The organism is Intestinimonas massiliensis (ex Afouda et al. 2020) (assembly GCF_900626285.1).
Classification (GTDB): domain Bacteria; phylum Bacillota; class Clostridia; order Oscillospirales; family Oscillospiraceae; genus Flavonifractor; species Flavonifractor massiliensis_A.
This window is the reverse complement of record NZ_LR131148.1, coordinates 255,035-311,268: the sequence shown is the minus strand read 5'-3', so window position 1 is coordinate 311,268 and position 56,234 is coordinate 255,035. Positions and strand designations below refer to the sequence as shown.

General features: G+C 58.5%; 57 protein-coding genes, 2 tRNA genes and 3 pseudogenes (2 of these 62 running past the window's edge). 39 read left to right on the top strand and 23 right to left on the bottom strand.

All coding sequences use genetic code 11. From position 1 onward, the window contains the following. The 6 genes in view from E0E41_RS17430 to E0E41_RS17410 are tightly spaced (at most 24 nt apart) and all read right to left on the bottom strand, a layout consistent with a single transcriptional unit that may run on beyond the window. Positions 1-866, bottom strand: partial view of an L-threonylcarbamoyladenylate synthase gene (locus tag E0E41_RS17430; RefSeq protein ID WP_130871148.1) — the 5' portion only. It extends 160 nt beyond the left edge of the window; the window shows 866 of its 1,026 coding nt (coding positions 1-866); the start codon lies at positions 864-866; its stop codon lies beyond the left edge, outside the window. A gap of 17 nt (positions 867-883) precedes the next feature. Next, the gene (locus E0E41_RS19200) at positions 884-1,006 is read right to left on the bottom strand and encodes a hypothetical protein (protein ID WP_278045197.1); all 123 of its coding nucleotides are present in this window, start codon (positions 1,004-1,006) and stop codon (positions 884-886) included. Between the two features lie 16 nt (positions 1,007-1,022). Then, the gene (locus E0E41_RS17425) at positions 1,023-1,280 is read right to left on the bottom strand and encodes a hypothetical protein (RefSeq protein ID WP_130871147.1); all 258 of its coding nucleotides are present in this window, start codon (positions 1,278-1,280) and stop codon (positions 1,023-1,025) included. Positions 1,281-1,304: 24 nt separating this feature from the next. Further along, positions 1,305-2,369 (bottom strand): peptide chain release factor 1, encoded by a 1,065-nt coding sequence (gene prfA, locus E0E41_RS17420; RefSeq protein WP_130871146.1) that lies wholly within the window; start codon positions 2,367-2,369, stop codon positions 1,305-1,307. A 12-nt stretch (positions 2,370-2,381) separates the two neighbouring features. Further along, complete coding sequence (locus E0E41_RS17415; protein WP_130871145.1) at positions 2,382-3,014, bottom strand: YdcF family protein; 633 nt, start codon at positions 3,012-3,014, stop codon at positions 2,382-2,384. Then, complete coding sequence (locus E0E41_RS17410) at positions 3,011-4,912, bottom strand: ABC-F family ATP-binding cassette domain-containing protein (RefSeq protein WP_130871144.1); 1,902 nt, start codon at positions 4,910-4,912, stop codon at positions 3,011-3,013. The genes E0E41_RS17415 and E0E41_RS17410 overlap by 4 nt, the downstream gene beginning before the upstream one ends. A gap of 66 nt (positions 4,913-4,978) precedes the next feature. On the opposite strand from E0E41_RS17410, the gene mtnA reads away from it, so the two are divergent. Next, positions 4,979-5,968: an S-methyl-5-thioribose-1-phosphate isomerase gene (mtnA, locus tag E0E41_RS17405; protein WP_130871143.1), complete on the top strand. Its 990-nt coding sequence runs from the start codon at positions 4,979-4,981 to the stop codon at positions 5,966-5,968. Positions 5,969-6,026: 58 nt separating this feature from the next. Here mtnA and E0E41_RS17400 read toward each other — a convergent pair whose 3' ends face one another. From E0E41_RS17400 to E0E41_RS17390, 3 genes are all read right to left on the bottom strand, one after another. After that, complete coding sequence (locus E0E41_RS17400) at positions 6,027-7,418, bottom strand: UDP-N-acetylmuramoyl-tripeptide--D-alanyl-D-alanine ligase (RefSeq protein WP_130871142.1); 1,392 nt, start codon at positions 7,416-7,418, stop codon at positions 6,027-6,029. Between the two features lie 33 nt (positions 7,419-7,451). Beyond that, a complete protein-coding gene (locus tag E0E41_RS17395) occupies positions 7,452-8,495 on the bottom strand; it encodes a D-alanine--D-alanine ligase family protein (RefSeq protein ID WP_130871141.1) in 1,044 nt (347 codons plus the stop codon). 155 nt (positions 8,496-8,650) lie between these two features. Then, on the bottom strand, positions 8,651-9,922 hold the full coding sequence (locus E0E41_RS17390; protein WP_242623865.1) for an Ig-like domain-containing protein: 1,272 nt from the start codon (positions 9,920-9,922) through the stop codon (positions 8,651-8,653). A 186-nt stretch (positions 9,923-10,108) separates the two neighbouring features. Here E0E41_RS17390 and ylxM point away from each other — a divergent pair, with 186 nt between their 5' ends. The 15 genes from ylxM (at position 10,109) to E0E41_RS17320 (ending at position 21,923) form a co-directional block, all read left to right on the top strand. Beyond that, positions 10,109-10,477 (top strand): YlxM family DNA-binding protein, encoded by a 369-nt coding sequence (gene ylxM, locus E0E41_RS17385; protein WP_130871139.1) that lies wholly within the window; start codon positions 10,109-10,111, stop codon positions 10,475-10,477. Between the two features lie 4 nt (positions 10,478-10,481). Then, positions 10,482-11,840 (top strand): signal recognition particle protein, encoded by a 1,359-nt coding sequence (ffh, locus tag E0E41_RS17380; protein WP_130871138.1) that lies wholly within the window; start codon positions 10,482-10,484, stop codon positions 11,838-11,840. Positions 11,841-11,909: 69 nt separating this feature from the next. Further along, positions 11,910-12,149: a 30S ribosomal protein S16 gene (gene rpsP, locus E0E41_RS17375; RefSeq protein ID WP_087346996.1), complete on the top strand. Its 240-nt coding sequence runs from the start codon at positions 11,910-11,912 to the stop codon at positions 12,147-12,149. 17 nt (positions 12,150-12,166) lie between these two features. Continuing rightward, positions 12,167-12,397 carry a KH domain-containing protein gene (locus tag E0E41_RS17370; protein WP_087346993.1) on the top strand — a complete coding sequence of 77 codons (231 nt, stop codon included), beginning with the start codon at positions 12,167-12,169 and terminating at the stop codon, positions 12,395-12,397. A 66-nt stretch (positions 12,398-12,463) separates the two neighbouring features. After that, on the top strand, positions 12,464-12,964 hold the full coding sequence (gene rimM / locus E0E41_RS17365) for a ribosome maturation factor RimM (RefSeq protein WP_130871137.1): 501 nt from the start codon (positions 12,464-12,466) through the stop codon (positions 12,962-12,964). Further along, entirely contained in the window at positions 12,957-13,700 is a 744-nt protein-coding gene (gene trmD, locus E0E41_RS17360; RefSeq protein ID WP_130871136.1) for a tRNA (guanosine(37)-N1)-methyltransferase TrmD, read from the top strand. Before rimM ends, trmD begins: the two co-directional genes overlap by 8 nt. 33 nt (positions 13,701-13,733) lie before the next feature. Further along, positions 13,734-15,098: an alpha-amylase family glycosyl hydrolase gene (locus E0E41_RS17355; RefSeq protein WP_130871135.1), complete on the top strand. Its 1,365-nt coding sequence runs from the start codon at positions 13,734-13,736 to the stop codon at positions 15,096-15,098. 117 nt (positions 15,099-15,215) lie between these two features. Continuing rightward, positions 15,216-16,052 (top strand): DegV family protein, encoded by an 837-nt coding sequence (locus tag E0E41_RS17350; protein ID WP_130871134.1) that lies wholly within the window; start codon positions 15,216-15,218, stop codon positions 16,050-16,052. A 225-nt stretch (positions 16,053-16,277) separates the two neighbouring features. Next, a complete protein-coding gene (rsmA, locus tag E0E41_RS17345; RefSeq protein WP_130871133.1) occupies positions 16,278-17,141 on the top strand; it encodes a 16S rRNA (adenine(1518)-N(6)/adenine(1519)-N(6))-dimethyltransferase RsmA in 864 nt (287 codons plus the stop codon). Between the two features lie 186 nt (positions 17,142-17,327). Continuing rightward, positions 17,328-18,935, top strand: a complete 1,608-nt coding sequence (pckA, locus tag E0E41_RS17340; RefSeq protein ID WP_130871132.1) for a phosphoenolpyruvate carboxykinase (ATP) — start codon at positions 17,328-17,330, stop codon at positions 18,933-18,935. Between the two features lie 217 nt (positions 18,936-19,152). Then, positions 19,153-19,662, top strand: coding sequence for a CarD family transcriptional regulator (locus E0E41_RS17335; protein WP_130871131.1), 510 nt, complete (start codon positions 19,153-19,155; stop codon positions 19,660-19,662). A gap of 59 nt (positions 19,663-19,721) precedes the next feature. Continuing rightward, positions 19,722-20,462 (top strand): N-acetylmuramoyl-L-alanine amidase, encoded by a 741-nt coding sequence (locus tag E0E41_RS17330; protein ID WP_130871130.1) that lies wholly within the window; start codon positions 19,722-19,724, stop codon positions 20,460-20,462. A 297-nt stretch (positions 20,463-20,759) separates the two neighbouring features. Continuing rightward, a complete protein-coding gene (locus E0E41_RS18635; protein WP_165450601.1) occupies positions 20,760-20,915 on the top strand; it encodes a hypothetical protein in 156 nt (51 codons plus the stop codon). 109 nt (positions 20,916-21,024) lie between these two features. After that, positions 21,025-21,101: transfer RNA gene (locus E0E41_RS17325), tRNA-Arg, on the top strand. 63 nt (positions 21,102-21,164) lie between these two features. Further along, positions 21,165-21,923 carry an EFR1 family ferrodoxin gene (locus tag E0E41_RS17320; RefSeq protein WP_130871129.1) on the top strand — a complete coding sequence of 253 codons (759 nt, stop codon included), beginning with the start codon at positions 21,165-21,167 and terminating at the stop codon, positions 21,921-21,923. Between the two features lie 136 nt (positions 21,924-22,059). On the opposite strand, the pseudogene tnpA reads toward E0E41_RS17320, so the two are convergent. The 6 genes and pseudogenes from tnpA to E0E41_RS17285 all read right to left on the bottom strand — a co-directional run bounded on the left by tnpA (position 22,060) and on the right by E0E41_RS17285 (position 33,907). After that, positions 22,060-22,536, bottom strand: a pseudogene (gene tnpA / locus E0E41_RS17315) (IS200/IS605 family transposase). Between the two features lie 182 nt (positions 22,537-22,718). Continuing rightward, positions 22,719-26,012 carry an AAA family ATPase gene (locus E0E41_RS19195; RefSeq protein WP_130871128.1) on the bottom strand — a complete coding sequence of 1,098 codons (3,294 nt, stop codon included), beginning with the start codon at positions 26,010-26,012 and terminating at the stop codon, positions 22,719-22,721. After that, entirely contained in the window at positions 26,009-27,148 is a 1,140-nt protein-coding gene (locus E0E41_RS17305) for an exonuclease SbcCD subunit D (protein ID WP_130871127.1), read from the bottom strand. The genes E0E41_RS19195 and E0E41_RS17305 overlap by 4 nt, the downstream gene beginning before the upstream one ends. A gap of 120 nt (positions 27,149-27,268) precedes the next feature. Continuing rightward, on the bottom strand, positions 27,269-31,768 hold the full coding sequence (locus E0E41_RS17300; protein ID WP_130871126.1) for a hypothetical protein: 4,500 nt from the start codon (positions 31,766-31,768) through the stop codon (positions 27,269-27,271). Positions 31,769-32,196: 428 nt separating this feature from the next. After that, on the bottom strand, positions 32,197-33,480 hold the full coding sequence (locus tag E0E41_RS17290; protein ID WP_130871125.1) for a hypothetical protein: 1,284 nt from the start codon (positions 33,478-33,480) through the stop codon (positions 32,197-32,199). Positions 33,481-33,496: 16 nt separating this feature from the next. Next, complete coding sequence (locus E0E41_RS17285; protein ID WP_130871124.1) at positions 33,497-33,907, bottom strand: hypothetical protein; 411 nt, start codon at positions 33,905-33,907, stop codon at positions 33,497-33,499. Positions 33,908-34,224: 317 nt separating this feature from the next. Between E0E41_RS17285 and E0E41_RS17280 the strand changes: the two genes are divergently transcribed. The 12 genes and pseudogenes from E0E41_RS17280 (at position 34,225) to E0E41_RS17230 (ending at position 41,710) form a co-directional block, all read left to right on the top strand. Next, complete coding sequence (locus tag E0E41_RS17280; RefSeq protein WP_130871123.1) at positions 34,225-35,757, top strand: ParB/RepB/Spo0J family partition protein; 1,533 nt, start codon at positions 34,225-34,227, stop codon at positions 35,755-35,757. A 292-nt stretch (positions 35,758-36,049) separates the two neighbouring features. After that, entirely contained in the window at positions 36,050-36,391 is a 342-nt protein-coding gene (locus tag E0E41_RS17275; RefSeq protein ID WP_050618702.1) for a DUF7768 domain-containing protein, read from the top strand. Further along, the gene (locus E0E41_RS17270; RefSeq protein ID WP_130871122.1) at positions 36,391-37,104 is read left to right on the top strand and encodes an antirestriction protein ArdA; all 714 of its coding nucleotides are present in this window, start codon (positions 36,391-36,393) and stop codon (positions 37,102-37,104) included. The genes E0E41_RS17275 and E0E41_RS17270 overlap by 1 nt, the downstream gene beginning before the upstream one ends. A 27-nt stretch (positions 37,105-37,131) precedes the next feature. Beyond that, positions 37,132-37,638, top strand: coding sequence for a PcfB family protein (locus tag E0E41_RS17265; protein ID WP_130871121.1), 507 nt, complete (start codon positions 37,132-37,134; stop codon positions 37,636-37,638). Next, positions 37,625-38,158: pseudogene (locus E0E41_RS19320) on the top strand (VirD4-like conjugal transfer protein, CD1115 family); the annotation flags it as partial. The gene E0E41_RS17265 and the pseudogene E0E41_RS19320, both read left to right, overlap by 14 nt. Continuing rightward, entirely contained in the window at positions 38,130-38,591 is a 462-nt protein-coding gene (locus E0E41_RS19315) for a recombinase family protein (protein WP_438819473.1), read from the top strand. The pseudogene E0E41_RS19320 and the gene E0E41_RS19315, both read left to right, overlap by 29 nt. Continuing rightward, positions 38,582-39,217, top strand: a pseudogene (locus tag E0E41_RS17250) (C40 family peptidase); the annotation flags it as partial. The gene E0E41_RS19315 and the pseudogene E0E41_RS17250, both read left to right, overlap by 10 nt. Before the next feature lie 14 nt (positions 39,218-39,231). Continuing rightward, positions 39,232-39,486, top strand: a complete 255-nt coding sequence (locus E0E41_RS17245) for a DUF4315 family protein (RefSeq protein ID WP_006575043.1) — start codon at positions 39,232-39,234, stop codon at positions 39,484-39,486. 2 nt (positions 39,487-39,488) lie between these two features. After that, the gene (locus E0E41_RS17240) at positions 39,489-40,268 is read left to right on the top strand and encodes a DUF4366 domain-containing protein (RefSeq protein WP_130871120.1); all 780 of its coding nucleotides are present in this window, start codon (positions 39,489-39,491) and stop codon (positions 40,266-40,268) included. After that, positions 40,265-40,441, top strand: coding sequence for a hypothetical protein (locus E0E41_RS18630; protein ID WP_007491259.1), 177 nt, complete (start codon positions 40,265-40,267; stop codon positions 40,439-40,441). The genes E0E41_RS17240 and E0E41_RS18630 overlap by 4 nt, the downstream gene beginning before the upstream one ends. Before the next feature lie 4 nt (positions 40,442-40,445). After that, the gene (locus E0E41_RS17235) at positions 40,446-40,814 is read left to right on the top strand and encodes a cysteine-rich VLP domain-containing protein (protein WP_130871119.1); all 369 of its coding nucleotides are present in this window, start codon (positions 40,446-40,448) and stop codon (positions 40,812-40,814) included. Between the two features lie 137 nt (positions 40,815-40,951). Then, on the top strand, positions 40,952-41,710 hold the full coding sequence (locus E0E41_RS17230; protein WP_130871118.1) for a hypothetical protein: 759 nt from the start codon (positions 40,952-40,954) through the stop codon (positions 41,708-41,710). Positions 41,711-41,767: 57 nt separating this feature from the next. Here E0E41_RS17230 and E0E41_RS17225 read toward each other — a convergent pair whose 3' ends face one another. Both E0E41_RS17225 and E0E41_RS17220 read right to left on the bottom strand, forming a co-directional pair. After that, the gene (locus tag E0E41_RS17225; protein WP_242623864.1) at positions 41,768-42,571 is read right to left on the bottom strand and encodes an IS3 family transposase; all 804 of its coding nucleotides are present in this window, start codon (positions 42,569-42,571) and stop codon (positions 41,768-41,770) included. A gap of 50 nt (positions 42,572-42,621) precedes the next feature. Next, positions 42,622-42,936 (bottom strand): imidazolonepropionase, encoded by a 315-nt coding sequence (locus tag E0E41_RS17220; RefSeq protein WP_130868367.1) that lies wholly within the window; start codon positions 42,934-42,936, stop codon positions 42,622-42,624. Between the two features lie 98 nt (positions 42,937-43,034). Between E0E41_RS17220 and E0E41_RS18625 the strand changes: the two genes are divergently transcribed. The 4 genes from E0E41_RS18625 to E0E41_RS17205 all read left to right on the top strand — a co-directional run bounded on the left by E0E41_RS18625 (position 43,035) and on the right by E0E41_RS17205 (position 45,487). Further along, on the top strand, positions 43,035-43,199 hold the full coding sequence (locus E0E41_RS18625) for a hypothetical protein (protein ID WP_021659247.1): 165 nt from the start codon (positions 43,035-43,037) through the stop codon (positions 43,197-43,199). Further along, the gene (locus tag E0E41_RS17215) at positions 43,196-43,543 is read left to right on the top strand and encodes a plasmid mobilization protein (RefSeq protein ID WP_040647923.1); all 348 of its coding nucleotides are present in this window, start codon (positions 43,196-43,198) and stop codon (positions 43,541-43,543) included. The genes E0E41_RS18625 and E0E41_RS17215 overlap by 4 nt, the downstream gene beginning before the upstream one ends. Before the next feature lie 159 nt (positions 43,544-43,702). Continuing rightward, the gene (locus E0E41_RS17210) at positions 43,703-43,993 is read left to right on the top strand and encodes a CD1845 family protein (RefSeq protein WP_058966430.1); all 291 of its coding nucleotides are present in this window, start codon (positions 43,703-43,705) and stop codon (positions 43,991-43,993) included. A 147-nt stretch (positions 43,994-44,140) separates the two neighbouring features. Then, positions 44,141-45,487, top strand: a complete 1,347-nt coding sequence (locus E0E41_RS17205; RefSeq protein ID WP_130871116.1) for a relaxase/mobilization nuclease domain-containing protein — start codon at positions 44,141-44,143, stop codon at positions 45,485-45,487. Positions 45,488-45,689: 202 nt separating this feature from the next. On the opposite strand, the gene E0E41_RS17200 is transcribed toward E0E41_RS17205, so the two are convergent. Further along, on the bottom strand, positions 45,690-46,049 hold the full coding sequence (locus E0E41_RS17200) for a helix-turn-helix transcriptional regulator (protein ID WP_130871115.1): 360 nt from the start codon (positions 46,047-46,049) through the stop codon (positions 45,690-45,692). Positions 46,050-46,291: 242 nt separating this feature from the next. Here E0E41_RS17200 and E0E41_RS17195 point away from each other — a divergent pair, with 242 nt between their 5' ends. From E0E41_RS17195 to E0E41_RS17165, 7 genes are all read left to right on the top strand, one after another. Next, the gene (locus E0E41_RS17195; protein ID WP_125116603.1) at positions 46,292-46,864 is read left to right on the top strand and encodes a TetR/AcrR family transcriptional regulator; all 573 of its coding nucleotides are present in this window, start codon (positions 46,292-46,294) and stop codon (positions 46,862-46,864) included. Then, complete coding sequence (locus E0E41_RS17190) at positions 46,861-47,610, top strand: CPBP family intramembrane glutamic endopeptidase (RefSeq protein ID WP_130871114.1); 750 nt, start codon at positions 46,861-46,863, stop codon at positions 47,608-47,610. Before E0E41_RS17195 ends, E0E41_RS17190 begins: the two co-directional genes overlap by 4 nt. Before the next feature lies 1 nt (position 47,611). Next, the gene (locus E0E41_RS17185; RefSeq protein ID WP_087168412.1) at positions 47,612-47,806 is read left to right on the top strand and encodes a cysteine-rich KTR domain-containing protein; all 195 of its coding nucleotides are present in this window, start codon (positions 47,612-47,614) and stop codon (positions 47,804-47,806) included. Between the two features lie 515 nt (positions 47,807-48,321). Continuing rightward, positions 48,322-48,744, top strand: coding sequence for a sigma-70 family RNA polymerase sigma factor (locus tag E0E41_RS17180; protein ID WP_130871113.1), 423 nt, complete (start codon positions 48,322-48,324; stop codon positions 48,742-48,744). Between the two features lie 194 nt (positions 48,745-48,938). Next, a complete protein-coding gene (locus tag E0E41_RS17175) occupies positions 48,939-49,139 on the top strand; it encodes a hypothetical protein (RefSeq protein WP_130871112.1) in 201 nt (66 codons plus the stop codon). Between the two features lie 134 nt (positions 49,140-49,273). Next, the gene (locus E0E41_RS17170) at positions 49,274-49,486 is read left to right on the top strand and encodes a hypothetical protein (RefSeq protein ID WP_130871111.1); all 213 of its coding nucleotides are present in this window, start codon (positions 49,274-49,276) and stop codon (positions 49,484-49,486) included. A gap of 73 nt (positions 49,487-49,559) precedes the next feature. Beyond that, the gene (locus tag E0E41_RS17165) at positions 49,560-51,176 is read left to right on the top strand and encodes a recombinase family protein (protein WP_207303258.1); all 1,617 of its coding nucleotides are present in this window, start codon (positions 49,560-49,562) and stop codon (positions 51,174-51,176) included. A gap of 90 nt (positions 51,177-51,266) precedes the next feature. On the opposite strand, the gene E0E41_RS17160 is transcribed toward E0E41_RS17165, so the two are convergent. The 5 genes from E0E41_RS17160 to E0E41_RS17140 form a co-directional block, all read right to left on the bottom strand. Beyond that, positions 51,267-51,342: transfer RNA gene (locus tag E0E41_RS17160), tRNA-Ala, on the bottom strand. Between the two features lie 268 nt (positions 51,343-51,610). After that, entirely contained in the window at positions 51,611-52,363 is a 753-nt protein-coding gene (locus E0E41_RS17155; RefSeq protein ID WP_130871110.1) for a response regulator transcription factor, read from the bottom strand. Then, complete coding sequence (locus tag E0E41_RS17150; protein ID WP_130871109.1) at positions 52,357-54,087, bottom strand: sensor histidine kinase; 1,731 nt, start codon at positions 54,085-54,087, stop codon at positions 52,357-52,359. The genes E0E41_RS17155 and E0E41_RS17150 overlap by 7 nt, the downstream gene beginning before the upstream one ends. Positions 54,088-54,215: 128 nt before the next feature. Beyond that, positions 54,216-55,874, bottom strand: coding sequence for an ABC transporter permease (locus E0E41_RS17145; RefSeq protein WP_130871108.1), 1,659 nt, complete (start codon positions 55,872-55,874; stop codon positions 54,216-54,218). Further along, positions 55,871-56,234: the end of an ABC transporter ATP-binding protein gene (locus E0E41_RS17140; protein WP_130871107.1), read on the bottom strand. Its footprint extends 746 nt past the window's final position; the window shows 364 of its 1,110 coding nt (coding positions 747-1,110); the start codon falls outside the window, past its right edge; the stop codon is at positions 55,871-55,873. Before E0E41_RS17140 ends, E0E41_RS17145 begins: the two co-directional genes overlap by 4 nt.

Genomic DNA, 56,234 nt, shown 5'->3' with positions numbered 1-56,234 from the left:
TGTTCCGCCACGTCGTCCTTGGGCCCGATGGGCTCCACCGGATGGCCCTCGAACAGGGGCACGAACTCGTTGAAACAGATCACCCCGTCCCCGTCGGTGAGGTGGCGGCGGATGTACCGGGCGGCGTCGGCGGGATCTCCCCGCACCACAGTCACCGGGGCCTTGGGGGCGTAGTGGCGGTACTTCATGCCGGGGGCCTTGGGGTGCTCACCGGCCCCCATGAGCCGGGTCACCGCCGGGTCCACCGCCACCTCCCCCAGCACTTCTTCCAGCTGCTCCAGGGTGATGCCGCCGGGCCGCAGCAGCCGGGGCGGCTGCTCGGTGAGATCGATGATGGTGGATTCCACCCCCACCGCGCAGGGGCCGCCGTCCACGATGCCGTCGATCTTGCCGTCCATGTCCTCCAGCATGTCCGCCATGTTGGTGGGGCTGGGCCGGCCGGAGGTGTTGCCCGAGGGGGCGGCCACCGGCAGGTCGGCGGCGGCGATGATGGCCCGGCACACCGGGTGGGCTGGGCAGCGCATCCCCACCGTGTCCAGCCCGGCGGTGACGGCGTCGGGGACGATGGGCTTGCGCTTCAGGATCATGGTCATGGGACCGGGCCAGAACCGCTCCGCCAGGGCGTAGGCGGCGGGCGGAATATCCTCGCAGTACCGCTCCAGCCAGTCCGCCGTGGGGATGTGGAGGATCAGGGGATTGTCCTGGGGTCGGCCCTTGGCCTCAAAGATGTGGGCCACCGCCTCAGAATTCAGGCCGTCGGCCCCCAGGCCGTACACTGTCTCGGTGGGGATGCCCAGCAGGCCCCCCCGCCGCAGGATCTCCGCCGCCTGCTCCGTCTGGTCGGCGGTCAGTCGCTGTGTGTTCACGCTGCTCGCCCCGCTTCTCAGAAAGAACGGCGGCGGCGGATAACGCGCCGGGTCCGGCCGGGCTGCACGATGGTCAGGATGCCCGCCGCCAGCAGAGCGGCGCCCGCCACCACATTCAAAATCCCAATGGCAATTTTCATAAAGGTGCTCCTCCTTTTACTCGTAGATGCCCACCGGCGTGCCCGCCAGCTCGATGGTGGTATCGGGGGCAAACTGCGCCTTCTGCAGATAGTTCTTCACGGTGAGGATACCGTACTTGGGGTTGACCTTCTCGTCCTCCAGCTCCAGCTCGATGAACTCCGGGCCGGAACCGGTGAGCCAGCCGTCGTCCTCCAGCAGGTCGGCCAGGTCGGATTTGACCGCGTCCAGAGACAGCTTCTCCGGGATAGCGGTAAAGTGAATGATCAGTTCCATTGTTGTGTACCTCCTATATGATGCTCACATATCCTGGCTGTGTTTCAGCCGCTCGGCCTGGTCGGCCGTAATGAGGGAATCGATGATCTCGTCCAGGTCGCCGTTCATGACGCTCTCCAGCTTGTACAGGGTCAGGCCGATGCGGTGGTCGGTGAGCCGGCCCTGGGGGAAGTTGTAGGTACGGATGCGCTCGTTGCGCATGCCGGTGCCCACCTGGCTGCGGCGCTCATCGGTGACCGCCTGCTCCTGCTCCCGCACCTTCTCCTCGTACAGGCGGGACCGCAGCAGCTGCATGGCCTTGTCCCGGTTCTGGAACTGGCTGCGCTCCTGCTGGCACTCCACCACCGTGCCGGTGGGCTTGTGGATGAGCCGCACGGCGGAGGAGGTCTTGTTCACGTGCTGGCCGCCCGCGCCGGAGGAGCGGAACACCTGCATCTCGATATCGGCGGGGTTGAGCTCAAAGTCCACCTCATCCACCTCGGGCAGCACCGCCACGGTGGCGGTGGAGGTGTGGATGCGGCCGCCGGATTCGGTCTCGGGCACCCGCTGGACCCGGTGGACCCCGCTCTCAAACTTCAGGCGGGAGTAGGCCCCGTCCCCCTCGATGGTGAAGCAGATCTCCTTCACACCGCCCAGCTCGGTCTCGTTCACCGAGTCCACCTCCACCTTCCAGCGGCGCTGGTCGGCGTACATGGAGTACATGCGGAACAGGGAGTGGGCAAACAGGGCGGCCTCCTCGCCGCCCACCCCGGCCCGGATCTCCACGATGACGTTCTTGTCGTCGTTGGGGTCACGGGGGAGCAGCAGGATGCGGATCTCATTCTCCAGCCGGGCCTGCTCCTCCTTGGCCTGCTGGAACTCCTCCTTGGCCATATCCCCCAGCTCCGGGTCGCTCATCAGCTCCTCCGCGTCTGCCATGTCCTGCTGACAGCGCAGCCAGCTCCGGTAAGCGGTGACCACCGGCTCCAGCTCCCGCTGCTCCTTATTCAGTTTGGCCACCAGAGCCGGGTCCCCGTAGGTCTCCCCCGCCCCCAGCTGGGCCTCGATGTTGGAAAAGCGCAGATCCAGCGCGCTCAGTTTTGCCTGCATATCCAAACTCTATCACCTGTCGAACACAAAGGATTTCACCAGGGCAAGGGGCTCCCGGAGATACATCTTCAGACGGGAGGGCACGTGGGAACTGGGTGCCGCCAGGGTGGACAGGGCGCACTCTCCCTCCCACGCCCGGCTCCACAGCATCCGCACCCGGGTCAGGTGGAAGCCGTTGGACACCACCACCACTTCGCCGGTGTCCACATTCTTCTCCCGCAGCAGTTCCTGGGTGTATCGAATGTTCTCCCAGGTGTTGGAGGACTGATCCTCCATGAGGATCTGGTCCCCGTCCACGCCCTGCTCCGTCAGATAGTCATACATGCACCGGGCCTCGCTGACGGGCTCGTCGGCTCCCTGGCCGCCGGACACCACGATGGTCAGATCCGGGTGGTCCTCCAGATAGTCCAGCGCCTTGTCCAGCCGGTCCTGGAGCAGCACCGACGGCCCCCAGGGCTTCACCTGGCAGCCCAGGATGACCATCACCCGGGGATCGCCCTGAATGTGGTCGTAGGAGCCGTAGAGCACCGCCCCGAACAGGGCGCCGAAAACCAGCACCCCGGCCAGGATCAGGCCCAGCAGCACCTTGAGCCACAGGGGCTTCCGCTTCCCCTCATAGGGGTGGCAGTACTGCTTCTTTCTCACCCCTTGGCCTCCTCCAGCTCCGCCGCCAGCTTCTCCCACTGGGTATAGAGGGTGGCGATCTCCTCCTCCATGGCCTTCTGCTCCTCGTACACCTTCTGGAGCTCCAGGTAGTTGGAGGCCACCTCCTCGGCCTTGAGAGACAGCTCATACTGCTTCTCCTCCGCCTTGGCCACCGCCCGCTCCGCCGCGGCCACCTGCTTCTCCAGCTCCTTGGTGCCGCCGGGGCGCTTGGGCTTCTCCTTTTTGGGCTTCTCCGGCTCCGCCTTCACAGGGGCGGCCGCCTGATTCTTGGCCCGCTCCCGGGCCGCCCGGAACTCCTCAAAGGTGCCCCGGAAGTCGGTGATGTGCCCGTCCTCCAGCATCCAGATCCGGGTGGCGAACTGCTTGATGAAGTAGCGGTCATGGGAGACGAAGAGCAGGTTGCCCTCGTATTCGCTCACCGCGTCCTCAATCCACTCCCGGCTGGCGATATCCAGATGGTTGGTGGGCTCGTCCAAAATCAGCAGGTTGATCTTCTCGTCCATCAGCATGCACAGCCGCAGGCGGCTCTGCTCGCCGCCGGACAGGGCGGACACCGGCTTGAACACGTCCTCCCCCCGGAAGTTGAAGGCGGCCAGCCGGTTGCGGGCGGTCTGGGTGGAGCAGTCCTGATCGTAGATCATGGTATCCACCAGGTTGCGCTCCGGGTGGGAAAAGTGGATGATCTGCGGCAGGTAGCCCACCTTTACAGTGGGCCCCATCCGCAGCTTTCCGCTGTCCGGCTCCTCCTCCCCCAGCAGGATCTTCAGCAGGGTGGACTTGCCGGTGCCGTTGTCGCCCAAGAGGCCGATGCGCTCGCCTCCCACCACCTCCAGATTGACGTGGTCAAAGAGGGTGCGGCCGTCAAAGGACTTTTTCAGTTCCTTGATGGTGAGCACCTCGTCCCCCCGGAACTCCCGCTCCCCGAACTTCACGTCCAGGCGGCGCTCCTTGGTGGGCTTGTCGGTGGTGCGCATCCGCTCGATGCGCCGCTCCATGGACTGGGCCCGCTTGAAGGTCTTGTCCATGCCGGAGTAGGCCCACACCCGCAGCTGCTCGGCGGCCTTCTCCAGCTGCTCGATCTTGGCCTGCTCCTTCTCGTACTGCTTCAGCTTCTCCTGATAGCGGCGCTCCTTCTCCTCCACATAGAAGGAGTAGTTGCCCGCGTAAAACTCCGCCTTGCCGTCCTGGATCTCGATGATCCGCTTCACCACCCGGTCCAGGAACCAGCGGTCGTGGGAGATGGCCAGCACGGTGCCCTTGTACTTGTCCAGGTACTCCTCCAGCCACTCGGTGGCCCGCAGGTCCAGGTGGTTGGTGGGCTCGTCCAGCAGGAGGATGTCGGTATCCTCCAGAATCAGCCGGGCCAGGTTCACCCGGGTCTTTTCCCCGCCGGACAGGGAGGAAAAAAGCTGGTTCCGCATGTCCTGGGAAATCTCCAGGCCGTTGCACACCTTGTTCAGGGGGGTGGTGGTGTCGTACCCGCCTCCCGCCTCGAAAGCGGCGGTCAGGGCGTCGTACCGGCGCAGCAGGGCGGGATCGCTGTCCCCCGCCATCCGCTCCGTCAGCTCCTCCATTTCCTTCTCCATGTCGTGGAGCCGCTGGAAGGCGGTCTGGAGCACATCCTCCACGGTGTACTCCGGCGGATACACCGGGATCTGGGAGATGAGCCCCAGGCCCTTGCCGGGGGCAATGTGGATTTCCCCCTCGTCCCAGTCCAGCTCCCCGGTGAGCATTTTGAACAGGGTGGTCTTGCCCGCGCCGTTCTTGCCCAGCAGGCCCACACGCTCCCCCTGGTCCACCTGGAAGGTGAAGCCGTCCAATATTTTTTTGCCTACCTCGAACTCCTTGGACAGGTTCGAGACCGCGATATCGATCATCTTATGTTTACTCCCGCGCTCAGTTGTGTTATATTGGAACCGCAACAAAGAATGGAGGTCATTCCTATGGACGCGATTCGTTGGGAAGGAAATACCCTTTACTTACTGGATCAGACCAAGCTCCCGGTGGAGGAGGTCTGGCTGCCCTATACCGACTACCGGCCGGTGATCGACGCCATCCGCACCATGGTGGTGCGGGGCGCCCCCGCCATCGGCGTCACCGCCGCCTACGCCTACTGTCTGGCCGCCCTGGAGGGTGCCGACCTGAAGCAGGCCAAAGAAGCCCTGGCCGCCAGCCGTCCCACGGCTGTCAACCTGTTCTGGGCCCTGGAGCGAATGGCCAAAAAGGCGGAGAACTGCAATGGTGACCCGGAAACCCTCATCGCCGAGGCTGTCGCCATCCACCAGGAGGATGTGGCTATGTGTAAGGCCATGGGCCTTTACGGTGCGGCGGTGGTCCCCGACCACGCCCGCATCCTCACCCACTGCAATGCAGGCGCTCTGGCCACTGGCGGCTACGGCACCGCGCTGGGTGTTATCCGGGCGGCCCACGAGCAGGGGAAAGTAGAAATGGTTTACGCCGATGAGACCCGGCCTCTGCTCCAGGGCGCCCGGCTCACCGCCTATGAGCTGGTCACCGACCATATCCCCGCCACCCTGATCGCCGACAATATGGCGGCCAGTCTGATGGCCAAGGGGAAGATCGACATGGTGGTGGTGGGCTGCGACCGGATGGCGGCCAACGGCGACTTCGCCAACAAGATCGGCACCTACTCGGTGGCGGTGAACGCCCACCATCACGGGGTACCCTTCTATGTGGCCCTCCCCTGCTCCACCATCGACCTGTCCATCCCGGACGGCTCCGGCATCCCCATTGAGGAGCGGGACCCCGACGAGGTGCGCACCCTGTACGGGGTCCAGACCGCCCCCAGGACGGTGGAGGTGTACAACCCCGCCTTTGACGTGACCGACCACAGTCTGGTCACCGGCATCATCACCGAGAAGGGGGTCATCTACCCGCCCTTCAAGGAGAATCTGCAGAAGCTGTTCGGATAAGGACGGGCGCGCAGTGCGCGCCCGCCCAGGCCGCAGGACAAATGTCCTGCGGCCTTTTTTATGCCTCTTTGGTGATGGTCAGCAGGTACTCCACCAGTTCCTCCAGCTCCATGCCCCGGGAGGCCTTCACCAGGATGGTGGCGTGGGGCTGCACCAGATCGTCCAGCACCGGCTTGGCCTTCTCCTTGGTCTCGCAGTAGAAGCAGTGGGGCACCCCCGCCTCCTTGGCGGCGGTATAGATATGCTTGGCCAGCTCGCCTACCGCTACCAGGCAGTTGATCCCGGCCTTGGCCAGGTACTCCCCGATGCCGGCGTGGAGGGCGGGGGCCAGGGGGCCCAGCTCAAACATGTCACCCAGCACCGCCGCCTTGAAGCCGCCCTTGGCGTTGGAGAGCACCTCCACCGCCGCCCGCATGGACTGGGGATTGGCGTTGTAGGTGTCGTTGAGGATGGTGATGTCGTCCTGACGGTGCAGGATGTTCATCCGCATCTTGGTGGGGGCAAAGTGGAGCACGCCGTTGGCGATCTCGTCAGGGGTGAGGCCGAAGTGCTCCCCCACGGCGGCGGCCATCAGGGTGGGATAGATCATATGCTCCCCCAGGGCGGGGATCTCCACCTGGAACTGGCCCCGGGGAGTGGTCACCTTGCAGGTGAGCCGGCTCTTGCCGTCGCTGCTCAGGTCGCTGGCCCGGTAGTCCAGATTTTCGGCCGCTCCCACCCGCAGGAAGGAGAAGGGCAGCTTGCCCGGCAGGGTGTTCAGCAGGGGATCGTCCCCGTTGATGATGGCCAGGGCGTCCGCCTTGGCGTGGTGGAAGATCTCGCTCTTGGCCTCCAGGATCTTCTCCCGGGAGCCGAAGTACTCAATGTGGGAATCCCCGATGTTGGTCATCAGGATCACATCCGGCTCCACAATAGCGGAGAGGTAGTCGATCTCCCCGGCGTGGTTCATGCCCAGCTCCAGCACCGCCAGCTGATGCTCCGGCTTCAGCCGCAGCAGGGTCATGGGCACCCCGATGTCGTTGTTCAGGTTGCCCTCAGTCTTGAGCACGCTGTACTTCTCACCCAGCACCGCCGCCACCATGTCCTTGGTGGTGGTCTTGCCCACCGAGCCGGTGATGGCGATCACCGGGATGGGGAACTTGGCCTTGTAGTACTTGGCCAGATCCCGCAGGGCCTTGTGGGTGGAATCCACCTTGATATAGAATTTTCCCGGCAGATAGCTCTCCCGCTCCCGCTGGGTGAAGCACCCGGCGGCGCCTCCCTCCAGGGCGGCGTTGATATAGGCGTGGCCGTCGAACCGCTCCCCCACCAGGGGCACAAACAGAGATCCGGCGTGGATGGTACGGCTGTCGGTCTCCACCCGGCTGACGGTGCGCTTCAGGTCACCGAACTCTCCCAGCAGGCTGCCGTGTACTGCCTCCAGGATCTCTCCTATGGTCATGGGCTCCATAACTAGCTTCCTCTCTACTTCTCTTCTGTCCTGTTACCGGCCCTGCCGGCGGGCCTCCAGGGAGGCCTCCACGATCCGGCGGCACAGCTCGTTGTAGTTGATGCCCACCGCGGCCGCCTCCTGAGGCAGCAGGCTGGTGGGGGTCATGCCGGGCAGGGTGTTGATCTCCAGGAACCAGGGCTCCCCGTCCTCGGTGACGATGAAGTCCGCCCGGGAGTAGACACTCAGCCCCAGGGTCTCATACACCCGCAGGGCGGCGGCGCGCAGCTTCTCCTCGGTCTCCGCCGGGATCTCCGCCGGGCACACCTCCAGGGCCGCGCCGGGCTGGTACTTGTTGGCGTAGTCGTAAAAGCCCTCCTTGGGGATGATCTCGATGGAGGGCAGGGCCTTGTCCTCCAGGATGCCCACCTGGATCTCCCGGCCCTTGATGTACTCCTCCAGCACCGTGCGGCCGCCCAGCTCCAGACCGTCGGTGAGGGCCTTCCGCAGCTCGTCGGCGGTATAGGCGATGGACACGCCGATGGAGGAGCCGCTTGCCACCGGCTTCACCACCAGGGGCAGACGGGCGTTCTTCACCAGGCCGTCGATGTCCTCGGCCTTGTACGCCACCGTCTTCCAGCCGGGGGTGGTCACCACGTCCTCCACCAGCCGCTTGGTCATGTCCTTATCCATGGCGATGGCGCTGCCCAGGTAGCCCGCGCCGGTATAGGGGATCCCCATCAGCTCCAGCGTGGCCTGGACCCTGCCGTCCTCGCCGCAGGAGCCGTGGAGGGCCAGGAACACCAGGTCGGCCATCTGGCACAGCTCCAGCACGTGGGGGCCGAAGGTGCTCCGGCTGTCCCCGGGACGGCTGGCGCGCACCTGGTCCAGGTCGGGGGCCTGACGGCTCACCTTCTTGAAGGATTCGGGCACCGGGGCGTCGAAAAAGCCCTCGTCCGACTGCTCGGTTCCGAAGAACAGGTCCACCAGTCCCGCCCGGTGGCCCAGACCCCGCAGGGCCTCCGTCACCATGGCGCCAGTGGAAAGGGACACGTTCCGCTCCGGGGAAAGGCCGCCGGCCAATACAACGATCTTCATATTCACACCTCGTCAGAGAGAAAAGTACTCTCCAGTATCATATGCGCTAACACTATATTATAACATACCTTCCCGCCATACTCAACCGTCATTCCCCCTTTTTGGTCCGCTCTCACCAAAAAAGGACCGGGCCCCCAAAGGCCCGGTCCCCCGGTTCAGAACCAGCCGGTATCCCGGCTGTCCAGCAGCTCCAGCGCGGAGCACAGCAGCTGGGCCGCCTCTCCACGGGTCAGCTGAGTGCTCAGGCTGTCCGCCCCGTCCAGCACCCCGCAGGTGGACAGGTTGGCCGCCGACTGGGCGGCCCAGGCCGGCGTATCCGACCCGGCAAAGGTCTGGGCGTCCACATCGGTGACCTGAAGGGCCCGGTCCAGCAGCACCGCAGCCTCGGCGGCGGTCACCGTGTCCTCCCCCCGGAACACCACCTGGCCGTCCCCGTCCAGGCTGCCCTGGATCAGACCGCTCTTCAGGGCGGAGGCCACATAGGGCTTGGCCCAGGTCTGGATGACCTCATCGTCGGCAAAGCCGGTGCGCTCCACCCCCTCCAGGGCGTCCAGCCCCGCCGCATCCATCACCATGGCCACAAACTGGCTTCGGGTGACAGGTGCGTCAGGCTGGAAGAAGTAGGACCCGTTCATGCACTCCCCTACAAAGATGCCCTCCTCCGCCAGGCGGATGGCCGCCTTGTGGGCGGGATCGCCGTCCAGGTCGGAATAGGTCACCTTGGTGTCGGGCTTTTCGATCTTCACCTTCACCGTGGCCGGATCGGAGGAATTGCCCATCTCGTCCACCGCCACATAGGTGAAGGTGTCCTTCCCCGTCTTATTCTCATAGGGGGTGTAGACAAAGGTGCCGTCCTCCTGGACGGTGACCGCCCCCCGGGCGGGCTTCTTCACCACGTGGTAGGTCAAAAGGTCGCCCTCCGGGTCCACCCCGTCGAACCGCTCGGTAATGGCTACATTTTTATAGGTGGTCAGCTCCAGGTCCCGGGCCACCGGGGCCCCGTTTTCCTCGGTGAGCAGGAACAGGTCGGCCGACGTCTCCGCTCCGCTGATGCCGTCGCTGAACACCGGCAGGAACCTGAACCGTGCGGCAGAGGCATTGACGGCGTCTTTTGCGGTATAGGTCAGTCCGTCCACCGCCTCCATGGAAATCACGTCTCCCACCCGCAGCAGCTGGCCGCCCAGGGTCAGGGTACCCGCCTGGCTGTCGGGCAGGGCGGAGATCACGATGGCGTCCAGTTCACCGCCGTCGGTGAGAAAGTCGGTCTGAGCAAAGGTGAGCTGCTCCCCGGCGGGGGCATTTTTCACCAGATCGTAGGCCACGGGGACCTCCTCCGTCCCCTCGTCGAAGAAGATGGCCGAGGCCGGCAGGGCGGCGGAGAGCAGCAGCGCCGCCGTCACCGCCGCGGTCAGGATGCGGTATTTCAATTGGATGACCTCCTTGTTTGGTAATCGTCCATAGTCTCTGCCAAAAGGTCCAGAATATGCGCGCTCTGCCAGGGAAAAATCCCTCTTGACAAACGGAGAAAAATCGTGTATTATCCTCATTGTTGTAAAGCTTTGAAACTTTACTTCCTTTACAGAACCACCAGAGGTCCGGAAGGAGGCTGCGGGATGAAAAATCAGGCATACCGTATGGCGCTGCTGTATGATTTCTACGGCGACATGCTGACCGACCGACAGAAGGAGTTCTACGACCTTTATTACAATGAGGACCTGTCTCTGGCGGAGATCGCGGAGAACTACGGCATCACCCGGCAGGGTGTGCGGGACGTGATCGTCCGGGCGGAGGCGGTGCTGACCGAGCTGGAGGACAAGACCGGCATCATCAAGCGGTTCCATCAGATGCAGGGTCAGTTCAACCAGATCCAGGAGGCGGTGGACGCCATCGCCAAGCGCAACGACCAGAACTGGCAGGACGACGAGGTGGAGGTCCAGTGCGGCCGCATCCGTGACCTGCTGGCCCAGCTGAAACAGGAGTGACCCCATGGCGTTTGAAGGATTGACCGAAAAGCTCTCCGCGGCATTCAAGAAGCTGCGGGGCAAGGGCCGTCTCACCGAGGCCGACGTGAAGGAGGCCATGAAGGAGATCCGCATGGCCCTGCTGGAGGCCGACGTCAACTTCAAGGTCGTCAAGCAGTTCGTGGCCTCCGTCACCGAGCGGGCTGTGGGCTCCGACGTACTGGAGAGCCTGACCCCCGCCCAGATGATCGTGAAGATCGTCAACGAGGAACTGACCAACCTGATGGGCGGCGAGAACACCAAGCTGACCATCTCCCCCAAGCCCCCCACGGTGGTGATGCTGTGCGGCCTCAACGGCGCGGGCAAGACCACCAACGGCGCCAAGCTGGCGGGGTTCTTCAAGAAGCAGGGCAAGCGGCCCCTTCTGGTGGCCTGCGACACCTTCCGTCCCGCCGCCATCACCCAGCTGGAGGTGGTGGGTTCCCAGGTGGATGTGCCGGTGTTCCAGATGGGGCAGATCGACCCCATCGACATCGCCAAGGCGGGCATCGAGCACGCCAAGAAGCACGGCAACGACATCGTCTTTATTGATACCGCCGGCCGGCTCCACGTGGACGAGGAGCTGATGGATCAGCTCAAGGACATGAAGGCGGCCATCAACCCCACCGAGATCCTGCTCATCGTGGACGCCATGATCGGTCAGGACGCGGTGAACGCCGCCAAGGCCTTTGACGAGGCTCTGGACATCACCGGCGTGATGCTCACCAAGCTGGACGGCGACGCCCGGGGCGGCGCGGCCCTGTCCATCAAGGCAGTCACCGGCAAGCCCATCAAGTTCGTGGGTCAGGGCGAGAAGCTGGATCAGGTGGACCTGTTCTACCCGGACCGGATGGCCTCCCGGATCCTGGGCATGGGCGACGTGCTCTCCCTCATCGAGAAGGCCCAGCAGACCTTTGACGCAAAGAAGGCCGCCGAGCTGGAGCAGAAGCTGCGGAAGAACAAGTTCACCCTGGCCGACTTCTACGACCAGCTGGTGCAGGTCAAGAGCATGGGCTCCCTCAGCGACATTGCCGGGATGCTGCCCGGCGTCAACGGCAAGGCTCTGGAGGGCGCCATGGTGGACGAATCCGCCCTGGCCCGCACCGAGGCCATCATCCTGTCCATGACCCCCGCCGAGCGGGAGGACCCCTCCCTGCTGAACAACAGCCGGAAAAAGCGGATCGCCGCCGGGTCCGGCACCCAGGTGGTGGACATCAACCGGCTGCTCAAACAGTTCGAGCTGATGCAGCAGATGAGCAAGCAGTTCTCCGGCAAGAACATGAAGAAGCTGGGCAGGATGGGAAAGATGGGCGGCTTCGGCAAGCTGCCCGGCCTGCCCTTCTAAGTGTTGGTAAGCGCGGCGTGCCGCGTTTCCATAATAGATGTTTGAAACTTACATGGAGGTGAAGATACAATGGTTAAGATCAGACTGCGTCGCATGGGCGCTAAGAAGTCTCCTTTCTACCGCATCGTGGTGGCGGACTCCCGCTATCCCCGTGACGGCCGCTTCATCGAGGAGATCGGCACTTACAACCCCCTGACCCAGCCCGCCGAGATCAAGGTGGACGCCGAGCGCGCCCAGGCCTGGATCAAGACCGGCGCTCAGCCCACTGAGACCGTGAAGGCTCTGCTGAAAAAAGCTGGCGCCATCTAATTGGAGGTCAGGCTGGCATGAAGGAACTGCTCACCTACATCGCCCGCAGCCTGGTAGACCACCCCGACTCCGTGGTGGTCACCGAGCACGCCGGCGAGAGTGAGACCGTCCTGGAGCTTCGGGTAGCCCCCGAGGACATGGGCAAGGTGATCGGCCGCCAGGGCCGCATCGCCAAGGAGATCCGCACGCTGATGCGCTCCGTGGCCCAGCGCCAGGGCACCAAGGTCTCCGTCGAGATCGTCGACTGAAAAGCGGCGGGGTAGCTACCCCGCCGCTTTTTGCATCAAATCCAGCCTGCAGGAGGTTGCAGCAATATGAAAAACCAATTTCTCGAGGCCGGGCAGATCGTCAACACCCACGGCATCCAGGGTGAGGTGAAGATCGTCCCCTGGTGCGACACCCCCGACTTTCTCTGTCAGTTCGATACCTTTTATCTGGACGGCAAGCCGGTGAAGGTGCGCTCCGCCCGGGTCCACAAGGGCAATGTGCTGGCCACCCTGGAGGGTGTGACCGACGTGAACGGGGCCATGGCGCTGAAGGGCAAGGTGCTGTCCATTGACCGCACCGGAGTGGAGCTGCCTGACGGGCGGCACTTCATCGCCGACCTGATGGGCCTTGATGTCATCGACGCCGCCACCGGCGAGAAGATCGGCGTGGTGGCCGACGTGCTCACGCCTCCCGCCCATGAGGTGTATGTGGTAAAGGGGGAGCATGAGTATATGATCCCCGCCGTGGACGAGTTCCTGGCGGAGACCGATGTGGAGGCGGGCTATATCAAGGTCCGGCTCATCGAGGGGATGCGCACCGATGTATAGCATTGATATCATGACCCTGTTCGATCTTACCGTGGGGGATATGATGAACGAATCCATCCTGGGCCGGGCCCAGGAGCGGGACATCATCCGCATTGAGGCCCATCAGATCCGGGACTACACCCTGAACAAGCAGAAGCAGGTGGACGACTACCCCTACGGCGGCGGCCGTGGTGCGGTGATGCAGGCCGACCCTCTCTACCAGTGCTGGAAGCACATCGTGGACACCTACGGGCCGGGGCACACCATCTATATGTCCCCCGCGGGCAAGACCTTTACCGAGGGCGACGCCCGGCGGCTGCGGGACGACTACGACCACCTGATCCTGGTGTGCGGCCACTACGAGGGCATTGACGAGCGGTTCATCGAGGAGTGCGTGGACGAGGAGATCTCCATCGGAGACTTCGTCCTCACCGGCGGCGAGCTGGCCGCCATGGTGGTGTCCGACGCGGTGGCCCGGCTGGTACCCGGGGTGCTGTCCGACCCCGAGTGCTTTGAGAATGAGAGCCACTGGAACGGTCTGCTGGAGTACCCCCAGTACTCCCGGCCCGAGGAGTGGCACGGCCGGAAGGTCCCCCCCATCCTCCGCTCCGGCGACCACAAGAACATCGCCAAGTGGCGGCGGAAGCAGTCCATCCTCCGCACCCGGCAGCGGCGGCCCGACCTGTACGCCAAGCTGGACCTGTCCTCCAAGGAGGACCAGAAGCTGCTGAAAGAGCTGGAGGAAGAGGGCAACTGACGTATTTCACACATTGAAACGGAGGCATTTGTTATGAGTCATTGGTCCACCGATTCTGTGTTCTACCATATCTATCCCCTGGGATTCTGCGGCGCGCCGGAGTACAACGACTTCGGGGCCCCGGTCCAGCGGCTGGAGCAGCTCCGGGACTGGATCCCCCACCTGAAGGAGCTGGGGGTCAACGCCCTCTACCTGGGGCCGGTGTTCCAGTCCGTCAAGCACGGCTACGACACCGCCGACTACTTCCAGATCGACTGCCGCCTGGGGGACAACAAATCCTTTGCCAAGCTGTGCCATGAGCTCCACGAAAACGGCATCCGCATCGTGCTGGACGGGGTGTTCAACCACGTGGGCCGGGAGTTCTGGGCCTTCAGGGACGTGCGGGAAAAGGGCCAGAGCTCGCCTTACTGCGGCTGGTTCCACGACCTGAACTTCGGCGGCCCTTCCCCTATGGGAGACCCCTTCTGGTACACCGCCTGGCAGGGCCACTACGAGCTGGTGAAGCTGAACCTGCGCAACCCGGATGTGGTCCATCACCTGCTGGACGCGGTGGCCATGTGGATGGACGAATTCCACATCGACGGCCTGCGGCTGGACGCCGCCGACTGCGTGGACTTTGACTTCTTCCGCACCCTGAAGGGCTTTGTGAAGGGGAAGGACCCGGAGTTCTGGCTCATGGGCGAGATCATCCACGGGGACTACGCCCGGTGGGCCAACCCGGAGATGCTGGACTCCGTCACCAACTACGAGTGCTGGAAGGGCCTGTGGTCCTCCCACAACGACAAGAATTACTTCGAGATCGCCCACTCCCTCAACCGCCAGTTCGGCCCCGGCGGCATCTACCGGAACCTGAGCCTCTACAACTTCGTGGACAACCACGACGTGGACCGGCTGGCCAGCAAGCTGAACGATCCCGCCCACCTGAACAACGTGTACACCCTGCTGTACACCATGCCGGGCATCCCCTCCCTCTACTACGGCAGCGAGTGGGCACTGAAAGGGGCCCGCACCAAGACCTCCGACGCGGTGCTCCGCCCCCACCTGGAGCTGAAGGAGATGATGCAGCTGGACCAGAGCCTGTGCGCCCACCTGTCCAAGCTGGCTGCCATCCGCTCCGCCTTCCCCGCCCTGCGGACCGGCGGCTACGAGAACGTGGTCATCAAGAACCAGCAGCTGGTGTTCCGCCGCTCCACCGACAGTCAGCGGGTCTATGTGGTCCTGAACCTGGAGCCCCAGGAGATCCACGTGGAGTTCCCCCACAACGAGCCGGTGCTCCAGGACGTGCTCAACGGCGACCAGATCTTCAACAACGACGGCGGCCGCACCTGGCTGCCCGTGTCCCCCTGCTCCGCCCGCATCCTGGTGGGCGCCCCTGACCGGTTTACCTGGCCTTTCTGACCAGGCCAAGGAAATCCAATTTGTTTACATCTTCTCCCTTTACTTTTTGGGGCATTGATGATACAATGTCCCAAAGAACGGATGTAATCTTTAGAACTATATTTGAGGATTTCTGTCATGAGTTTCAAAATTATTGTCGATAGCTGCTGTGACCTGACTCCCGCCCAGCTGCGGGACGGCTGTTTTGTCAGCGTACCGCTGACCATCCATGTGGGCAGCCATGTGGTCGTGGACGACCCCTGCTTCGACCGGGGAGCCCTCCTCCACGCCATGCACCACTGCCCCACCGCGCCTCACACCTCCTGCCCCTCCCCCGCCCAGTATCTGGACGCCTTTGACTGCGGGGCGGAGGACATCTACGTGGTCACCCTGTCCGCCCTGCTCTCCGGCTCCCACAACGCCGCGGCCCAGGCCCGGAACCTGTGGCTGGAAGAGCACCCCGAGGCCAACGTCCACATCTTCAACTCCTGCTCCGCCTCCGCCGGTGAGGTGCTGGTGGCGCTGAAGATCCAGGAGCTGGCCCAGTCCGGCATGGATTTCACCACTGTGGTAGCCCAGGTGTCCCGCTATATCGAGGAGATGGACACCATGTTCGTGCTGGAGAACCTGGACAATCTGCGCAAGAACGGCCGGCTGTCCCGGATGCAGTCCCTGGTGACCAGCACCCTGCGCATCAAGCTGTTGCTGGGCTCCACCCCCGAGGGGGAGATCTGCAAGCGGGGCCAGGCCATGTCGGTGAAGCAGGCTCTGGGCAAGATGGTCTCCATCATGGCGGCCGATCCCAACCACGCCGGCAGGCGGCTGGCCATCGTCCACTGCAACTGCCTGGACCGTGCCTACTACCTGCGGGAGCTGGCACTGAAGCAGTGCCGGTTCTCTGACATCCTGATCAGCGAGACCGGCGGCATCTCCACGGTGTACGCCAACGACGGCGGCGTGGTGGCCGCGTACTGAGGGTTTTTCCCGCCGCCCGGAGGGTGCTTCCTTCCGGGCGGTTGTTTTTTGCCGTCTTTTGTGGTATAGTGGCAAAAATATTTTGTTGTAAGGAGGATGCCCCATGAACTATACGATCCGCCCTACACGGCCGGAGGACGGCACTGTTATCGGTACAGCGGGCCTCCAGGTCTTTCCCAAACCCCGGCTGCGCCCCCCTTTCAATCTGAACTGAGGTGATCCCCCATGGATCTGTGCAATGAAAAAGACATCAAAGCCCTGCTGGGCCGACACGGCTTCCGGTTTTCCAAGAGCATGGGCCAGAACTTCCTCATCCAGAGCTGGGTGCCCCGGGACATCGCCGAGGCCTCCGGCGCCGACGAGAGCTGCGGCGTGCTGGAGATCGGCCCGGGCATCGGCCCGCTGACGGTGCAGCTGGCCAAACGGGCGGGCAGGGTGGCCTCCATCGAGCTGGACAAGTCCCTGCTCCCCATTCTGGACGAGACCCTGGCCCCTTATGACAACGTGACCGTCATCCCCGGGGACGCCATGAAGCTGGACCTGGCAGCACTGGCGGCAGAGCAGTTCGGTGATCTTACCCCCCTGGCCTGCGCCAATCTGCCCTACAACATCACCACCCCGGTGCTCACCGCCCTCATTGAAGCAAAGTGCTTCCGGGCCATCACGGTGATGATCCAGCGGGAGGTGGCCCTGCGGATCTGCGCCGCGCCGGGCACGGCGGATTACGGCGCCTTCTCCCTGTTCTGCCAGTACCACACGGTGCCGGAGTTTCTGTTCGAGGTGCCGCCCGAGTGCTTCCTCCCCGCCCCCAAGGTGACCTCCGCCGTCATCCGGCTGGTGCCCAGGGACACGCCGCCCCAGGATCTGGTGGACGATGCCTCCTTCTTCCGGGTGGTGAAGGTCTCCTTCGCCCAGCGGCGCAAGACCCTGCTCAACGGCCTGGCCTCGGCCTTCGGAGACCGGCTGAGCAAAGACCAGCTGCGGCAGGCCATCGCCGCCGCCGGACTGCCCGAGGGCGTCCGGGGAGAGCGGCTGGGCATCGGCGAGTTTGCCGCCCTGGCCCGGGCGCTTCAGGATCTGCAGTCCTGATTCTCCCTGCCCCCCAGGGCACGGATTGAAACTGCCGGGAAACAAAATTGCAAAATCGTACCACACAGAGAATTGACTTTATGTCCAATTCTGTGTATGATTATTGTCATAGCAACTAGAACTTCCAGGGCTTGGCCGCCCCGCCGGAGCCCCAGAGAGATCAATACGGGAAAGAGGTCATGCATTATGGCAAACATTGATTTGAATCAATACGGCATCACTGGCGTCACCGAGATCCTCCGCAACCCCTCCTACGAGGTCCTGTTCCAGGAGGAGACCAAGCCCGGTCTGGAGGGCTACGATAAGGGCCAGGTCACCGACCTGGGCGCTGTCAACGTTATGACCGGCATCTACACCGGCCGTTCCCCCAAGGATAAGTTCATCGTCATGGACGACACCTCCAAGGACACCGTGTGGTGGACCTCCGACACCTTCAAGAACGACAATAAGCCCGCCTCCCAGCAGGCCTGGGATGCCTGCAAGCAGCTGGCCATCCGGGAGCTGTCGGGCAAGAAGCTGTATGTCATGGACGTGTTCTGCGGTGCCAACGCCGACACCCGCATGGCCATCCGCTTCATCATGGAGGTGGCCTGGCAGGCCCACTTCGTGAAGAACATGTTCATTCAGCCCACCGAGGAGGAGCTGGCCGACTTCCAGCCCGACTTCGTCTGCTACAACGCCTCCAAGGCCAAGGTGGAAAACTACAAGGAGCTGGGTCTGAACTCCGAGACCGCCGTGGTTTTCAACCTCACCTCCCGGGAGCAGGTCATCCTGAACACCTGGTACGGCGGCGAGATGAAGAAGGGCATGTTCTCCATGATGAACTACTTCCTGCCTCTGAGGGGCATGGCCTCCATGCACTGCTCCGCCAACACCGACATGAACGGCGAAAACACCGCCCTGTTCTTCGGCCTGTCCGGCACCGGCAAGACCACCCTGTCCACCGATCCCAAGCGTCTGCTCATCGGCGACGACGAGCACGGCTGGGACGACAACGGCATCTTCAATTTTGAGGGCGGCTGCTACGCCAAGGTCATCAACCTGGACAAGGAGTCCGAGCCTGACATTTACCACGCCATCAAGCGCAACGCCCTGCTGGAGAACGTCACTGTGGACCAGGACGGCCACTGCGACTTCGGCGACGACTCCGTCACCGAGAACACCCGGGTGTCCTACCCCATCGACCACATCGAGAAGATCGTCCGCCCTGTGTCCGCCGGGCCCGACGCCAAGAACGTGATCTTCCTGTCCGCCGACGCCTTCGGCGTGCTGCCCCCCGTGTCCATCCTGACCCCGGAGCAGACCGAGTACTACTTCCTGTCCGGCTTCACTTCCAAGCTGGCCGGTACCGAGCGGGGCATCACCGAGCCCACCCCCACCTTCTCCGCCTGCTTCGGCCAGGCCTTCCTGGAGCTGCACCCCACCAAGTACGGTGAGGAGCTGGTGAAGAAGATGAAGAAGTCGGGCGCCAAGGCCTACCTGGTCAACACCGGCTGGAACGGCACCGGCAAGCGGATTTCCATCAAGGACACCCGCGGCATCATCGACGCCATCCTGGACGGCTCCATCCTGAAGGCGGAGACCAAGACCATCCCCTACTTCAACTTTGCCGTTCCCACCCAGCTGCCCGGCGTGGACACCAACATTCTGGACCCCCGCAACACCTATGCCGACCCCGCCGAGTGGGACACCAAGGCCAAGGATCTGGCCGCCCGCTTCGTGAAGAACTTCGCCAAGTACACCACCAACGACGCCGGCAAGGCCCTTGTGGCCGCCGGTCCCAAGGCGGACTGAGGGCAGGATCCCAGATATATACAAATACATCAAAAGAAATGGCCGCCATTTGGCGGCCATTTCTTTTGATGATTCGGATGCTCCCCTGCGCGTTCTGCACAAATCAGCGCCCTTATCTATTGGTGCAAAATGTACAAATATCATTCGTATAACCGTCACATCCCTGGAATTTCTTTCATAAAAGTGCTAAAATAGCAAAAAGAGAAGGAGGGATACCATGTATCAGATCGGAGATCTGGTGGTCTACGGAGGCAGCGGTGTCTGCCAGGTCACCGCCGTGGGCGAACCGGCCTGTCAGCCGGGCAGTCGGCGGCTTTACTATACCCTGCGGCCCCTCCACGGGACGGAGGTCATCTATGCCCCGGTGGACTGCAAGGTATCCATGCGCCCGGTCCTCACCGCTGAGGAGGCGGAACAGCTCATCGGGCAGCTGCCCGCCATCCAGGCGGAGCCCCCCGAAACCGGAAACGTCCAGCTTCTCTCCCGCCGCTATCAGGATGCCTTCCGCAGCAACAGCTGCCTGGACCTGGCCCGGCTGCTCAAGACCATCTACCAGAAGGACAGCGCTGCCCGCAGTCAGGGCAGGCGGCCCGGCAAGGTGGAGGAGCACTTCCGGAAGCGGGCGGAGGATCTGCTCTACGGGGAACTCTCCATCGCCCTGTCCATGCCCATGGAGGAGATCCCGGGCTACATCCGCCGCCGGCTGACCAGCCGCACACCCGCGTGACCCCACTGTCTCAAACCCTCCTTTCCCCGCATAGGATAGGCGGAAAGGAGGGTTTTCTTATGCCCATCATCTACCTGTCCCCTTCCACCCAGGAAAATAACCTCTACGTCAGCGGCGGCACGGAGGAGGAATGGATGAACCGGCTGGCCGACGCCATGGAGCCCTATCTCACCGCCTCCGGCATCCGGTTCTCCCGCAACACCCCCGAAATGACGGCAGTCTCCTCCATCCAGGCCTCCAACGCCGGAACTTACGACCTGCACCTGGCCCTCCACTCCAACGCGGCCCCGGAGGGCAAGTACGGCCAGGTACGGGGGATCCTGGCGTTCTACTACCCCGGCTCCGTCCAGGGCCAGAAGGCGGCCAACCTGATCGCCAACGGACTGAAAACCATCTACCCCCTTCCCAACCTGGTGCGGACCCAGGCCACCACCACCATCGGCGAGGTGCGCCGGGTACGGGCTCCCGCCGTCTTTCTGGAGCTGGGCTACCACGACAACCCGGACGACGCCGCCTGGGTGAAAAACAATCTGAACGCCATCGCCCGCAACATCGTGCTCTCCCTGACGGAGTACTTCGGCCTGCCCTTCCTGGAGCCCCAGTCCCCCCGGCCGGCGGTGGTGGATGTATCCTGGGGCTACCTCAACATCCGGGACACCCCTTCTCTCTCCGCCCCCGTGCTGGCCAGGGCCTACGACGGCGCCAGGCTCACCGTCCTCAACCAGTGGGAAAACTGGTACGTGGTGCGCTTCGACGGCCTGGTGGGCTGGGCCAGCGCCGACTTCATCACCCTGATCTGAAGGCGTCGATTTCAGCGTTCATAAATCATTCACAGTAAGTTCGGAAACGGTTCATCACTTCCAGGAGGAATCTGCTATCATATGGAATGTAAGGATACCAAAGACATGAGACTCCTCCTCTCTTCTCTCTTTTCCAAGTGCACACTAGACTGTCCTCCCGCAGAGCGGCAATAGCTCTCTGCGGGAGGGACAGACAAAAGTTCCGCGCTGCCTGATTTCAGGAGCGCGTTTTTTGACGCCGGAAACAGGTATCCTTTTCGCCTTTTCCGGCTATACTGATAGACGAGGTGAATCATTATGTCTTATGTCAATCCTGCCATCCGTCCCAAATTCGATTCCATGCCCGCCCATCTGAGAGAACATATCCTGCAAATGAATATCAAACTGGACACTATGGCGGACCTGATGGGCTGCCTGGAGCGCATCGCGGCGGAGGACCAGAATCGCCGCTGAAACCCCACCGCAGAATTTTTCAAAATAATTTAAAATTTTACTTGCATTCTGTTTTAAACTGTGCTATCATAATTAAGCTGTCAGCGAGAGAGCTTCACTTCTCTGACATGCGGCTGTAGCTCAGTTGGATAGAGTGTTTGGCTACGAACCAAAAGGTCGGGGGTTCGAATCCCTTCAGCCGTACCAAAAAGGACACGATGCAAGTCGTGTCCTTTTTGTTTTTCTTTTCAGCCCGCAAGGAGGATTGTCATGATCGTATATTTCACAGGTACCGGAAACAGCCGCTACTGCGCCCGGCTGCTGGCCGACAAGCTGGGGGACAACTGCACCAGCGCCTTCCACTACATGCGGGACCGGATCGCGTTGGAGCTGTCCTCTGAAAAGCCCTGGGTCTTTGTGACCCCCACCTACAGCTGGCAGATCCCCCGCGTGTTTCTGGACCTGATCCGCAGCGGCCGCTTCTCCGGCTGTCAGGACGCCTATTTCGTCATGACCTGCGGGGAAGATATCGGCAACGCCGCCGCCAAAAACCGGGCCCTCTGCACGGAAAAAGGGCTCCGCTACCGGGGCACGGCCCCGGTCATCATGCCGGAAAACTATATCGCCATGTTCGGCGCCCCCGATCAGGCGGAGGCCAAACGCATCATCTCCGCCGCCCTGCCCGGGCTGGAGCAGATCGCGTCCTGTATCGGGGCCGGCCGGGAGCTGCCTGCACAGAAGGTCAGCGTCCTGGACCGTCTGAAGTCCGGGCTGGTCAATCAGCTCTTCTATCGGTTCAACGTCAAGGACAAGCCCTTCACTGTCTCCGACGCCTGCATCTCCTGCGGCAAGTGCGAGGCAGCCTGCCCCCTTGGAAACATTCAGCTGCGGGACGGCAGGCCCGTCTGGCTGGGCCGCTGCACCCACTGCATGGCATGTATCTGCGGCTGTCCCACGGAGGCCATTGAGTACGGCCGCGCCAGCCGGGGCAAGCCCCGGTACCAGTGCCCGGATGATGGGAACACCTGAGTCAAAACCTCCGGCTAAGCCGGAGGCTTGAGTAGGCCCTATAAGGGGCTGATACGGACGAAGCCCCTTAAGGGGCCCCGAAAGGTTTGCCGACTGCATTGCTTTTTCAGGCCACCCCTTAAGGGGGATTATCATTTTATGCCTTTGTTTGCTTGCTACCCGTAAACGGGTCAATGTATTCCTTTATACTCACCTGGTCTGCCAATTGATCCTCTTGCAACTACTTTTTGATGTACTCCTGTATCTGCTTTTCATTGCGTCCTGCTGTATCCACATAGTATCCTCTCGCCCGGAAATACCTGTTCCCATATTTATACTTAAGGTTTGCATGTCTATCAAAAGTCATTAAACTGCTCTTCCCTTTCAAATATCCCATAATCTGCGATATGCTGTATTTCGGTGGAATACTGATCAACATGTGAATATGATCGGGACATACGTTTGTCTCCATTATCTCTACACCTTTTTGTTCGCACAGCTTCCTAAGTATACATCCTATATCTGCTCTTATCTCTTGCTAAATTACTTGTCTGTGATACTTTGGTGTGAACACAACATGGTATTGACATCTCCATCTCCATTTCGTATGCTCTAACCTATTTATGTCTCTCATAAAAAGATCTCCTTGATATTTTTGGTTAGGTTGGCAGACCTTAACTCTAATTTATCGGGGAGTCCTTTTTTGCCCATAGCTATAAGCTCTTTACCCACTAGTAGAGCCAGTGGGAGTTGAAGCAAACCAAGAGCGCCTCCGGTCTCAGAGACCGGAGGCGCTCTTCTTCTGTTTCCGCGGATTTAGACCACAATCTCCACCCGGCTGCCGCCGGTCCTGTCCTTGGTCACCACGATCTGTTTGTCGATCCTTTCCTTCAGCTCCGCCACGTGGGAGATGATGCCCACCAGGCGGTTCCCCTCGGTGAGGCCGGTCAGGGCCCGAATGGCCTGCTGGAGGGATTCCTCATCCAGGGAGCCGAACCCCTCGTCCACAAACATGGTGTCCAGACGGATGCCGCCCGCAGCGGACTGGATCTCATCCGCAAGGCCCAGGGCAAGGGACAGGGAGGCCTTGAAGGATTCGCCGCCGGAGAGGGACTTGACGCTGCGCTCCGAGCCGTTGTAGTGGTCGATGACGTCCAGATCCAGGCCGCTCTGGCTGCGGTTGTTCTCCGCCTCCCGGCAGCGCTTGAGCTCGTACTGTCCGCCGGACATGACCAGGAAGCGGAGGTTGGCCCGGCGGAGGATGCGGTCAAAGAAGGTCATCTGGATGTAGGTCTCCAGGGCGATTTTCTCCTTCCCGTTCAGATTGCCGCTGACCGTGTTGGAGAGGGCGCGCATCCAGGTATACCGCTCCTCCAGCTTTTTCAGCTCCGCCGCCTTTCCCCGGATGTGGTCCAGGGCAGTCTCATTGGCGGTGAGCCGGGCGTGGAGCGCTCTCCGGAGGGCAGCCACTTCATTCCGCTCTTCCGTCAGCTCCCGGCTGCGGGCCTTCTGCTCCTCCACATCCACCGTCTGGCCGCTCTCCAGCACCGCCGTCAGTTCCCGGACAGAGGCATCCGCCTGAGCCAGCGCCGTGCGGCTGGCGTCCGCCTCCTGCCGGGCTTTTTCCTCCGCCTCACGCAGCGCCCGCAGCTCTCCGTCCAGAGCGGTCAGTCTCTGCCCGGCGCTCTCTGCGTCGGGACAGCGCAGCGCTTCCCGGAGGGTCTGCAGCTGTCCCGTGAGCTCCTTCTGGCGGCTCTGTGCCCCGGCCAGCTCCTCCCGAAGGGCGGCGGCTGCCCCCTCCAGCTCCTTTTCGCTCTGTTCCAGCTGGGGGATCTGCTCCTCCAGCTCCCTTTTCCGGCTCAAGCCGGTTTCCAGCGTCTCCAGCTGCTCCGCCAGCTGTGCCAGCCCTTCTTCCTCATCCCGGCGCTCCTGTTCCACCCGTTCCGGCGCCCCCTCCCAGGGGCAGTCCGGCAGATGCTCCTCCATCCTGCGGCGGAGGGTTCCCTCCAGCTGATCCCGCTGGCCGATCAGAGCACTTTCCTCCACCTTCGCCTGGGTAATGGTATCCCGCAGCTTCTCCTGCTGCCCGGTCAGGTCGGCGAGGGTCTCCTCCTGCCGCCGGAGTTCCTGCTCCAGCTCCTCCCGACCGATGAGCTGGGCCTCCAGCTCCCCCAGGGCCTGGTGCAGCTGCGCCAGCTCCCGGGCGGTCTCCTCCGCACCGGCTGTCAGCTGTTCCCCGGCTGTAGCCAGAACGGGATCCTCCACATAGGGCTCCATCTGTACCAGCAGCTGCCGCTGCCGCTCTTCCAGGGCGGCCTTTTTTCTGCCTGCGGCCACACTCTTTTCCTCCGCCGCCTGCCGCGCCGCCTCCACTGCCTTCTTGGCATCTTCCAGCTCTCCCTCAGTAGGCGCTCCGGTGGAGAGCTGAGCGGGAACGGGGTGATGGAGCGAACCGCACACCGGGCAGGGCTGTCCCTCCTCCAGGCCCTGGGCCAGCACCCCCGCCTGTTCGTCCAGGAAGGCTCTGTTCTTCCGGCTGTAACACGTTTCCGCGGCATCTGCCGCCGCCTGAGCCTGTTGATAGGCCCCCTGGGCCGCCTCCAGTTCCCGCTCCGCCTGGCCGCATTCCGCCAGCAAGTCCAGCAGGCCGCCCAGGGCCTTCTTCTTTTCCAGCGCCTGTTCCTGCCGGTGGAGCAGCTTCTGCTTTTCCGCCTCCAGACCTTCAGCGGCTGTCCAGGTCTCCCGCCCGGCCCGCAGCGCCTCCTGCCGGCGGAGGATCTCAGCGGCAAGCGTCTCCCAGCGGCGGTACATTTCCGCCCGCCGCTCCTTCCCCTCCTGTATGCTCCGGCCGTACTTCTGCCATTCCCGCAGATCGTTTTCCAGAGACAGGAGCACTTCTCTCCGGCCTTCCCGCTGTGCCTGTACCCGAAGAAGCCGCTCTCTGTCAGCCTCCGCCTGGGCCAGTCCGGACAGCTCGCTCCGCCTGGCGTCCAGCTCCGCGGTCTTCGCCTGCAGCTTCTGTTCCTGCCGAAGCTGCTCCTGCTTCTGACCGGCGATATCCTCTGCCAGTTGGGCGAGAGCCGCCTGTTTTCCGGAAAGCTCCCGGTACCGGGGCAGCTCCGCCTCCAGAGCGGCCCGCTCTCTGGTCAGGGCCTCCTGCCGGGGAAGCTGTTCCTGCTGGGCCTCCAGCGCGCTCCGGGCGGTCTCCGCACGGAGCAGCAGTTCCTCCCGCTCGCCGCGGGTCTTCTCCAGCTTCTGCCGGGTCTTGTCCAGTTCCTCCGCCTTGCCCAGCAGGGCGGCCGTCTGCCTCCAGGCCTCGTCCAGCTCATCCAGCCTGTCCTGCTGCCGGGCATCCGCCTGCCGGTCCCGGGCAATCAGCGTTTCGATCAGCTCCGCCGTCTCCTGAAGGGTCAGCTTTCCCTCTTTCGCCTGTTCCAGTCTGGGGGCAAGCAGATCATCCTCCGGGCAGAGCACCCCGCCGATATACTGCTGCACGCTGGCCCCGGCGGCCTCGCAGTCCCGCTGCAGCTTCCCGGCTTCGCTCTTTACCCGCTCCTGGAACACCATGTAATACCTGGTCTTGAAGATCTCCCGAAAGATCTCCTGCCGGCTCTTGGTGTCCGCCAGCAGCAGCTTCAGAAAATCACCCTGGGCGATCATGGCGATCTGAGCAAACTGGCTCCGGTCCAGGCCGATAATACGGGTGATCTCACTGTTGACCTCTTTGGTCCTGGTAATCAGGCGGCCGTCAGGCAGACGGAGCTCCGCCTCCCCCTTCTGGATGGTGGTGCCGCCCCCCTTTTTGGCGGGGCGCTGGTACTCCGGGTTCCGGCGGACGGTGTAGGTCTTTCCGCCGTAGGAAAACACCAGCTCCACCTCCGTGGGGGTCTCCGGCCTGGCGTACTTGGAACGGAACATGGAGGCGTCCCGGTTCTCTCCGCTGGGCGCTCCGTAGAGGGCGTAAGTGATGGCGTCAAAAATGGTGGTCTTGCCCGCTCCGGTATCTCCGGTGATGAGGTAGAGCCCCTGCTCACCCAGCCGCTCCAGATCTATGACCACACGCCCGGCATAGGGTCCGAACGCGGACACCGTCAATTTCAGCGGTCTCATGCCTCTCCCTCCCAGATGGTCTCCATCAGGCTCCAGGCAAACGCCCGCTGAGCCTCCCCCATAGGCTGTCCGTTTTGCTTTTCGTAAAATTCCTCCAGCAGGTCCAGCGGCGACCTCTGCTGCACGTCCTCCGCCCCATCCAGCAGGACGCCCGCCCGGGTACGCTTGTTGTCATAGTCCAGCTTCATCAGATTGGGGTAGATGATCCGCAGCTTGCCCACCGCGTCGGGGATATCCTCCTCATCGGTGAGGGTGATATGGACGTAGTCCCGCTGCCAGCTAGTCCCCTCATAGAATCCCCGGAAGGTCAGCTCCTCATAGGTGCCCCGCAGCTCTGCCAGGTCCCGTATGGGCTTGAGCGGCACCGTTCGGACGGACACCTGCCCCTTCTCCCCCAGCTCCACCACAGTGACCGACTTGTGATGCCCGACCTCGGAGAAGGAGTATTTCAGCGGCGTACCGCAGTAGCGCACCGTCTCCCGACCCACCTGCTGAGGGCCGTGGAGGTGACCCAGGGCCACGTAGTCAAAGGGTGCGAACACCGACACGTCCACATTGTCCGTGCCCCCTACAGAGAGCTCCTCCGAATCGCACCGGGCGGCCCCTGTGACGAACTGATGGGTCACCAGCACGTTCCGTAGGGAGGTGTCCACCTCCATTTCCCCTACCGCCACGGCAAGGGCGTCGGTATAGCTGCCGATCTCCTGTTCCGGGAAAAAGCGCCGGACGTGGGCCGGCTTCAGGAAGGGCAGCAGGTAGAGATTGACCGGGCCGTATGCATCAGTGAGGGTGAGGGGCTCCACCCGCCCGGCATACACAGGGGCCAGATGGACCCCGCTCCCCGCCATCAGCCGTCCGCCGAAGGCAATACGCTCCGGAGAATCGTGGTTGCCGCTGATGACAAAGACCTGGAGCTTGAGCTGGGCCAGGCGCACCAGGAAATCGTCCAGCAGGGCTACCGCCTCAGCGGAGGGCACCGTCTTGTCGTACACGTCCCCGGCAATGAGCACGCCGTCCGGCCGCTCTTCCCCGATGATGCGGAGGATCTCCGCCAGGATATATCGCTGGTCCTCCAGCATGGAAAACTCATTGACCCGCTTGCCCAAATGCAGGTCTGAGAGATGGATGAACTTCATGCTCCCGCCTCTTTCTGTACTGTCATACTCTGTGATTATATCCCGCCGCTACCCCACCGCGCAAGAAACCGGCGGATAAAAAACACCGTGCAGGGCAGGTGCCCTGCACGGTGCTCTTCGTTATTCCGCTGTAAAGGTGCGGTTTGCCATCTCAGGCGCCCAATCTTTATCCATCAGGAACAGCTTGAGGGTAACGGCCTCCCCGTACTCCTCAAAGTTCAGGCTGGCCGTGCAGCCGCCGTCTGTGAAGATCACCGGCACCCGCACGATATCCAGCAGGATACCGTCCTTATCGTAGATAGCGCCCATCAGGCTGCTCTCCACGTAGGTGTCCTCACCCACCAGGGTGACCCGCACCGGCTGGCCGGACTTCACACCGGACAGGATGTCCTGAGCCGTGCTGCCGGAATCGGTGTATACCGCGGCGGCGCCGGTCTCAGGCGCAGTGACGCCTACGGGCTCCACCTTCTCCACGGCAAAGCCGAACCTGTACACGTTGAAGTAACTCACGGTACCCACCTCCACCGTCAGGGTATCCGTGCCTGTCACCGTTATGGTCTGCCCCGCCAGAGAGTAAGCGTCATAGCTACGTCCATTTACCGTCAGGTCGATGTCCGTACGGTCGGAGAACGTCACTTCCAGACCGGTGGCCCCGGGATAGGTATAGGTGTAGGTGATCGGCTCGGGGATATTGGTGAAGCCGTGGTTGCTTTGCAGCACAAAGTCCTCGCTGCCGTCGTCCCACAGAATGGGAGTGAAGTTGACCACGTTGACGCTGCTGCCGTAGGTAGGCACAGTGTATATCTGAGCCTCATCAGCACCCACCACAGAGCCGTCGGCATTGATATAGTGCAAATTGGTGTCGATTGCGTCGCTGATGTTATAGGAATAATAGTTCAGCTTATAGCTGAGGCCCCTGCACGCATCCGCGTCGCCCAGGCTGTACAGGCTGTACCAGCGGCCATCCTCATCCTGCTGACCCACGTTGGGTCCTACCAGCACATCCACCGCGGTAAAGGTGTGGTCCAGCGTGGAGACACCGTCCACCAGCACATAATCGACCGTGATGGTGACAGGCTCCGTCAACCCCTCCGGACAGTAGATCTTGCCGGCAACAAAGGGCTGAACGGTCAGGGGGGTGAAGGTGTGGATGGGGGACTGCTCCAGGGAGAAGTTGCCCGCCAGGGAGGAATCGGTGGTCAGGCTGCCGTCAGCACACAGATAGACATTCCTGCCGGAGAGTATGCCAGTGGTATTATTGTAAATGTTGTAGTACAGCTGGTACTCCTCCGCGGTTTCCGTGGCCGGAATGGCAATGGAGAAGTCGACACTGTCCTCATTGTTGGACAGGAACACGTTAGCAGAGTAGGAATCCGTATAATACTCACGCTCTACCACTGCATAGACGTTCATGCTGAGATAGTCGGTAAATCCTTCCGGACGGTACACGGTACCGGTAATGACCGTCTTAGCCTTGGCCAGAGTGAAGTCCAGGCCGCTGGTGTCCCCGGTCACCAGGCCAGTCTCCAGCGTCTGCTCATCTCCAAAGTAGAGGTTGCTGGACACTCCGGAGGGGAGGGAATATACCGAATTGAGGACCACCTGGTACTCGGCTGCCTCCTTGGGCACTGCCACAGAGTAGCTGCCGCCGTTCTGGCCCACAGTGCCGTTGCCCCGGTAGCTGGTATAGGAACCGTCAGCGGTCTTGATAGACACGCTCATATCCACCGTGCCGCCAGTGATGGTGCCCCCCTCGGGCAGGCTGATGGTGCCGGACAGGAGCCAGCCGGTCTCCACGTACAGCTTCAGGTCGGTGATATCCTCCGCGCCTATGGTGAGCAGGCCGGCCTCCGCCTCATCGGTGACGGCGTTGCCGGTTGTGCTGTAATAATAGTTCCGGTTGCCAAAAATATTGGTCTGGACATTGCCATAAACGTAGGTACGGACGGTAAACTCCCCGGTAATACTGGGGTCCACCGTAGCGGACCAGTTGCCCTCAGCGTCCGGGCTGATCCGGAAGGATTCACTGAAGTTGTCGGCCTCCAGATACAGCCAAAGATCTTCCTCCGGGTCCCAGACCACCTTGCCGCCGTCGTCAGATGCCAGGCTGCCGCTGATGGTCCTAGCCTTGGGAATGGTCAGATCCACAACGGCGCCGCTCTCACCCAGGGTGATGGGGGTGGCGCTGCTGCGGTCGGTAGTGGGAAGACCGCCGTCCACGTAATAGTAATTCTTGTAGGGGATCACACCCCCACCACTGTAGAGGTAGATGGACACATAGTACTTCTGGCCCATGACATCCTCAGACAAGGAGAATTTGTAGTCATAGGAACTGCCGGTAAAGTTAAAGTTTTCGGAGTAAAAGACCCCATCGCTGACCGGCTCCAGCTCGATGCGGCCGGAATAGGTGCCGGCGGACAGCCCCTCCGCCAGGGAGAGGGTGCCGGAGAGGAACACGCCCTGGGTCAGCTGGATGTCCAGGTTCAAATCGCTGCTGAGGGTGGCGGACAGGTTGGTATACTGGGAGGAGAAGCTCTTCAAATCATTCTGGAGGTAGCGGTAGGAGGTGTCCAGAAGGTCCAGAGTGTCCGCCTCCACATTGAGCTGCCCCTGGGTGATCACCATACCCTTGGGCAGGGTGATCGAGTAGGAGGCGCTCAGCTTGCCGGCAGGAACGGCGATATCCTGATTGGAATAGACGCGGCTGCCGTTCAGTGTCCCGTTAATGTACAAGCGGACCAGGGCCACCCCGTCCAGGCAGCTCTCAGGTACGGAGACGGTGCCGGAAATGGTGACGGTCTCCGGGAAAACCATATCAGCCGCCATCAGCTGGTTCTGGGAGAAGGTGCCGCCGGCCTGCCGGGAGATGCGCTCCACCTTGCCGGAAATCTCGGCAAAGACCACGGTGCTGCCCGACACGGGCGCGCACAGGGCGTAATGGAGGCTGCTCTCCCCCTCAGGCAGATAGTAGGTGGCGTACTCGGTATTCCGGTAGTCCTCGTTTACTCCCAGAGAGATGACCAGGCCGTCCTCCGGGGCCACCATACCGTCGGGCAGGGAGAGAGTGCCCTCAATGGTGATGGTCTGCGCCGGGAGCACCAGATCCGCCTGGGTATTTCCGGACAGTGTGCCACTGCCGCCGGTGGTCACGGTGTTTTCGTCCACCTGGTTGCCCATGTTGCTCATGGCCCTGGCGGCGGTAAGCTGGAAGGACTTACCCTGCTGGCTCTGGGGCACATAGATGGTATACTGGCCGGAGGCCTCGCCATAGGCATAGACCACCCGTCCGGCATAGGTCTCCCCGTCGGCAAAATCGGCCAGCACATAGGCCGCCTGGGGAGGCAGAACATTCCCTTCCCGGCTCAGGGTGCCGGTAATCGTATAGCAGGCGGGCTCCGTAATGGTGATGGAGGTGTCCGCTCCGCCGGTAAAGATCTTGGCCTGGGACACCTTGGTGGTAATGCCATCTTCCGTGGCGTAGCGGGCACCGGTGGGGGGAGAGTAATACTGCGTACAGTCGGTCACATCGCAGTAGGCCACCCGAAAGCGCTCTCCCTCCTCTGTGGAAAACCACAGAGTGAAAGATCGCTCACCAGCGGAGACGTAGATGGAGGAACTCTCGTTAAAACGGCCCTCTGCGTCCGCCAGATAGACTTCATATTGCTTGTCCTCGGTGAGCGCAGCGGGCAGCTGGACGGTTACCTCCACCTCGTCGCTCTGAACGTTGCCCATCAGGCCGGTGCAGTTGATTTCCAACCCGGAGACCGACCCGTCCAGGGTGCTGACCATCATCCGGCTCTGATAATCCTTGGTGGCATTGCCGTAGATGTCGTAATAGGCGTAGCCTCCGGCCTCCATGTTGCTGACCTGGATGGGGTACTGTCCCGGTTCCACACCGATGGAGAAGGACGCGGTCTTGCTCCCCGCCTTGAGTGTGGTGGCGGAGGAATAGCTGGTGAAGGTGGTGTCATCATAGCAGTACAGGCGGAAGTCGGTGTCCGCCGCTGCCGGGGTGTCGAACACCAGGGTGCCGCTGATAGAGCGGGAGGCGGCGGGCAGGGTCAGATTGACATTGGTTCCCGAGCCCACATTCAGAACCGTGGCAGCATAGGGATTGCCCGCCGGGGTACCGTCAGCATTGAAGTAGCAGTCTCCGCCCAGCGCGCTGCCGCAACTGATGTAGGAGTACACCCGCAGGATATATTGCCCGGCCGCCACACCGCTGATGGTGTAGCTCCCGGAGCTCTGCCCCTGGGCAAAGATCACCCGGGTACTTTTGACAGTGACGGGCTCTGTCAGCACCTGGCCGTCCGCATCCAGCACCGGCGGGGTGCACAGATAGACATACAGAACGCTCTCCATCAGGGCAGAGGCCCCGCCGGGGAGGGATACCGTGCCGCTCACCGACGCGTTGCCGGAAGCCAGCAGTTCAACCGGCTCTTCCTCAGGCAGGAACGGCTCCGTTACCACAACCGGCTCCTCCGCCGGCAGGTCGGAGACCTGAACCGCCGTCTCTTCTGCCGGATCTGGCTGGGTCTGATTATCTGCGCCCAGGGCAGCTCCCGGAAGCAGACCTAGCAGAAGGGCCAGGATCACAAACAGGCTGAAGCATCGTTTCATCATCATCTTCCTCTCTTAGTAGATGGCGCGTTTCCGCGTCTCCATGATTTTCTTTCCAGCCGTTTCTGTAAATTTCCTACTCTAAGCACCATTTTTTACAATATACCATAAGTGCTCCGCAACCGCAACGGGCCCCGGTTAATTCCGGAAAAAAATTTCCCGTTCCGTTTGAATCCGGTAAATCCAGGCAGAACAGAACGGGTCCTTTTTTTCGCGTATAAACAGAAAAAAGCCTTGAAACCATTTGGTTTCAAGGCTTTTTGGTGGAGATAAGCGGGATCGAACCGCTGACCTCTTGAATGCCATTCAAGCGCTCTCCCAGTACAAGCGTGTAGCGAACCCCTTAAAGTGGTGGGGAGAGTGCTTTTTGTACGTAAATATTAGGTGCTATTAAAAACCGACTTGCAGATACATAGCGTCAAATACAATTACTCTTCATCATCTCTTTTTACCATAAAAGCTAAATAAGGATTTGCCTTTTCAAGTCTTTCAAGAACGGAAGTAGCTTTAGAATTATTGGCTTTTCTGAACAGTTTATATGCTAAAGCCAAATGATCATCATCTTCTTTATCATTCATTTCAATGCATTTTTCCATTAAAGAAACTGCTTTTCCTAAATCTTTATCCTGAATAATTGTCGCATAATTAAAATAGAAAGACGGTTCACTAGAATCAATTTTGATTGCTTCTTGTATTGCATTCAAAGCTTCATCGTAATATTCTTTTTTCACTCGCCCAGTTGAAACATATGCCCCATAGTACATTCTATTTCTCTGGTTATATAATCCCGCTTGTACTTTTTTATCAGGTTTATTCTTTAGTATTGCTTCAATGCAATTATCAAAAAAATGTAAATTTTCTTCTTCAGAATTTGTTTTATTAAAATACGTGACAAGAGCCCCAACGCACTCATACTGCTGGTTCTTGTCCAATATTTTAGCAATGTATTGCCAATTATCCATCAGATATTTTGCTGCAAGACTTGACCCCATAGCCGCCACTTGTGCAACTGCATGATCTATGTAATAATCTTTAGGGACTTGTTTTTCAATCCTAGGTAGTAAATTTTCAGCCAAAGATATATCACGGTTTGCTAATGCATAATTAAACGCTTGAATAGGCGACAATCTAGATAGAATGTCCGACATTTCATTACTTAATGAAACCTTATCTGTTCCAATAGATTGGTAATTATTCATTAAGAAATTAATTTTTTGCTCAATTGAACGAAGCGTCTCAGCCATTGAACTAATACTGTCGGTACCTTCGTCGCGCGCAAAGCCGGTCTCAATTATTCCATTTACAAATCGTTCCAAAATATCTTGTGATTCTTTCGCTTTTTTTAATGAAGATAAATCATACTGAATTGTTCTCAAACCAGAAATATCAAATGGCAAATTCTGTCCAAAACGTGTCATCATAATATATGGTTTACCATTTCCGTGACGCATTCCACATTCATACATTACATTTGGGTTTAAACCCGTTACATCAATAATACACAAATCAGATGATTTTATCAAAGTAATGATATCAGAATTGATACTACCGGGACTATACAACTTGTCAGCTCTAATAATATTTTCAGGAGAGAAGCCGCAATTACGAAGAGCTGGTATGATTAAATAATCCAAAACTTCATCCGCATCATTGCGAACATCACTATCTGGCTTTCCAATAGGAGAGATTACAAAACAAGTATATGAATTCATAAACGCACCTCACTTGTTAATCGCTTCTTTTGTTGTCCTTTATGACTGTATTAATCTGTTTAACAATTTCTGCCTTTTCAATTATGGAGAGATCTTCTTTTTCCATAGCTTTTGTTCCCTGCTTATATAAACTGGAAATCATTTCTCTCTCGCTCTTTAGTCGTTGGATTTCGCTTTTTTCTCTTTCTTTTTCAAGAATAGATCTCCTCTTGGCAGATGAATAAAATAGCCTATAATACCCTGACATTATACCTAGTGTCACAAGAAAAACAAGGCATATCACTGCTTTTTGACTTGCAGTTCCGCCACTTCTCCAGGTATCAACAAGGCATTGAAATAAATAACTTATTATTGCACCAAAAAGTAAAGAGACTACGGAATCCATGAAAGGGAACCTTTTGTATACTTTATTTAGTATATCCTTCATATGGTCACCGCATTATTAATTCAAATTGATACATAGTCAGTTTACACCATATTTCTCCAATATTCAACAACAAGTTGGTCGAGAGGATGTATTTGTTCGCAGGTCAGCCATTGGACTAGCTTTTTATGCATCACAAAGGAGGTCAGGTTCTTTTACAAAGGCATAAACAACAAAAAAGCAATCAAGCCTACACAAAATGCTGCTTTTTGGAAAGGAGTGGTGCTAATTTCAAATTGAAAATGAAAGGAGGAATTATTTTTGCTGGCCGGGCCGGGAGGTCTGGCCTTTTTTCATTCCATCAAAAAGGAGGTTAGCAAATGGCCGATGAAAAAGTGAACATGGGCCCGGAGGAGAATAAGACCCCGGAAACTCTATCCCCGCCCGGCCAGGGTAATCTGCCACCGCTGGAGGAAAATAATGCTCCTGCTGTTTCTGGTGAAGATAAAGCGGCTCCCGATCATGTGGAGCCCGATCCACCGTCTGCCGACAAGCACACACAGCGGACTGTTCTTCCCGGCATGGGCGAAGATACACCCGCCCCGTCCGGCAAGGTGATCAACCTCTCGGACATCCAGGCCGCTGATAAGGGCGGCAAGGAGGCTTCTACTACCGCCCCGGAAAAGAAAGCGCCGGAGGCGGATCAGCCGAAAAAGCGCCGGGGCCGTCCCCCGAAAGAGCAGGCTGCGGTGTCTGCGGGGAAAAAGGAGAAAGCGGCGGAGCTCCGCACAGGCCACCCCTCTAAGGTTGACAAGGCGGCCCGTGAGGAGGCCCCGCCCTCTGTTCTGGACAAAGTGTCCAGAGGTAAGAAAGCTGACAAGAGCAAGGAAACGGGCTCCGGCGGTGCGCCTGTGACTAAATCCGCTAAGGCGGTAAAGCCGGGCAAGGCCGCTCCCGTCAAGGAGGCGGCAGTCCCGCCGCCGGAGATCAATCTGCCGCCCACGCCTGACGTGCCGCCCCGCCCGGTGGAAGAGGTAAAAATCGTCTATCTGAAAATGGCGGAGCTTCATCCGTTCCACACGTTTCGGGAGCACCCCTACAAGGTGCAGGACGATAAGGCGATGGACGATCTGGTGGGGACGATCAAGGAACACGGCATTATGACCCCCGCCACCGTCCGCCCGGAAAAAGACGGCAAGGGCTATGAGATTATCGCGGGCCACCGCCGCCATCATGGCGGTACACGGGCCGGGCTGGAGGAAATGCCCTGTATCGTCCGTGAGATGACCGATCTTGAAGCTGTCCGGGAAATGCGGAATAGCAACAAGCAGCGGGGCGATCCTCTCCCCAGCGAACTGGCAAAGCTGCTGGATTTGGAGGTGGAGGCTATCAAACGCCAGGGGGCCCGCCCGAAGAATGAGAAAGAGGCGGAGGCCCTGGGTAAGCTCTCGGTGGAGATTGTGGGCAAGGAACACGACATGAACTATAAAAAGGTCATGCGGTATATCCGGCTCAACTCCCTGGTGCCGGAGCTTCTGGATAAGGTGGACACAAAGCAGATGGGCTTTATGCCTGCGGTGGAGATCTCGTATATCAGGCCGGAAAACCAGCGGCTGATTGCCGTTTCCATTGACGGGGAGCAGTCCTCCCCCTCGGTGGCCCAGGCGAAGCGGCTCCACGAGCTGGACAAGGAGGGCAAGCTCAACGGCGATGTGATTGACGGCATTTTGAGTGAAGAAAAAAAGGAGGATCGCGGTGTGATTATTTCGACTGCTGAGCTGTCTAAGTATTTCGGCAAGGAGGTCACTCCTGCCAAAATGAAAGAGCAGATCATGGCGCTGCTGGACGAGTGGAAAGAGAAACAGCCGCCCGAACTGGCACAGCCGGACAGGAAAAAGGACTTGGAGAAGTAATCGGGCCCCGCTTCTGGACACTTTGTCCAGAGGTGAACTCCCCGCGCCGGGGATGGGCTCTGTGGTGATATATCCCCCGTCGCCGGATATTTTGCAGCGCAGCCGGGAACGGGCCGTCAAGGGGCGGAACGCCCGCCGTTTGCGGCGGCTTGCCCTTGACGGCCTGGCCCGGCTGTGCTATTTCCGGCAAGGCGGCGGGGGTATATCCTCCAGAGCCGCCCCCTTTCCCATGAATGGGAAAGGGCGGGGGGGATAGGGTTGAACTACCTATATAAATATCGGAGGTGTGATAATGAAACGATCCCTTGCTTATATCACCGCTGCGTGGCGCGGTGATCCTGCGGTGGATATGGAGCAGGCGGCGCATTACTGCCGCGTGGTCTACGATGCGGGCTATTCCCCCATCTGCCCTATGCTCTATCTGCCGTTGTTCCTCAATGACGCGGTGCCGGAGGAGCACAAGAACGGCATCGACATGGGCCGCGATCTGCTCCGGCGTTCCCGTGTGCTGGTGGTGTGCGGCCATTCCGTGACCGAGGCCATGAAAAATGATATTGCCGTGGCCCAGCGCCTGGGGATCACCGCGACTACCCTTGAGGGCATCCTGACCGTCAAGGGCCAGGGGCGGTGCTGATGGCGTCCCTGTTTGAAGCCTACATCACCAACCTGGGAAAGTACAACGAGGGTGAGCTGGTTGGCGAAACGCTGAAATTCCCCACAACTACCGAAGAAGTACAGGCCCTTTTGAAGCGGATCGGTGTGGACGGGGTACGTTATGAGGAATTTTTCATTACCAGCTTTGATGGTGATGTGCTGGGGCTCTATGACTATCTCACGGAATATGAAAACCTGGACGAGCTCAATTATCTGGCCTGCCTGCTCTCCGAACTGGATCAAGGTGAGCTGGAGAAATTTGAGGCCGTCATTGACAGCGGCGAACATACTTCCAGCGTGGCCGATCTCATCAATCTGGTGCAAAACCTGGATTGCTACGAGTTTTATCCTGGTGTCGAGGACGATGAAACCCTGGGCCGCATCTATGTGGAGGACATGGAGGCCATTGACGTGCCGGAGCACCTGCTGAATTATTTTGACTATGAGGCATACGGGCGGGATATTCGGCTTGAAGAGGACGGCCACTTTGCCCCTGGCGGCTATGTTTTGAACAACGGCGGTCAATTCATCGAGCACTACCACGGGATCGAGGATATTCCCGCCGAGCACAAAGTCTTTGCCTTTCCGCAGCTCACGGTGCGGGAGCAGATGGCGGCCTACAAAGAAATTATTGACGGTTCCTCCCTGGAGGGCTATCGGAAGATTGCCGCAAAGGAACACGAGGAACGATAACGGCACTTCTGGACACTTTGTCCAGAGGTGCTTTTTTCATGGAAAGGAGGGATACGGCTGATTGACGAGGACGTTTCCAGACGTACCATAGCAGTTTCGATCAAGGCAACAAAGCTCACGGGCCGGGTGCTGGCCCAGGCGTGTCTGGCGGTGGGCCGGAAGATCAAGAAAACGTACCGGGCCCGCCAGACACCCCACGGAAAACAGACGGTGCGTCAGCTCATGGGCCACGGGGCCGCCACGAACAGCATCGAGGTGGAGTCCCCAAAGGACTTTGACCGGGTGGCCCGGCGCTGGAATGTGGACTATGCCTTTTATAAGACCGGGCCGGACAAATACCTTTTATTTTTCAAGAGCGGGCAGGCCGACGCCATCACCGCTTGCTTTTCGGAATATTCCCGGCGCGTGTTGAAGCGTTCCAAGTCCCAGCGTGTTCCCATCCGGGAACAGCTCAAACGGGCTGCCGCTGAACTGGCCTGCCAGCCGTCCCACAAGAGAGAACGTGCAAGGGAGGCGGTGCATGAGGACAGATAGCGTCAAAAAGTATGTGATACCTAATATCCCGTACCTGTTTATTCTGTGGGCCTGCCTAAAGCTGGGGACGGCCTACCGCCTGGCTCCCGGAGCAGACTTTGCTCACAAGCTCATGGGCCTGGGGCAGAGCATCGGCCCGGCATTTGCTGACTTTGCGCCGGGGCTGGCCCCCTTTGACTGGCTCATAGGCATTGTGGGCGCGGTGGGCTTTCGCCTGCTGATCTACTTCAAAAGCAAGAACGCAAAGAAATTTCGACGGGATGAGGAATACGGGTCGGCCCGCTGGGGCACCGAAAAAGACATTAAGCCCTTTGTCGATCCAAAGTTTGAGAACAACGTCATTTTAACAAAGACGGAGTTTCTCACTATGAACACCCGGCCAAAAAATCCCGCCAACGCCCGCAACCTCAACGCCTGTATCATCGGCTCGTCCGGCTCCGGCAAAACCCGTTTCTGGCTCACGCCCCAGCTGCTCCAGGCGCACAGCTCTTATGTGTGCGTCGATCCGAATGGTAATTTACAATAAGGATAAAGGGAGCGCGCACCCTCAAGAAAGGAGGTTACACCCCATGAAGAAACAGCCGGACAAGGGAAAAATCACAGCCCTGTACGAGCGTCTTTCCCATGACGATGAACGAGCCGGGGAAAGCGTGTCGATAGAAAACCAAAAGCGCATTTTGGAGGACTACGCCCAAAAGAACGGCTTTACGAATATCCGGCACTTCACCGATGACGGAGTGCGGGGAACGACTTTCAAGCGTCCGGGGCTGGACGCTATGCTGGAAGAAATCCGGGCGGGAAATGTGGCTACGGTCATTATCAAAGACCAAAGCAGGATTGGCCGTGATGTTGTCGAAGTGGGGCTTTTGAAGCGCACCTTTGACGAGTACCATGTACGCTTTATTGCGGCAAATGACAACCTTGATACCGCCAACGGCTTTGATATATCCTGACGGAGCGCGTGGTGCGGGAAACCCGGTACGACAGCGACGGCGATCCCTACTCCTGGTACATCTGTTATGTCACGCTGGAAAACAAAAACCTTTCCCATCTGCCCCTGGAAATGATGGGAGAGGAACAAATGGCCCGCTATTCCCTCTATATGTCCACCCTGGGGAACAGGCCCGATCTGTTCCCGGAGTCAGCCTATGTGGGGAAATACATCACAAACCCGCCCGCTGACTATGACGTGCCGGAGGAATATCTGGACGATGAAACTTTTGCGGCCATTTTGGAAGAGGCGGAGAAATACCTGGGCTATCCCTATGTGTGGGGCGGCAGCTCTCCGGCCACGTCCTTTGATTGCTCCGGCTTTGTGTCCTGGGTGATCAATCACTCTGGCTGGAATGTGGGTCGCCTGGGAGCCCAGGGGCTCTATAACATCTGCACCCCCACCAGCGCACCCCGCCCCGGCGATCTGGTGTTCTTTGTCGGCACCTATGACACGGCGGGCGTGTCCCATTGTGGCATCTATGTGGGGGACGGGATGATGATCCATTGTGGCGATCCCATCCAATATGCAAACCTGAATACAAGCTACTGGCAATCTCATTTCTACGCCTACGGGCGTTTACCCTGACAAGGAGGTACTCTATGGCGGCAAGCAAAAGCCAAAAAATCCAGGCCGAGATTGATAAGGTCAAGGCCAAAATCAGTGAACAGCAGGCCCGGCTGAAAGAGCTGGAGCAAAAGCACCGGGAGGCGGAAAACGAGGAGATCGTGGACATCGTGCGGGGCATGAGCGTTTCCCTGGAGGAGCTGCCCCTGGTGCTCCAGCGGCTCCGGGACAGCGGCACCTCTGGACAAAGTGTCCAGAAGTCCGAGGACGGCGGAAAGGAGGAAAATTGAAGATGAAACGCTTTCGGGTGATGGCGGCGGCGCTCTGCGCCGTCGTTCTTTTATGCGGCTTTAGCGTCCCGGCGTATGCCTACGCGGACGGCGGCGAGGGCGCGGACTACGGCGATCCCACCATGACGGAGGAAACTCCCGCCCCGGAGCCCACCATTGAGCCCGGCGAGGGCTTTTCCGAAGAGGGCAACCTTGTGACCCGCGATCTGCTCTATGACGAGCACACCAACAAGCAGTTTATTACCGTCCAGACCAGCGGCGGCAATATGTTCTATATCGTCATTGACTATGACAAGCCCGTGGACGAAGAGGGCGAACAGTACGAAACCTACTTTTTCAGCGTTGTGGATGAGGCTGATCTGCTGGCTGCGGCGGAGGCCGCTGGCGTGGAACAGGCGGTGTGCTCCTGCTCTGAAAAATGCGAGGCGGGGGCCGTCAATACGGATTGCGCCGTCTGCTCTGTCAATATGAGTAAGTGCGTGGGCGTTGAGCCGGAGCCGGAGCCCACGGAAACCCAGGAGCCCGCCCCGGAGGAGGCCGAGCCGGAAACGGGTAGCAACACAGGGATGCTCCTGGCGGTGCTGGCCGTGGCCCTGGTGGGCGGCGGAGCGGCGTTCTATTTCAAGGTGCTGCGCCCCAAACAGCAGAAAGCCGCCGCGCCCCAGGAGGACTACGGCGACGAGCTCACGGACTATGACGAGCCGGACGGCTACGGGGACGAGGACGATGACGGCCCGCCCTGGGACGAGGAGGACGATGACGGAGAGGAGGCGGACAAATGAGGTTTACCAACAGCCCCTATGAAAAGATGATGCAGCAGAAGCCCCGCCCCCAGGCTCCAGCCCCGGCAAAGCCGCCCAGGGGCTCCCGGTGCTCCGGGTGTCCCTACTGGCGCGGGATCGGCTGCGTGTCCTGCTACCGGGAGCTTATGCGGGCCCCGGCTGGCGGGAGGTGACGGCTTGGCCAGTGAACTGACACGCGAGGAAAAACGGGCGATCCGCGCCCTGGTGACAAAATGGTGTGCCAACTATGACAAGGAGTACGGCTGCCTGCCCCTGGACTGTGAGTGCTATATGCTGGGGAAATGCTGGACGGGGGCGCTGTGCCGCTACTTTCGGGAGGCGGTGCTGCCCCTCGAACCGGCGCTGGAGGTCGCCCTCTTGACCGAGGGGCCCAGGCCGGATTTTAAGATTTGCCCTATCTGCGGCGGGCCCGTTGCCCCGGATCGGCGGCAGGCTTACTGCTCGGCGGCCTGTGCAAAGAAAGCCCACCGCCGCCAACAGCGGGAATATATGCGGAAAAAGCGGGGCTGGGGCGTTGACAATTAGGCCCTCGAAACCCGCTGATTACAAGGCTTTTCGGGGCCGCTTTTGGGGCAGGCCGTATGTTTCTACGGCCTGCCCCTGTTTGGCCCGGATGCTGTCAACATCAAGGAGGTGTTATTCTGGAAGAAAATCAAGGCTATGTGATCCGCCGCACGATCCTGTTTGATAACAAATGCGGCTTTGTGCTGGGCGAAAACCCCAAGGCCCCTAACCCCTATGTGACATGGCAATTCAACGAGCAGGACGGACACCGGGACTTCTTTTGGGGCCACTACCACAACGAGCCGGACATGGCGGAACGGGATTTGCACAACCGGGCCGAGGACTATCAGCGGCGCTATCATGTGTTTGAAGTAGAGCAGGCCCCGGACAAGGAAACCTACAAATACTACTCCACCCAGCGGCCTATTGACATCGGCACTTACCCGAACAGCTACTTTAACCGCCCTGTCCACATGGATTTGTACTTTACCCGCCAGCAAGTGATGGGCGAGGCGTTTCAGGCGTGGGGAGCCATCATCTATGCCCATCCCCTGACAGAGCGGGAAATGCAGAATTATGAGCTCCGGCCCTCCCGTGAAAATCTGGACATCCGGCGGCAGATGGATGCCCAGGCCCAGGTGGTGGGGAAATGGGAGGATGCCCACCATGTCCCGGATCAGAAGCGGCTGACATGGTTTTACCCTGACTTCGGCAGTTATGTGGTGAAAGAATACATCACCCCGGAGCAACTGGCCGTTCGTGTCCACAGCATTGAACGCCAGGAGGCGGCGCGGGCTCATAAGGAGGCCAAACACCAGCCCCCGATTGCCGAACAACTGAAAGCAGCCCAACGGGAAGCCCAGGAGCAGCGGGCCCCGGACGCACCCAAAAAGAAAGCCCCTGACCGGGGCGACTGAACTGCCCCAACTTGTGCAGACAGTACAAAAAAGAGCCCTGGTAGGAAAGATTGAGTTTTAGGCGGAGAGGCGTCGCGCAAGCGGCGCCTCTCCAGTTTTCAACTGGATGCGCTCATGGTTGTAAAACTGGATGTAACGGTCAATCATCTCGTTAGCCTCAGAGAAAGAGACGGGTTTGTGTCGGTAAATACATTCTGTTTTGAGGATAGAGAAGAAATTCTCTGCCATGGCATTGTCATAAGGGTTTCCGCATCTTGACATAGACGGCGTAATGCCGTATGTTTGAGTCAGCTCAAAATATGCTTGTGAGGCGTACTGAGCACCCTGGTCGCTGTGGAGCTGCAACTCTGCAGCGACCCTCTTTTTCTCTCGCTTCATGGCCAGACGAATCGTGTCCAGAACCAGATTCACAGTTTGTTCTGTCCCGGTTTTGTAGGCCACAATGCTATTGTCATAGAGGTCCCGGATCATGGACAGGTACAGTACGCCCTGGTTGGTGTGGATATAGGAGATGTCCGTTACCCATTTGCTGTTGGGCTTGTCCGCATAAAACTGCCGGTTGAGCAGATTTTTGTACCTGTGAACCTGCTGCCCCATTTGCTGCCATTTCCTGCGGCGGCGGATTTCAGACAGCAGATCGTACTTTTTCATAATTCGCAGCACAGTTTTGGGATTACAGAAAATATTTTGACTTTTCAGCCATATCCACATCCGCCGGTACCCGTAGGTACGCAAGGTGCGTTCCCGCTGCCGTGCAATCATTTCCGCAAGAGTGGCATCCTTTTCTGGTCTGCCCAGGCGATGGACAAAGGCGTAGTAGCCGCTTCTGGATACTCCAAAGAATTTACACATGACTGCCACTGGATACTCAGTTCTGTGACGATATATGACATGGTATTTTACCCTTGCCCTCACCTCCTTCCTGTGAAGCACAGAAAATCCCGCAGCAGCTTATTCTCCATACGAAGCCGCTGGATTTCATAGGCCTGCTCTGACACAATGTCTCTTGGTGCGGCGCCTTTCCTCGGCCGTCCTTTGGGCCGCGGGAGAATGCCGGCTTCCAATTTGCGTTCTTTTCTTCGCTCACGCTTAAGCAGCCTTTTTACCACCTGCTTATCCTGAAAGCCGTAGTATTCTGCAACTTCCCGCTGGGTTTTCCCCTCTGCTATCATTGCCTTGATTTCAGGCAGCAGCACTTGAACGTGTGTGTAATTTCGTTTTCCCATGACAAGACCCCCTGATGTAGTCTATTTTCCTACATCAGGGGGTCTTTTGTCACTGTCCGTTTTTACTGGACCTGTTCACGACAGATAGGAGGACGATTATGGACAAGAAGCATGAACAGGATTTTGCCGATCTGGAAGTGAAGCGGCTTTGCGGGGTGTTCGGTACGCCGATCCCCGCGCTGCCCCCAGAGCGTGACAAGGCGCTGGACAAAGTAAAGGAGCCGCCCCGCACCAGCCGGAGCCTGGAACGGGAGGAGCGGTGACAAAGAAACGCCGCCGCCCCATCCATCTTCATGTGATGGTGTCCGAGGAGGAGCTGGCGCTGATCCAGGAGCGTATGGCCGAGGCGGGCATCCGTAATATGGGGGCCTATATGCGGAAAATGGCTCTCAATGGCTATGTGCTCCATGTTGATCTGTCACCTGTCCAGGAGCTGGTGTCGCTCCAGCGGCGGTGCTCCAACAACTTAAACCAGGTGGCGATCCAGGCAAACACCTATGGCGGTATCTACCCGGAGGAAATCAAGGCGTTGCAGCGGGACTATGAAAAGCTGTGGCGGCCCCTGTCCGATCTTCTGGAAAAGCTCTCCGCCATTGTGCGGCTCTGACCTGCCGGGGAGCGGCCCTACGCCGTTCCCCGGCTATCTCGACTTCTGGACACTTTGTCCAGAGGTGGGGATAGCTGAGGCATCCTTGTTGGGCTCCTCTTACGGAGTTATAATATACATATAGAGGCAAATATCAAACTTTTGTAGGAGGTATGAACCATGCGGACGATCTTAAAAATTATCGCGGCTCCCTTTATTCTGGCCCTGATCCTCGCCGTGGCGGTGCTCTCGTTCCTGTCCTGCGTGGCGGGCGCTGTGTGCGTTGTGGCGTGTGTGGGCCTGTCCCTGCTGGCGATCCTTTGCCTGCTGGCCGGGCAGACCACAGGCTGCATCGCCATGTTCGTGCTGGCGTTCCTGGTTTCTCCCTTTGGGCTCCCGGCCCTGGGCGGCTGGCTGGTGGAGCGCCTGTATGGTGTGAAGTATGCGGCGATGGACTTTATGGCAAGCTGATACTTCTGGACACTTTGTCCAGACGTTCCGGGCGGCGGGTGGAACAGACCGCCGCCCGTTTTTTCTGCTGGGAAAGGAGGTGCGACTATCGCTACAACCTACATCCGGCCCTACAAGGTAGCGGCTGGGAAAACGGCCATCCAGACGATGGAGGAGCGGTTTGCTTATGGGCTCAATCCGAAAAAGCTGGGGGCTGTGTCTGCCTATCTCTGTGATCCTGCATCCGCCCCCGCTGAGTTCCTGCTGCTGAAAAGCCAGTACCAGGCGGAAACGGGCCGGGCCGTGGAGCGCGGGGCCCTGTTCTTTCAGATCCGGCAGGCGTTCCCACCCGGCGAGGTCACGCCGGAGGAGGCAAACAAAATCGGCTATGAAACAGCCATGCGCTGGACAAAGGGCAAGTATCAGTTCTTCGTCTGCACCCACATTGACAAGGGCCACATTCACAATCACATTTATTACAACTCCACCTCCCAGGACTGTTCCCGGAAATTCCATAACTTCATCGGCTCCAGCTTTGCGGTGCGGCGGCTCTCTGACCGGGTGTGCATTGAGCACGAGCTGTCTGTTATTCAAAATCCGAAGCAGCACAGCAAGGGTCGCTTTCTCCACTATGGACAATGGATTGGGGAAAAGCCGCCCTCGGCCCAGCAGCGGGTGCGGCTGGGGATCGTGGCGGCTCTGGAGCAAAAGCCCGCTGACTTCCCGGCGTTTCTGCGGCTCATGGAGGAGTCCGGCTTTCAAGTAAAGCATGGTCGGGGTGGCGCGATCTCGTTCCTGGCCCCTGGGCAGGATAAGTACACCCGTCTGCGGGCATCCACCCTGGGCCCCGGTTTCGATCCCCATGACATCCGGGCGGCGATTGCCGGGGAGCGGCCCATCCCGGAGCTTCCCCAGGACAGCCCGGCCCCGGCCCGGCGCGTCAATCTGATCATCGACATTCAAGAACGCATGGCCCAGGGCAAGGGCCCGGCCTATGAGCGGTGGGCCAAAGTCTATAACATAAAGCAGATGGCCGCCGCGCTCCTGTATCTCCGTGAACACGATCTTATGGACTATGCGGCGCTGGCATCCAGCACCGAGGCGGCGGTGGATCGGGCTCACAAGCTGGCCGGGGAGCTGCGGGACACGGAGGCCGCCCTTGTCAAAACCTCCGAGCTCATGGGCGCGGTGGTGCAGTACGCAAAGACGCGGCCCGTGTTTGACGGCTACAAGGCGGCCCGGTATAGCAGAAAATATCTGGCCCAGCACGAGGCGGAGCTGGCCGACTACCGGGCGGCAAAGGCGGCTATGAGTGAGCTTTTGGGCGGGGCAAAGCTCCCCAAAATGGACACGCTGAAAAAGCAGCACCGGGAGCTCTCTGAAAAGAAAAAGGCCCTCTATGCGGAATACCGCAAGGCCCAGGCGGATATGCGGCAGGCCGTGGCAGTCAAGGCGAATATCGATCACCTGCTCGGCCACGCGGACGAGCAAAAAAATAAGGCCCAGGAGCGTTAGCTCCGGGCCGCCGACAACAGGCGCTTGCGCCGGGACTTCTGGACAAAGTGTCCAGAAGTTCAGCGGGTTTGGGGAGCTCCCCAACAAGCATTTTCACGGGCCTGCGGCCTGTGAAAATTTCGGAGTGTGGCCACACCCGAATTGCTTGCCGAAACGTGCAACCCCCGAAGTGGCGCGAAAAAACGGAGGCGCGTGTTTCTCTTTACGCATCCTCCGTTTCCTTGGCCGCTTTCATCGCTTGGATGGTGGCTTCTACAATTTTCAGTTCTTTTTCGTCCAGGGCGTTGAGCATGGCGTCAATCCGCTTTCTGCACTCGCTCCCTCTATTCTTGGACGGATAGAAATATTGATCTACCGATATATCGAACATTGTCACCATCTGATAAAAGGTGTTGAGGCTGGGGTGCTGGCCGTCATTCTCGTTATACATGATGGTGCGCGGAGCCCGGTCAACAATATAGGCCAGTTGCTCCTGCGTCATCCCAGCGGCCTCCCGCGCCCGCTTAATGGCAAGCCCTATATCGTGAAAATCAAAGCGGCGTTCATCTCGTTTAAACTTCATAATATCACCTAATGTAATTTTACATTTCAGGTATTATTATTTGAACGATGGTGTATTTCATACTACTGACTATTTAATTTCGTTTCAAGTAAACATGACATTTAACTTGTCAAGTTATGCCGATATTTCTTCCCATAGTTGGTGCTTTTGAGAAATTTCCAATCTCCAATCAAGGTATTGACATTCCTACAAATTGATATATAATTAATGTTATATAACATCAATTATAGGAGGGACAAAGCGTGCCGCCAAGAGCAAAGATTACAAAAGAAATGGTCATTGACGCTGCCTTTGAGGTTGCTCGTGAAGTGGGTGCAGAAAATATTAACGCAAGGACAGTCGCAAAAAAACTAAACTGCTCTACTCAGCCCGTTATGTATCACTTTGCAACGATAGAGGAATTGAAAGAAGCTGCTTATGCAAAAGCAGACGGCTATCATTCTGAATACCTGATGAATATTAAAAGCCCGCAAGAAGGTGTTATGCTTGGAATTGGATTGAACTATATCCATTTTGCAGTTGAAGAACCGCATTTGTTTCGCTTCCTTTTTCAATCAAACTTTTTTAATGGAAGGACATTACTTGAAATAATAGATGCCGAAGAACTTATGCCTGTTCTTTTGGCAATGCAAGGAGCAGTCGGAGGAAGCATAGAGCAAGTAAAAGAAATCTTTTTGACAGTTTTTTTATTTGCTCATGGCTATGCAAGCATTATTGCAAACAATTCATTAGAGTATGATGAAGAACTCATAAGGACGCATATAGAGCGAGCTTATACTGGTGCGGTATTAGCGGCACAGGAGGATACGAAATGAGAACGCTATATGAAAAAAGCGAGCTGACCTTTACAATCGTATGGATTGTGATTTATTGTGTTCTGCAATCTTTAGCCAATCCACTAAATGAAAAAATAGGGATTGAATATTCTGCAAGTGCTATTTTCTGTATCTTACAGTCTGTTGTCCTCTTGGCATTTATTAGGAAAAATAACTTGCTGAAACGATATGGGCTTTGTAAATCTCCCATACCCGCCAGCCGCTTTCTGTTCTATATTCCATTGATAATTTTAGCCACAAGAAATTTGTGGAACGGAGCGGCATTTAATTTGAACTTGACAGGAACCGTCTGCTATATTGCCTGTATGTTTTGTGTTGGGTTTTTAGAAGAAGTGATTTTTAGAGGACTGCTTTTCAAAGCGATAGCAAAAGACAATGTAAAAACGGCGATTATCATTTCAAGTGTTACATTTGGTTTGGGACATTTACTAAACTTGGTGAATGGCAGTGGTGCGGAAATAGTAGAAAACATATTTCAAGTTACAGGGGCGATTGCGATTGGTTTTCTGTTTGTCATTCTTTATTATCGTGGCGGTAGTTTGTTCCCTTGTATGATTACCCACTCCGCAATTAATATCACAAGTGTTTTTGCAAACGTGGTAGGATTGACGATAGAAAAGCGTATCATCTTCCAGTTGGTACTGTTTGCAATTACTATTGCTTATTCTTTTATTCTCACAAAGACACTCCCCCAAAATCAGTATTACGAGAGGGAGCATAACTGATATGGAAAATGTGATTTCAGAATGGTTGCGCTGCCCTGTTTGCGGAAATAAGACAAGGCTGAAAATTCGTGGGGATACAGAACTAAAATATTTTCCGCTGTTCTGTCCTAAGTGTAGACAAGAGACTTTAATCAATGTAAAACATCTGAATACCACAGTTATCAAAGAGCCAGACGCACAGACGCAGAGCCGATAACACGCAGATCAAAATGCGGTTATCGGCTCTTTCTTTTTGACAACTGATTGCGCTGTACGATTGCTGGCTAAGCGGAAAAACTAAACCGCTGCTATTTTGAGTATGGCTGCAAACCGAAAGCAGGCGGTTTTGAAATAACAATTTCAAGCCGCCGTTTTCTTTTCAAAAAATGAGAATACGGGGGGTGTGTTAAAGTCGCCCTTTTTTAAGGATACGGCGGTGTCCAGGAGGTATCGCCGTGTCCTTTTTCCTTTTCCATCCCCCTAACCTGTCAAAAAAAGCCCACCCGCACAGCAGGATCAGTCTGGCGGCGGATGCGAAATTTGGCAGTACATAAATAAATTTGTCATTTCATGCGCTTGTGTGGCCTTGTGTCGCGCAGGCGCATTTTGTTTGTCCTGCTTCTGGACACTTTGTCCAGAGGTACAGATCGGCTCTCCTGGGTGCCGCTCCCCGCCAGCTCCCCATTTTGTTTCCGCTCAACCCATCAACCGAAACAAAATGGAGGACAAGCTATGACAACGATCAATCTGAAAGATTTTTATTATTGGTACTTATCGGACGAACTGGTGGAGGTGCCTGACGAGGTAGCCGAGGAACTCATGGCCAGCAAGCGGCGCGAGGCCGCCCATGCGGAACGGGTGCGCTACAACAAGGCTTATTATTCCCTGGACTGTGACGATGGGATCGAATACTCCGCCTGCCTGCACGAGCCCAGCCCCCAGGAGCTCATGGATCGCAAGGAGCTGTTCTTCCGGCTGTGGAACGCCCTCAATTCCCTGCCGGAGATCCAGGGCCGCCGGGTGGACGCTCACTTGATCCTTGGAAAGAGCTGCCGTCAGATCGCCCGCGAGGAGGGCGTGGACAAGAGCGCCGTCCGCTGCTCCGTGAAATGCGGGATTGAGCGCATGAAAAAATATTTGCAGGAAAATTTCTGAGTTACCATCTCCATTCACCCCTCTTTTTCTGGTGGTATGTGAGAGGAGATTTTCTCTCCGCAAAGGAGGTGCGGGGGCCACAGGCCGCCGCACCCTTTGTGGGAGAGCGTCGCTGCCGAGTATGGCTGTCTTATGACGGGGCAAGAAAATGAGCGCGGCGCTCCCCGCCATTTATGAAAGTGAGGGATAACAGAATGGACTATGATCCTATGTTGGCTGCTATGCTGTCCCAGCCGTGGAGCAACAATGCCTGCCGTGGCTATGTCATCTACGCGATGGAGAACTGCGGGTTTTCTCCCAACGACATCCGGCGCGTGGTGGCGGAGCTCTATGAGGTTTTCGACATCCGCAGTCTGGAAGAGGCCCAGCAGCACTTTGAGGAAAGCCCTTACTGACTTCTGGACACTTTGTCCAGAAGTTAGGTAAGGAACAGGGCCAGCATCAGAAGCGGTGCTGGCCCTGTTCCTTGCCCCACGGGACAAGGGGGAGTTTGTTTATGTCAGTCCGTCCATGAGAGAGGAGGCCGTATATGCCAAAGGCAAATGCTGTTTTTGCCATTGATGGGTTTGAAATATCCGCCACCTTTGCGGAGTCACGAAACACAGCGGCCATTGGGCAGGTCAAGCAGATTTTGCTCTCGTCCTTTGTGGCGCAGACCTCATCCACCCGGCCCGGAGTCATCCTTGTCAAAACCTCGGAACAGAGGGATAATAATGGTGGGGGTAGTCTCTATGCACCTTGACAAGTTCAAAAATCCTGCGTACAAAAAGCCTCTTTTCACCTGCCAAAATGACATTTGAAAGGATGGCTTATATATGGAAAATCAAATGATAATTGGCACTCGCGTTGATTGTTTATACCGGGTGTCTACCGATAAGCAGGTGGATCACAACGATAAGAACCAAGCCGACATTCCCATGCAGCGGAAAGCCTGCCACGCCTTTTGTGAGAAAATGGGCTGGACGATTGTTCACGAGGAACAAGAGGACGGCGTTTCCGGCCACAAGGTACGGGCGGAAAACCGGGACAAGCTGCAAATCATCAAGGAACGGGCCCGGCAGGGCAAGTTTGATATTCTGCTGGTGTTCATGTTTGACCGCATCGGGCGGATCGCGGACGAAACGCCCTTTGTGGTGGAATGGTTCGTCAAGAACGGCGTCCGGGTTTGGAGCACCCAGGAGGGTGAGCAGCGGTTTGACAACCACACCGACAAACTCACCAACTACATCCGGTTCTGGCAAGCGGACGGTGAAAGCGAAAAAACCTCCATCCGCACCAAAACCGCCCTGGGACAGCTTGTGGAGGATGGAGGCTTTAAGGGCGGAGTCGCCCCCTATGGCTATGACCTTGTGAAAAGCGGGCGCGTGAATAAGCGCAAGCATGAGGTTTACGAGCTGGCGCTCAATGAAACCGAGGCCGCTGTTGTCCGTATTGTCTTTGACAAGTATGTGCATGAGGGCTACGGAGCCCAGCGGATCGCCACCTACTTAAACAAACTGGGCTACCGGGCCCGGAGCGGCAAGATGTGGCACCATGCCACCATCCGGGGCATCCTCTGTAACCTGACCTATACCGGCGTACTCCGCAGCGGGGAAAGCCGCTCCCCGGTGCTGCCCCACCTGCAAATCATTGAGCCGGAACTGTTTGAGGCAGCCCAGCGCATTCGTACCAACCGGGCCAATGAAACGGAACGCACCGTTCCCCGCAACATCGCAGGCCAGTCGCTCTTGTCCGGGAATGTGTACTGCGGCCATTGTGGGGCCCGACTCAACCTCACCACCAGCGGCAAGGCGTACCCCTGCAAGGATGATCCCCACCGGGTGATCAAGCGGGTGCGGTACATCTGCTATGGCAAAACCCGCAAGCAGACCGACTGTGACGGGCAGACGGGCTACACGGCACATATCCTGGACGGGATTATTGATAAGCTGGTGCGGCAAATCTTTGAGCGCATGAAAGCGATCCCCAAAAGTGAGATTGTCAACGCCCGCTATCGGGAAAAGATGGAGGAGCGAAAAAATCTGCTCCGCTCCGTCCGGGCAGATTACAGCAAGGCAGCCGATGAACTGGATATGCTCAAAGCGGAAGTCATCAAGGCCCTGCGAGGGGAAAGCGCCTTTTCCAAAGACCTGCTGAGCTCTATGGTGTCCGAGGCCGAGGCCAAATGCGCTGAACTGCAAAAGCAGTTTGATGACGCCCAGGCCGCCTATGAGAAAGGGCAAACTGTTCTGCACTCCCTGGAGGAGCAGTACGACAATGTGATCTCCTGGGCAGATCTTTACGACACGGCCAGCCTGGAGGCGAAGAAAATGATCGTCAACTGCCTGATCCGTCGGGTGGAGGTCTATCGGGACTACAAGCTGCACATTGATTTCAACATTGACTTTGCACAGTTTAGCCTGGGGCTGGACATTGTGGAAATCGCCGCATAAAACAAAAGCCCATTCCCGGCAAGGAATAGGCAAAAGAAAAAACTTGCCTTAAAGCAAGACAAGTTATCTAAGAATACCCAGCGCATCCTATGGTGGAGATAAGCGGGATCGAACCGCTGACCTCTTGAATGCCATTCAAGCGCTCTCCCAGCTGAGCTATACCCCCATATAAGAGGATGCGCTGGGTATTTCTTATTCAGTTTTGTGTGGGGTGCTGGTACACGTTTGTATCGGGCTCCCAGCTGAGCTATACCCCCAAGTATTTTGTTTTCTTCCGGACGACGCGTTTTATTTTATCACTCGTTTTTCTCCTTGTCAACACTTTTTTCTCTTTTTTTATTTTTTATTTTTACCGCACAGCGCAAACAGAAAAGGTGCCTGTACCAGCACAGACGCCTTTTCTGTTTCTCTGCGTCAAACCGTTCGGCCTCAGCCTATTTTCTGGCGGGAAAAATCTTATTGGGGGCATAGCCCACATACCGTTTATAGACCTTATTGAAATATTTGTAGTCGGAGAAACCCACCAGCTCCGCTACCTCATACAGCTTATATGTACCCTGCTTCTGGAGCTCTACCGCCTTGCTGATGCGGTAATAATTCAGAAAATCATGAAAGGTATAGCCGGTCTCCGCCTTGAATTTGGCGTTCAGGTGGGTACAGGAGATGTTCAGCGACTGGCTGAGATCCGTGAGTGAGATGCGTTCGGCATAGTGCTCCTGGATATATTGGAGCATCGCCGCAGCATATTTGTTGCCCATAGCGGCTGGCTCCAGATCAGGGGCCAGCTGGATCGGCGGCGCGTCCGCCGCCCGGCCCTCCTGCCTCCGGCGCACGATCTGCTGGAGGCAGGACTTCAGCTCGTTCAGGTCCACCGGCTTCAGCAGATATTCCGAAACTCCCAGATGGATGGCCTGCTTGGCATAGTCGAACTCGCTGTAGCCTGTGATGATGATGGCCTCAAACTCGCACTCGCCCCGGCCGGCGGACAGCATTTCCAGCCCATCCATATCGGGCATGCGGATATCCGTAATAACGATGTCCGGCTTAAGGGCCTTGATCTGGGCCAGTCCCTCTTTTCCGGTGGCCGCGTCACCCGCCACCACACAGCCCACCTCTGTCCAGTCCATCTGGAACTGCAGGCCGCGCCGGATCAGGTTTTCATCTTCCACCAATAAGACCTTCAGCATGGTTCCATCTCCACTTCATACGGCATGGTCAGGGTCACCGTGGTCCCCACGTCCAGCGTGCTTTCTATGGTGAGGCCGTAGTCCGGACCATACATCAGCTCCACCACCTTTTGGATGTTGTAAAGGCCGATATGCTTGATATACTCACTGTTGAGCTCCATGGTGAAGCTCTCCCGGATGGCGGCCAAACGGTCCGCGTCGATCCCCCGGCCGTTGTCCCGCACCACAAAGCGCAGGTCATTGCCCACCCGCTCCACCTGGACCACGATCTCCAGGATCTTCCCCTGCTGATAGCCGTGCTTGATGCTGTTCTCAATCACGGGCTGGAGCAGAAGCTTGGGCACCTGGCACTCCAGGAGCTGATCGGGGATGAGGAACTCATAGCGCAGGCAGTTGTTGTACCTGACCTTCTGCAGCAGCAGATAGTCGTTGACATACTCCACATCAGTCTCCAGGGACACCTTCGTATGGCCGTAGTTGATGCTGTACCGCATCAGGTTGGCAAAGGACAGCAGCATTTCCGAGGCGGCCTCCGGATCCTCCCGGATCTGATAGCGCACCATCTCCATCACGTTGAACACGAAATGGGGGTTGAACTGCTCCTCCAGCTGCTTGATCTCCATCTGCCGCCGCCGGTCCTGCAGCTCGTTGTTGCAGCGGATCAGCTCCCGCAGGTGGAGGGTGATGCGCCGGAACTCGGCATAGAGCTGCTGTGATTCCTCCGAGCACTGGGGGGACAGCTCATAGAGTTCGCTGCTCCGGTCCAGCTCCTCCACCGCCCGGGTCAGCTCCCCCAGTTCCCGGGCGTTCTGCCGGGCAAACGTCCGGGTCAGCAGCGCCACAATGGCGGCCAGGATCAGCAGCAGAAAGAGGAACAGAAAGAACCCGTACCACAAGGTCTGGATGTGGAACGCCAGGGAGGTGAGGGTGTAGAGCCGCAATCCCTGCGGGGTGACGGTGGAGGTGGCGATATAGTAGTACTCCCCGCTGATCTCCTGGATCCCGTCGCTGCTCACCCCCAGCGCGTATTTGCTGGGCGGCAGCTTTTCCGCCGGGTCGTCCTCCAGGTCCAGGGTGGTATAGACGATATTGTCATACCGGTCGGTCAGGAGTACCTCCTGGGGCACCGTGCGGAACTGCCTGTGGAAGGCCTCCGCACGCAGGTTGAAAAACAGATACCCGATCCCGCTGCCGTCCGGCCCCCGCACGCTCCGGCAGAAGGAGTAGCTGCATGTCTGCTCACTGGTCAGCGGCACGTCGCAGATAAAGCACAGCGGCTCCTCCGGGGCCTTGTCCAGCCGCTCCAGCATGCCGGAAATCAGTGCAGCGCCGGCAAAGCTCTCCTGATTCCACCCGTTGAAGTTGGAGCAGACCGGTGTTCCCTCCCCGTCCATCAGCATGAAGTAGGCCTTGAACTCCTGCTCATTGACAAACTGGTAGAGCTGCTGGTTGGCCGCCGTCCGGCTGGCTTCGTTCTTGTCCAGCAGCGCGTCCTGGATTTCCGGCCGGCCGGACAGCTCCCGCAGGCCGGCCTCATAGGCGTCGTACTGCTCGCTCAGGTGCTTCGCCAGGCTCTGGTTGCTCTCCCGGCAGCCGCCCACCACTACCGTGGCGAAATTGATGGCCAGTCCGCCCACCATCAGGATCAGAATGGCGACAATAATGACACAGATGTAGCCCATGAAGGATCTGCGGAGCAGATCCTGGAATTTCACTCTCCGCACCTTACCTCTCCCCCATCCCCGCTCCGCCTTTTCCGTTCTTCTCCGTCCATTGTATCATGTCTTCGGGATTTTTACACCCTTGCTGATAAAAACGGCGCACTCCGTCCGGAGTGCGCCGTCTCCCGCTTTCAGACGCTCAGATCCTTGCTGCCGGAGACCTTGAAGAAGATGAGCAAAGAGAGGATAGAGGTCAATGTCAGGATCGTGGAATAGGCGGCCGCATTTCCGAAGTTGCTGCGGATAACCTCGGAGTAGATGGCCACAGTCAGCGTCATGGTGCGGCTGGTGTAGAGGATCACCGACGAGCTCAGCTCACTGATCAGGGTGATCCAGCTCATGACGGCACCCGACAGCACGCCGGGCAGCATCATGGGAATGGTGATCTGCAGAAAGGTCTTGACCTGGGAGGCTCCCAGGCTGATGGCCGCCTCCTCGATGCTGGGACTGATCTGGCCGATGATGGCCGTGCTGGAGCGGATGGTATAGGGCATCCGCCGGATGGAGAGGGAGACGATCAGGATGATCACCGTACCGCCCAACAGGAAGGGGGGGCCGTTGAAGGCACAGAGGAGCGAGATGCCCAGCACCGAGCCGGGAATGATGTAGGGGAACATGGTGAGCACATCCAGGATGGAGGTCAGCGGACTGCGCTTGCGCACGCTGAGGTAGGAGATCAGGATGCCGCAGATCACCACCACCACAATGGCCTCCAGACCAAAGAGGTAGGTGTTGGTGATGGCGGTGGTGTTCCCCTTTGCAAAGATGTTCCGGTAGTTGTCCAGGGTGAATTCTCCGGTAAACAGGGAGCCGTTGATGGTACCGATAAAGGAGGTGATGATCACCGTCAGCTGGGGCAGCGCAGCCACGAAGGTGATGATGTAGACCACAGCATAGGACGCCACCTTGCGCCAGCCTGTTGCCCGGCGCATCTCCATAGGCTTGAGGGCGGTCATGGAGTAGGTAAACCGGCGGCCCAGGATCTTCTGGAGGAAGAAGAACATCAGGGCGATGACGATGACGATGATGCACATGGTGGCGGCAAAGCCGTCATTGGTGCCCACCTCGCCCATGAACTGGGTGTAGAGCATGACGGGGAAGGTCTTGTAGCCTTCGCCGATGATCATGGGCGTACCGAAGTCGGAGAATACCCGCATGAACACCAGCAGCATGCCTGCCAGCAGGGAGGGCATTACCAGGGGAAAGATCACCTTGGTCACCCGCTGGAAGGCGCTGCAGCCCAGGCTCTCCGCCGCCTCGTTCAGGGAATTGTCCAGATTCTTCAGCGCGCCGGACACATACATGTAGATCAAGGGGAAGGATTGCAGGGAAAACACCAGGACGATCCCGGGGAACCCGTAAATGCCTTCCAGCTCCACATGGAAGATGGCGTTCAGGATCCGGGTAATGAATCCGTTGCGGCCCAGCAGCTGGATCCAGGAATAAGCCCCGATGAAGGGGGGCGACAGATAGGAAATGACGATCAGGATGTTCAGCAGCCCGGAAAACGGGATCTTGATGCTGCGGAGCAGATAGGCCATGGGCAGACCGATCAGCACCGCCACCGCCGTGGAGGCAATGGTCACCTTGAAGCTGTTCACCAGGGTGCTCCAATAGTACTTCTTGGTAAAGAATTTCACAAAATAGCTCAGATCCAGTTCTCCGCCGGTAAACAGGCTTTTGGTCAGCAGCATCCCGATGGGATAGACCACGAAGAGCAGGAACAGAGCCAGGAGGATCAGCGTCAGCACGGTCCAGACATTGAACCGTTTCTCTCCCGCGTACCTCATAGCAATTCCTCCCGAACCACCAGGGCCTCACTTCCGTCCGGCGTAAATACGTTGATCTGCTTGGCTTTCGCAGTCAGCCACACCTGGGTCCCATTGGGAATGATCTCCCACACATCGGTGCTCTGGATGGCCTCTACCTCCTGCCCGCCCTGCAGTTTCAGGAAATAGTGGGTGGAGGTGCCCAGGAACACGCTGTTCTGAACGGTGGCCGATATGCCCGCTCCCCCGCTCCTGGACAGCTCAAATTCCTCCGGCCGGATGGCCACCAGCACATCCATGCCGTCCGACACGTCCTTCCGCAGATTGTGCATGGGGACCAGATAGGAGGGCGCATCCTGGAAGGCCAGGCAGAGCTGGCCC

Coding starts and splice junctions, on each gene's coding strand:
- E0E41_RS19200 (WP_278045197.1), bottom strand. CDS start 1,006: ATGAAAATTGCCATTGGGATTTTGAATGTGGTGGCGGGCGCCGCTCTG.
- E0E41_RS17425 (WP_130871147.1), bottom strand. CDS start 1,280: ATGGAACTGATCATTCACTTTACCGCTATCCCGGAGAAGCTGTCTCTG.
- prfA (WP_130871146.1), bottom strand. CDS start 2,369: ATGCAGGCAAAACTGAGCGCGCTGGATCTGCGCTTTTCCAACATCGAG.
- E0E41_RS17410 (WP_130871144.1), bottom strand. CDS start 4,912: ATGATCGATATCGCGGTCTCGAACCTGTCCAAGGAGTTCGAGGTAGGC.
- mtnA (WP_130871143.1), top strand. CDS start 4,979: ATGGACGCGATTCGTTGGGAAGGAAATACCCTTTACTTACTGGATCAG.
- E0E41_RS17400 (WP_130871142.1), bottom strand. CDS start 7,418: ATGGAGCCCATGACCATAGGAGAGATCCTGGAGGCAGTACACGGCAGC.
- E0E41_RS17395 (WP_130871141.1), bottom strand. CDS start 8,495: ATGAAGATCGTTGTATTGGCCGGCGGCCTTTCCCCGGAGCGGAACGTG.
- ylxM (WP_130871139.1), top strand. CDS start 10,109: ATGAAAAATCAGGCATACCGTATGGCGCTGCTGTATGATTTCTACGGC.
- ffh (WP_130871138.1), top strand. CDS start 10,482: ATGGCGTTTGAAGGATTGACCGAAAAGCTCTCCGCGGCATTCAAGAAG.
- rpsP (WP_087346996.1), top strand. CDS start 11,910: ATGGTTAAGATCAGACTGCGTCGCATGGGCGCTAAGAAGTCTCCTTTC.
- E0E41_RS17370 (WP_087346993.1), top strand. CDS start 12,167: ATGAAGGAACTGCTCACCTACATCGCCCGCAGCCTGGTAGACCACCCC.
- rimM (WP_130871137.1), top strand. CDS start 12,464: ATGAAAAACCAATTTCTCGAGGCCGGGCAGATCGTCAACACCCACGGC.
- trmD (WP_130871136.1), top strand. CDS start 12,957: ATGTATAGCATTGATATCATGACCCTGTTCGATCTTACCGTGGGGGAT.
- E0E41_RS17355 (WP_130871135.1), top strand. CDS start 13,734: ATGAGTCATTGGTCCACCGATTCTGTGTTCTACCATATCTATCCCCTG.
- E0E41_RS17350 (WP_130871134.1), top strand. CDS start 15,216: ATGAGTTTCAAAATTATTGTCGATAGCTGCTGTGACCTGACTCCCGCC.
- rsmA (WP_130871133.1), top strand. CDS start 16,278: ATGGATCTGTGCAATGAAAAAGACATCAAAGCCCTGCTGGGCCGACAC.
- pckA (WP_130871132.1), top strand. CDS start 17,328: ATGGCAAACATTGATTTGAATCAATACGGCATCACTGGCGTCACCGAG.
- E0E41_RS17335 (WP_130871131.1), top strand. CDS start 19,153: ATGTATCAGATCGGAGATCTGGTGGTCTACGGAGGCAGCGGTGTCTGC.
- E0E41_RS17330 (WP_130871130.1), top strand. CDS start 19,722: ATGCCCATCATCTACCTGTCCCCTTCCACCCAGGAAAATAACCTCTAC.
- E0E41_RS18635 (WP_165450601.1), top strand. CDS start 20,760: ATGTCTTATGTCAATCCTGCCATCCGTCCCAAATTCGATTCCATGCCC.
- E0E41_RS17320 (WP_130871129.1), top strand. CDS start 21,165: ATGATCGTATATTTCACAGGTACCGGAAACAGCCGCTACTGCGCCCGG.
- E0E41_RS19195 (WP_130871128.1), bottom strand. CDS start 26,012: ATGAGACCGCTGAAATTGACGGTGTCCGCGTTCGGACCCTATGCCGGG.
- E0E41_RS17305 (WP_130871127.1), bottom strand. CDS start 27,148: ATGAAGTTCATCCATCTCTCAGACCTGCATTTGGGCAAGCGGGTCAAT.
- E0E41_RS17300 (WP_130871126.1), bottom strand. CDS start 31,768: ATGAAACGATGCTTCAGCCTGTTTGTGATCCTGGCCCTTCTGCTAGGT.
- E0E41_RS17290 (WP_130871125.1), bottom strand. CDS start 33,480: ATGAATTCATATACTTGTTTTGTAATCTCTCCTATTGGAAAGCCAGAT.
- E0E41_RS17285 (WP_130871124.1), bottom strand. CDS start 33,907: ATGAAGGATATACTAAATAAAGTATACAAAAGGTTCCCTTTCATGGAT.
- E0E41_RS17280 (WP_130871123.1), top strand. CDS start 34,225: ATGGCCGATGAAAAAGTGAACATGGGCCCGGAGGAGAATAAGACCCCG.
- E0E41_RS17275 (WP_050618702.1), top strand. CDS start 36,050: ATGAAACGATCCCTTGCTTATATCACCGCTGCGTGGCGCGGTGATCCT.
- E0E41_RS17270 (WP_130871122.1), top strand. CDS start 36,391: ATGGCGTCCCTGTTTGAAGCCTACATCACCAACCTGGGAAAGTACAAC.
- E0E41_RS19315 (WP_438819473.1), top strand. CDS start 38,130: ATGTGTGCGTCGATCCGAATGGTAATTTACAATAAGGATAAAGGGAGC.
- E0E41_RS17245 (WP_006575043.1), top strand. CDS start 39,232: ATGGCGGCAAGCAAAAGCCAAAAAATCCAGGCCGAGATTGATAAGGTC.
- E0E41_RS17240 (WP_130871120.1), top strand. CDS start 39,489: ATGAAACGCTTTCGGGTGATGGCGGCGGCGCTCTGCGCCGTCGTTCTT.
- E0E41_RS18630 (WP_007491259.1), top strand. CDS start 40,265: ATGAGGTTTACCAACAGCCCCTATGAAAAGATGATGCAGCAGAAGCCC.
- E0E41_RS17220 (WP_130868367.1), bottom strand. CDS start 42,936: ATGGGAAAACGAAATTACACACACGTTCAAGTGCTGCTGCCTGAAATC.
- E0E41_RS18625 (WP_021659247.1), top strand. CDS start 43,035: ATGGACAAGAAGCATGAACAGGATTTTGCCGATCTGGAAGTGAAGCGG.
- E0E41_RS17210 (WP_058966430.1), top strand. CDS start 43,703: ATGCGGACGATCTTAAAAATTATCGCGGCTCCCTTTATTCTGGCCCTG.
- E0E41_RS17205 (WP_130871116.1), top strand. CDS start 44,141: ATGGAGGAGCGGTTTGCTTATGGGCTCAATCCGAAAAAGCTGGGGGCT.
- E0E41_RS17200 (WP_130871115.1), bottom strand. CDS start 46,049: ATGAAGTTTAAACGAGATGAACGCCGCTTTGATTTTCACGATATAGGG.
- E0E41_RS17190 (WP_130871114.1), top strand. CDS start 46,861: ATGAGAACGCTATATGAAAAAAGCGAGCTGACCTTTACAATCGTATGG.
- E0E41_RS17185 (WP_087168412.1), top strand. CDS start 47,612: ATGGAAAATGTGATTTCAGAATGGTTGCGCTGCCCTGTTTGCGGAAAT.
- E0E41_RS17180 (WP_130871113.1), top strand. CDS start 48,322: ATGACAACGATCAATCTGAAAGATTTTTATTATTGGTACTTATCGGAC.
- E0E41_RS17175 (WP_130871112.1), top strand. CDS start 48,939: ATGGACTATGATCCTATGTTGGCTGCTATGCTGTCCCAGCCGTGGAGC.
- E0E41_RS17170 (WP_130871111.1), top strand. CDS start 49,274: ATGCCAAAGGCAAATGCTGTTTTTGCCATTGATGGGTTTGAAATATCC.
- E0E41_RS17165 (WP_207303258.1), top strand. CDS start 49,560: ATGGAAAATCAAATGATAATTGGCACTCGCGTTGATTGTTTATACCGG.
- E0E41_RS17155 (WP_130871110.1), bottom strand. CDS start 52,363: ATGCTGAAGGTCTTATTGGTGGAAGATGAAAACCTGATCCGGCGCGGC.
- E0E41_RS17145 (WP_130871108.1), bottom strand. CDS start 55,874: ATGAGGTACGCGGGAGAGAAACGGTTCAATGTCTGGACCGTGCTGACG.